General features: G+C 46.5%; 63 protein-coding genes and 4 tRNA genes (1 of these 67 only partly in view). 29 read left to right on the plus strand and 38 right to left on the minus strand.

Going from position 1 to position 55,507, the window contains the following annotated elements; translation table 11 throughout:
• The 3 genes in view from THIAE_RS08395 to THIAE_RS08405 are tightly spaced (at most 52 nt apart) and all read left to right on the plus strand, a layout consistent with a single transcriptional unit that may run on beyond the window.
• On the plus strand, positions 1 to 580 hold the end of the coding sequence (locus tag THIAE_RS08395; protein WP_006460969.1) for a penicillin-binding protein activator. 989 nt of this gene lie to the left of the window's left edge; 580 of the gene's 1,569 nt are visible here — the last part of the coding sequence; its start codon lies off the left edge, out of view; it ends in the stop codon at positions 578 to 580.
• 26 nt (positions 581 to 606) lie between these two features.
• Complete coding sequence (locus tag THIAE_RS08400; RefSeq protein ID WP_006460968.1) at positions 607 to 972, plus strand: YraN family protein; 366 nt, start codon at positions 607 to 609, stop codon at positions 970 to 972.
• Between the two features lie 52 nt (positions 973 to 1,024).
• The gene (locus THIAE_RS08405; RefSeq protein ID WP_006460967.1) at positions 1,025 to 1,495 is read left to right on the plus strand and encodes a Dps family protein; all 471 of its coding nucleotides are present in this window, start codon (positions 1,025 to 1,027) and stop codon (positions 1,493 to 1,495) included.
• Here the strand turns inward: THIAE_RS08405 and THIAE_RS08410 are convergent, their stop codons facing one another.
• Complete coding sequence (locus THIAE_RS08410; RefSeq protein ID WP_006460966.1) at positions 1,496 to 2,209, minus strand: LrgB family protein; 714 nt, start codon at positions 2,207 to 2,209, stop codon at positions 1,496 to 1,498. It lies immediately after the preceding gene.
• A gap of 1 nt (position 2,210) precedes the next feature.
• Positions 2,211 to 2,588 carry a CidA/LrgA family protein gene (locus THIAE_RS08415; RefSeq protein ID WP_041483061.1) on the minus strand — a complete coding sequence of 126 codons (378 nt, stop codon included), beginning with the start codon at positions 2,586 to 2,588 and terminating at the stop codon, positions 2,211 to 2,213.
• A 296-nt stretch (positions 2,589 to 2,884) separates the two neighbouring features.
• Here THIAE_RS08415 and THIAE_RS08420 point away from each other — a divergent pair, with 296 nt between their 5' ends.
• Positions 2,885 to 4,057 carry a cation diffusion facilitator family transporter gene (locus THIAE_RS08420; protein ID WP_006460964.1) on the plus strand — a complete coding sequence of 391 codons (1,173 nt, stop codon included), beginning with the start codon at positions 2,885 to 2,887 and terminating at the stop codon, positions 4,055 to 4,057.
• Positions 4,058 to 4,116: 59 nt separating this feature from the next.
• Here the strand turns inward: THIAE_RS08420 and THIAE_RS08425 are convergent.
• The 5 genes from THIAE_RS08425 to rpsU form a co-directional block, all read right to left on the minus strand.
• Positions 4,117 to 4,193, minus strand: a tRNA-Ile gene (locus tag THIAE_RS08425).
• Between the two features lie 94 nt (positions 4,194 to 4,287).
• Entirely contained in the window at positions 4,288 to 6,075 is a 1,788-nt protein-coding gene (rpoD, locus tag THIAE_RS08430; RefSeq protein WP_006460963.1) for an RNA polymerase sigma factor RpoD, read from the minus strand.
• 166 nt (positions 6,076 to 6,241) lie between these two features.
• Positions 6,242 to 8,089: a DNA primase gene (gene dnaG / locus THIAE_RS08435; RefSeq protein ID WP_006460962.1), complete on the minus strand. Its 1,848-nt coding sequence runs from the start codon at positions 8,087 to 8,089 to the stop codon at positions 6,242 to 6,244.
• 75 nt (positions 8,090 to 8,164) lie between these two features.
• Entirely contained in the window at positions 8,165 to 8,608 is a 444-nt protein-coding gene (locus tag THIAE_RS08440) for a GatB/YqeY domain-containing protein (RefSeq protein ID WP_006460961.1), read from the minus strand.
• 2 nt (positions 8,609 to 8,610) lie between these two features.
• On the minus strand, positions 8,611 to 8,829 hold the full coding sequence (rpsU, locus tag THIAE_RS08445; protein ID WP_006460960.1) for a 30S ribosomal protein S21: 219 nt from the start codon (positions 8,827 to 8,829) through the stop codon (positions 8,611 to 8,613).
• Between the two features lie 178 nt (positions 8,830 to 9,007).
• On the opposite strand from rpsU, the gene tsaD reads away from it, so the two are divergent.
• Positions 9,008 to 10,078: a tRNA (adenosine(37)-N6)-threonylcarbamoyltransferase complex transferase subunit TsaD gene (gene tsaD / locus THIAE_RS08450; protein ID WP_006460959.1), complete on the plus strand. Its 1,071-nt coding sequence runs from the start codon at positions 9,008 to 9,010 to the stop codon at positions 10,076 to 10,078.
• Here tsaD and plsY read toward each other — a convergent pair.
• Positions 10,062 to 10,664 (minus strand): glycerol-3-phosphate 1-O-acyltransferase PlsY, encoded by a 603-nt coding sequence (plsY, locus tag THIAE_RS08455; protein ID WP_006460958.1) that lies wholly within the window; start codon positions 10,662 to 10,664, stop codon positions 10,062 to 10,064. The genes tsaD and plsY overlap by 17 nt on opposite strands.
• 45 nt (positions 10,665 to 10,709) lie before the next feature.
• Here plsY and folB point away from each other — a divergent pair, with 45 nt between their 5' ends.
• The 8 genes from folB to THIAE_RS08495 all read left to right on the plus strand — a co-directional run bounded on the left by folB (position 10,710) and on the right by THIAE_RS08495 (position 18,049).
• Positions 10,710 to 11,105, plus strand: coding sequence for a dihydroneopterin aldolase (folB, locus tag THIAE_RS08460; protein ID WP_239232371.1), 396 nt, complete (start codon positions 10,710 to 10,712; stop codon positions 11,103 to 11,105).
• Positions 11,106 to 11,122: 17 nt separating this feature from the next.
• The gene (locus THIAE_RS08465) at positions 11,123 to 12,298 is read left to right on the plus strand and encodes a class I SAM-dependent methyltransferase (protein WP_006460956.1); all 1,176 of its coding nucleotides are present in this window, start codon (positions 11,123 to 11,125) and stop codon (positions 12,296 to 12,298) included.
• Between the two features lie 54 nt (positions 12,299 to 12,352).
• The gene (locus tag THIAE_RS08470) at positions 12,353 to 13,120 is read left to right on the plus strand and encodes an undecaprenyl-diphosphate phosphatase (RefSeq protein WP_006460955.1); all 768 of its coding nucleotides are present in this window, start codon (positions 12,353 to 12,355) and stop codon (positions 13,118 to 13,120) included.
• Between the two features lie 484 nt (positions 13,121 to 13,604).
• Positions 13,605 to 14,315, plus strand: a complete 711-nt coding sequence (locus THIAE_RS08475) for an outer membrane beta-barrel protein (protein ID WP_006460954.1) — start codon at positions 13,605 to 13,607, stop codon at positions 14,313 to 14,315.
• 124 nt (positions 14,316 to 14,439) lie between these two features.
• A complete protein-coding gene (mgtE, locus tag THIAE_RS08480; RefSeq protein WP_006460953.1) occupies positions 14,440 to 15,798 on the plus strand; it encodes a magnesium transporter in 1,359 nt (452 codons plus the stop codon).
• A 42-nt stretch (positions 15,799 to 15,840) separates the two neighbouring features.
• The gene (locus THIAE_RS08485) at positions 15,841 to 16,080 is read left to right on the plus strand and encodes a hypothetical protein (protein WP_006460952.1); all 240 of its coding nucleotides are present in this window, start codon (positions 15,841 to 15,843) and stop codon (positions 16,078 to 16,080) included.
• Positions 16,081 to 16,187: 107 nt separating this feature from the next.
• The gene (mgtE, locus tag THIAE_RS08490) at positions 16,188 to 17,585 is read left to right on the plus strand and encodes a magnesium transporter (RefSeq protein ID WP_006460951.1); all 1,398 of its coding nucleotides are present in this window, start codon (positions 16,188 to 16,190) and stop codon (positions 17,583 to 17,585) included.
• 149 nt (positions 17,586 to 17,734) lie between these two features.
• Positions 17,735 to 18,049 (plus strand): H-NS histone family protein, encoded by a 315-nt coding sequence (locus THIAE_RS08495; protein ID WP_006460950.1) that lies wholly within the window; start codon positions 17,735 to 17,737, stop codon positions 18,047 to 18,049.
• Positions 18,050 to 18,064: 15 nt separating this feature from the next.
• Here the strand turns inward: THIAE_RS08495 and THIAE_RS08500 are convergent, their stop codons facing one another.
• From THIAE_RS08500 to lgt, 4 genes are read right to left on the minus strand one after another with little or no spacing between them, the layout of a single operon-like run.
• On the minus strand, positions 18,065 to 18,571 hold the full coding sequence (locus tag THIAE_RS08500; RefSeq protein ID WP_006460949.1) for a dihydrofolate reductase: 507 nt from the start codon (positions 18,569 to 18,571) through the stop codon (positions 18,065 to 18,067).
• The gene (locus tag THIAE_RS08505) at positions 18,568 to 19,401 is read right to left on the minus strand and encodes a thymidylate synthase (protein WP_006460948.1); all 834 of its coding nucleotides are present in this window, start codon (positions 19,399 to 19,401) and stop codon (positions 18,568 to 18,570) included. Before THIAE_RS08505 ends, THIAE_RS08500 begins: the two co-directional genes overlap by 4 nt.
• A 37-nt stretch (positions 19,402 to 19,438) precedes the next feature.
• Positions 19,439 to 20,755 (minus strand): RNA-binding domain-containing protein, encoded by a 1,317-nt coding sequence (locus tag THIAE_RS08510; protein WP_006460947.1) that lies wholly within the window; start codon positions 20,753 to 20,755, stop codon positions 19,439 to 19,441.
• Positions 20,752 to 21,549, minus strand: coding sequence for a prolipoprotein diacylglyceryl transferase (gene lgt, locus THIAE_RS08515; RefSeq protein ID WP_006460946.1), 798 nt, complete (start codon positions 21,547 to 21,549; stop codon positions 20,752 to 20,754). The genes THIAE_RS08510 and lgt overlap by 4 nt, the downstream gene beginning before the upstream one ends.
• A gap of 152 nt (positions 21,550 to 21,701) precedes the next feature.
• Here lgt and THIAE_RS08520 point away from each other — a divergent pair, with 152 nt between their 5' ends.
• From THIAE_RS08520 to THIAE_RS08535, 4 genes are read left to right on the plus strand one after another with little or no spacing between them, the layout of a single operon-like run.
• Entirely contained in the window at positions 21,702 to 22,070 is a 369-nt protein-coding gene (locus THIAE_RS08520; RefSeq protein ID WP_006460945.1) for an amphi-Trp domain-containing protein, read from the plus strand.
• Positions 22,067 to 23,680, plus strand: coding sequence for an aminoglycoside phosphotransferase family protein (locus THIAE_RS08525; RefSeq protein ID WP_006460944.1), 1,614 nt, complete (start codon positions 22,067 to 22,069; stop codon positions 23,678 to 23,680). The genes THIAE_RS08520 and THIAE_RS08525 overlap by 4 nt, the downstream gene beginning before the upstream one ends.
• Entirely contained in the window at positions 23,667 to 24,584 is a 918-nt protein-coding gene (locus THIAE_RS08530) for a GAK system ATP-grasp enzyme (RefSeq protein ID WP_006460943.1), read from the plus strand. The genes THIAE_RS08525 and THIAE_RS08530 overlap by 14 nt, the downstream gene beginning before the upstream one ends.
• Before the next feature lie 24 nt (positions 24,585 to 24,608).
• Positions 24,609 to 25,748 carry an HprK-related kinase B gene (locus THIAE_RS08535; protein WP_006460942.1) on the plus strand — a complete coding sequence of 380 codons (1,140 nt, stop codon included), beginning with the start codon at positions 24,609 to 24,611 and terminating at the stop codon, positions 25,746 to 25,748.
• Here THIAE_RS08535 and arsJ read toward each other — a convergent pair whose 3' ends face one another.
• Entirely contained in the window at positions 25,749 to 26,951 is a 1,203-nt protein-coding gene (arsJ, locus tag THIAE_RS08540) for an organoarsenical effux MFS transporter ArsJ (protein WP_006460941.1), read from the minus strand.
• Positions 26,951 to 27,973, minus strand: coding sequence for an ArsJ-associated glyceraldehyde-3-phosphate dehydrogenase (locus THIAE_RS08545; protein ID WP_006460940.1), 1,023 nt, complete (start codon positions 27,971 to 27,973; stop codon positions 26,951 to 26,953). Before THIAE_RS08545 ends, arsJ begins: the two co-directional genes overlap by 1 nt.
• A 167-nt stretch (positions 27,974 to 28,140) precedes the next feature.
• Here THIAE_RS08545 and THIAE_RS08550 point away from each other — a divergent pair, with 167 nt between their 5' ends.
• From THIAE_RS08550 to THIAE_RS08560, 3 genes are read left to right on the plus strand one after another with little or no spacing between them, the layout of a single operon-like run.
• Positions 28,141 to 28,482, plus strand: coding sequence for an ArsR/SmtB family transcription factor (locus THIAE_RS08550; protein ID WP_006460939.1), 342 nt, complete (start codon positions 28,141 to 28,143; stop codon positions 28,480 to 28,482).
• Positions 28,476 to 29,708: a YeeE/YedE thiosulfate transporter family protein gene (locus tag THIAE_RS08555; RefSeq protein WP_006460938.1), complete on the plus strand. Its 1,233-nt coding sequence runs from the start codon at positions 28,476 to 28,478 to the stop codon at positions 29,706 to 29,708. Before THIAE_RS08550 ends, THIAE_RS08555 begins: the two co-directional genes overlap by 7 nt.
• Before the next feature lie 11 nt (positions 29,709 to 29,719).
• A complete protein-coding gene (locus THIAE_RS08560) occupies positions 29,720 to 30,232 on the plus strand; it encodes a DsrE/DsrF/DrsH-like family protein (RefSeq protein ID WP_006460937.1) in 513 nt (170 codons plus the stop codon).
• A gap of 23 nt (positions 30,233 to 30,255) precedes the next feature.
• Here the strand turns inward: THIAE_RS08560 and THIAE_RS08565 are convergent, their stop codons facing one another.
• Positions 30,256 to 31,410, minus strand: a complete 1,155-nt coding sequence (locus THIAE_RS08565; protein WP_006460936.1) for an MBL fold metallo-hydrolase — start codon at positions 31,408 to 31,410, stop codon at positions 30,256 to 30,258.
• 315 nt (positions 31,411 to 31,725) lie between these two features.
• Here THIAE_RS08565 and THIAE_RS08570 point away from each other — a divergent pair.
• A tRNA-Asn gene (locus THIAE_RS08570) sits at positions 31,726 to 31,801 on the plus strand.
• A gap of 80 nt (positions 31,802 to 31,881) precedes the next feature.
• Here THIAE_RS08570 and THIAE_RS08575 read toward each other — a convergent pair.
• From THIAE_RS08575 to nadD, 15 genes are all read right to left on the minus strand, one after another.
• Complete coding sequence (locus tag THIAE_RS08575) at positions 31,882 to 32,694, minus strand: hypothetical protein (protein ID WP_025299389.1); 813 nt, start codon at positions 32,692 to 32,694, stop codon at positions 31,882 to 31,884.
• Positions 32,695 to 32,759: 65 nt separating this feature from the next.
• Complete coding sequence (locus THIAE_RS08580) at positions 32,760 to 33,950, minus strand: AAA family ATPase (RefSeq protein WP_006460934.1); 1,191 nt, start codon at positions 33,948 to 33,950, stop codon at positions 32,760 to 32,762.
• Between the two features lie 255 nt (positions 33,951 to 34,205).
• A complete protein-coding gene (locus tag THIAE_RS08585; RefSeq protein ID WP_006460933.1) occupies positions 34,206 to 34,661 on the minus strand; it encodes a hypothetical protein in 456 nt (151 codons plus the stop codon).
• On the minus strand, positions 34,658 to 35,209 hold the full coding sequence (locus THIAE_RS08590) for a type II toxin-antitoxin system MqsA family antitoxin (RefSeq protein ID WP_006460932.1): 552 nt from the start codon (positions 35,207 to 35,209) through the stop codon (positions 34,658 to 34,660). The genes THIAE_RS08585 and THIAE_RS08590 overlap by 4 nt, the downstream gene beginning before the upstream one ends.
• Before the next feature lie 12 nt (positions 35,210 to 35,221).
• Positions 35,222 to 35,620, minus strand: coding sequence for a hypothetical protein (locus THIAE_RS10830; RefSeq protein ID WP_006460931.1), 399 nt, complete (start codon positions 35,618 to 35,620; stop codon positions 35,222 to 35,224).
• Positions 35,621 to 35,943: 323 nt separating this feature from the next.
• A tRNA-Met gene (locus THIAE_RS08600) sits at positions 35,944 to 36,020 on the minus strand.
• 48 nt (positions 36,021 to 36,068) lie between these two features.
• Positions 36,069 to 37,160: a redox-regulated ATPase YchF gene (gene ychF / locus THIAE_RS08605; RefSeq protein ID WP_006460930.1), complete on the minus strand. Its 1,092-nt coding sequence runs from the start codon at positions 37,158 to 37,160 to the stop codon at positions 36,069 to 36,071.
• Between the two features lie 29 nt (positions 37,161 to 37,189).
• Entirely contained in the window at positions 37,190 to 37,777 is a 588-nt protein-coding gene (gene pth, locus THIAE_RS08610; protein WP_006460929.1) for an aminoacyl-tRNA hydrolase, read from the minus strand.
• Positions 37,778 to 37,823: 46 nt separating this feature from the next.
• Positions 37,824 to 38,405, minus strand: a complete 582-nt coding sequence (locus THIAE_RS08615; RefSeq protein WP_006460928.1) for a 50S ribosomal protein L25/general stress protein Ctc — start codon at positions 38,403 to 38,405, stop codon at positions 37,824 to 37,826.
• 198 nt (positions 38,406 to 38,603) lie between these two features.
• Entirely contained in the window at positions 38,604 to 39,569 is a 966-nt protein-coding gene (locus tag THIAE_RS08620) for a ribose-phosphate pyrophosphokinase (RefSeq protein WP_006460927.1), read from the minus strand.
• A 49-nt stretch (positions 39,570 to 39,618) separates the two neighbouring features.
• Positions 39,619 to 39,693, minus strand: a tRNA-Gln gene (locus THIAE_RS08625).
• A 175-nt stretch (positions 39,694 to 39,868) separates the two neighbouring features.
• Positions 39,869 to 40,132 carry a 30S ribosomal protein S20 gene (gene rpsT / locus THIAE_RS08630; RefSeq protein ID WP_006460926.1) on the minus strand — a complete coding sequence of 88 codons (264 nt, stop codon included), beginning with the start codon at positions 40,130 to 40,132 and terminating at the stop codon, positions 39,869 to 39,871.
• Between the two features lie 163 nt (positions 40,133 to 40,295).
• On the minus strand, positions 40,296 to 40,766 hold the full coding sequence (gene rlmH, locus THIAE_RS08635) for a 23S rRNA (pseudouridine(1915)-N(3))-methyltransferase RlmH (protein WP_006460925.1): 471 nt from the start codon (positions 40,764 to 40,766) through the stop codon (positions 40,296 to 40,298).
• A 3-nt stretch (positions 40,767 to 40,769) separates the two neighbouring features.
• Positions 40,770 to 41,132: a ribosome silencing factor gene (gene rsfS / locus THIAE_RS08640; RefSeq protein WP_006460924.1), complete on the minus strand. Its 363-nt coding sequence runs from the start codon at positions 41,130 to 41,132 to the stop codon at positions 40,770 to 40,772.
• A 2-nt stretch (positions 41,133 to 41,134) separates the two neighbouring features.
• Positions 41,135 to 41,803: a nicotinate-nucleotide adenylyltransferase gene (gene nadD, locus THIAE_RS08645; RefSeq protein WP_006460923.1), complete on the minus strand. Its 669-nt coding sequence runs from the start codon at positions 41,801 to 41,803 to the stop codon at positions 41,135 to 41,137.
• A gap of 22 nt (positions 41,804 to 41,825) precedes the next feature.
• On the opposite strand from nadD, the gene THIAE_RS10650 reads away from it, so the two are divergent.
• Positions 41,826 to 42,317 carry a methylated-DNA--[protein]-cysteine S-methyltransferase gene (locus tag THIAE_RS10650; RefSeq protein ID WP_006460922.1) on the plus strand — a complete coding sequence of 164 codons (492 nt, stop codon included), beginning with the start codon at positions 41,826 to 41,828 and terminating at the stop codon, positions 42,315 to 42,317.
• Complete coding sequence (locus tag THIAE_RS08655) at positions 42,307 to 42,930, plus strand: DNA-J related domain-containing protein (protein ID WP_006460921.1); 624 nt, start codon at positions 42,307 to 42,309, stop codon at positions 42,928 to 42,930. The genes THIAE_RS10650 and THIAE_RS08655 overlap by 11 nt, the downstream gene beginning before the upstream one ends.
• Positions 42,931 to 42,933: 3 nt before the next feature.
• On the opposite strand, the gene THIAE_RS08660 is transcribed toward THIAE_RS08655, so the two are convergent.
• Both THIAE_RS08660 and THIAE_RS08665 read right to left on the minus strand, forming a co-directional pair.
• Positions 42,934 to 44,187, minus strand: a complete 1,254-nt coding sequence (locus THIAE_RS08660; protein ID WP_006460920.1) for a glutamate-5-semialdehyde dehydrogenase — start codon at positions 44,185 to 44,187, stop codon at positions 42,934 to 42,936.
• 120 nt (positions 44,188 to 44,307) lie between these two features.
• Positions 44,308 to 45,885: an ATP-binding protein gene (locus THIAE_RS08665; RefSeq protein ID WP_006460919.1), complete on the minus strand. Its 1,578-nt coding sequence runs from the start codon at positions 45,883 to 45,885 to the stop codon at positions 44,308 to 44,310.
• 381 nt (positions 45,886 to 46,266) lie between these two features.
• Here THIAE_RS08665 and THIAE_RS08670 point away from each other — a divergent pair, with 381 nt between their 5' ends.
• Positions 46,267 to 46,512: a type II toxin-antitoxin system Phd/YefM family antitoxin gene (locus tag THIAE_RS08670; protein WP_006460918.1), complete on the plus strand. Its 246-nt coding sequence runs from the start codon at positions 46,267 to 46,269 to the stop codon at positions 46,510 to 46,512.
• A gap of 33 nt (positions 46,513 to 46,545) precedes the next feature.
• Here THIAE_RS08670 and holA read toward each other — a convergent pair whose 3' ends face one another.
• Genes holA through leuS form a run of 3 tightly spaced genes read right to left on the minus strand, consistent with a single transcriptional unit; the run spans position 46,546 to position 50,581 of the window.
• On the minus strand, positions 46,546 to 47,562 hold the full coding sequence (gene holA / locus THIAE_RS08675; RefSeq protein ID WP_006460917.1) for a DNA polymerase III subunit delta: 1,017 nt from the start codon (positions 47,560 to 47,562) through the stop codon (positions 46,546 to 46,548).
• Complete coding sequence (locus tag THIAE_RS08680) at positions 47,562 to 48,086, minus strand: LPS-assembly lipoprotein LptE (RefSeq protein ID WP_006460916.1); 525 nt, start codon at positions 48,084 to 48,086, stop codon at positions 47,562 to 47,564. The genes holA and THIAE_RS08680 overlap by 1 nt, the downstream gene beginning before the upstream one ends.
• A 2-nt stretch (positions 48,087 to 48,088) precedes the next feature.
• Positions 48,089 to 50,581: a leucine--tRNA ligase gene (gene leuS / locus THIAE_RS08685; RefSeq protein WP_407635185.1), complete on the minus strand. Its 2,493-nt coding sequence runs from the start codon at positions 50,579 to 50,581 to the stop codon at positions 48,089 to 48,091.
• Between the two features lie 75 nt (positions 50,582 to 50,656).
• On the opposite strand from leuS, the gene THIAE_RS08690 reads away from it, so the two are divergent.
• The 4 genes from THIAE_RS08690 (at position 50,657) to THIAE_RS08705 (ending at position 52,349) form a co-directional block, all read left to right on the plus strand.
• Positions 50,657 to 51,037, plus strand: coding sequence for a zinc ribbon-containing protein (locus tag THIAE_RS08690; protein ID WP_006460914.1), 381 nt, complete (start codon positions 50,657 to 50,659; stop codon positions 51,035 to 51,037).
• Between the two features lie 107 nt (positions 51,038 to 51,144).
• Entirely contained in the window at positions 51,145 to 51,651 is a 507-nt protein-coding gene (locus THIAE_RS08695; RefSeq protein ID WP_025299392.1) for a hypothetical protein, read from the plus strand.
• Between the two features lie 99 nt (positions 51,652 to 51,750).
• Complete coding sequence (locus tag THIAE_RS08700; protein ID WP_239232372.1) at positions 51,751 to 52,002, plus strand: hypothetical protein; 252 nt, start codon at positions 51,751 to 51,753, stop codon at positions 52,000 to 52,002.
• Positions 51,999 to 52,349, plus strand: a complete 351-nt coding sequence (locus THIAE_RS08705; protein ID WP_006460911.1) for a type II toxin-antitoxin system PemK/MazF family toxin — start codon at positions 51,999 to 52,001, stop codon at positions 52,347 to 52,349. Before THIAE_RS08700 ends, THIAE_RS08705 begins: the two co-directional genes overlap by 4 nt.
• 64 nt (positions 52,350 to 52,413) lie before the next feature.
• Here the strand turns inward: THIAE_RS08705 and THIAE_RS08710 are convergent, their stop codons facing one another.
• The 3 genes from THIAE_RS08710 to THIAE_RS08720 form a co-directional block, all read right to left on the minus strand.
• A complete protein-coding gene (locus tag THIAE_RS08710; protein WP_006460910.1) occupies positions 52,414 to 52,689 on the minus strand; it encodes a type II toxin-antitoxin system RelE family toxin in 276 nt (91 codons plus the stop codon).
• Positions 52,679 to 52,888 carry a type II toxin-antitoxin system RelB family antitoxin gene (gene relB / locus THIAE_RS08715; RefSeq protein WP_006460909.1) on the minus strand — a complete coding sequence of 70 codons (210 nt, stop codon included), beginning with the start codon at positions 52,886 to 52,888 and terminating at the stop codon, positions 52,679 to 52,681. Before relB ends, THIAE_RS08710 begins: the two co-directional genes overlap by 11 nt.
• A gap of 113 nt (positions 52,889 to 53,001) precedes the next feature.
• Complete coding sequence (locus THIAE_RS08720) at positions 53,002 to 54,990, minus strand: acyltransferase family protein (protein ID WP_006460908.1); 1,989 nt, start codon at positions 54,988 to 54,990, stop codon at positions 53,002 to 53,004.
• A gap of 128 nt (positions 54,991 to 55,118) precedes the next feature.
• Here THIAE_RS08720 and THIAE_RS08725 point away from each other — a divergent pair, with 128 nt between their 5' ends.
• Positions 55,119 to 55,499 (plus strand): transcriptional regulator, encoded by a 381-nt coding sequence (locus tag THIAE_RS08725; protein ID WP_239232373.1) that lies wholly within the window; start codon positions 55,119 to 55,121, stop codon positions 55,497 to 55,499.
• Positions 55,500 to 55,507: the final 8 nt, after the last annotated feature.

A 55,507-nucleotide genomic window follows, 5' to 3' on the forward strand; every position in this document is an offset into this window, starting at 1 on the left:
TCAGAGCCAAGTTCGGGCAAACTTTTTGCAACGTACCCTAGCTAACAACTTAACCTTCTTTCCACGTCACCGTGGTGACCTTGACGCCTTGTTACTCCTAGGTGAACGTGAATACCTTGCCAACATTCAACCTCAATTAGATTTTTTTCAGGTAAATATTCCCGTATATGCCATGGATACCTTAATGCCCACTGAATTCCGTCCTGGCCTCGCTGAACCCGATCTAAAAAATATTCGATTTTTAAGCTACTCCGCGGTCATGTCACCCGAGTTGATCAGCTCACCCCTCGCCGCACTGGGCTGGGATAGTTTTTTAATTACCCAGTACCATCAAGCACTACTAGACGGATTAAGCCTAAATGGAGCAACGGGCCAACTACGCCACCATGAAAAGGGTTTAATAAACCGCCAGCTAGCTCTAGTAAGATTTAATGCCCGTGGCCAACTTATTACAGATGACACCCAACCCAATATTTGGCCTTTTGCCAATTACACTGGACAACCTGCCCCTATGCACCCACGTGAACGAGAGCAACGTCAACGCGAACTACTAGAACTGATTACACAACCTAATTTCTAACACCAGACTGCTCTTTGCCTATTGCTATGACTGACACTCGAACAAAACGCGCGCTGGGTCAACATTACGAAAATCTAGCCGCTGACTTTTTAGTTAAACAGGGCGGCACCCTTATCAAACGCAATGCAACCTATAAGGGTGGCGAACTCGATCTTATTTTTGCCATTGAGGAACACCTCGTTTTTGTTGAGGTTAGGTTTAGAGAGCAGGCTGACCATGGCCACCCCCTTGAAACCATCACACCTACTAAGCAGCAACGACTCCTTAAAGCCGCTCGCGTTTTTTTACAGCACCACCCCCATCTACAAAACCAGCCCATGCGCTTTGACGTCGTGTATTTTTTAGGTAATGAAGAGCCCGGCTGGCTAAAAAATGCTATTGTTGCTTGGTAAGCTTTGCTCTGCTAACCTAAACTTTTAACGACTGAATTCAAAGGAATGGATCATGGAAATCAATATTGGTATTGATGAAACAACGCGTAAAGATATTGCTGCCGGTTTATCTCGCCTGCTTGCCGACTCTTATGTATTGTTCTTAAAGACACACAATTATCACTGGAATGTTACAGGACCTATGTTCAACAGCCTGCACATGATGTTTGAACAACAATATACCGAACTATTTACCGCTGTTGATGAAATTGCTGAACGCATTCGCTCATTGGGCGAATTTGCACCAGGTTCATTTCAACGCTTTAACCAACTTAGTCAAATCCAAGAGGAACAAGACACGCCCGATGCGGATACCATGATTCGCAACCTCATTGCCGGCCAAGAAGCTGTAGTCAAAACCGCTCGAGAAGTCGTTAAAATTGCCGATGCTGCTAATGATGAACCTACGCTTGATCTACTAACACAACGTATGCAAGTACATGAAAAAACGGCCTGGATGCTGCGCAGCTTAATTGCTAAATAACTATAAACTTGCCATCAGCCATGGCAAAATAATGGCCGCAATAAACGCGGATAAAGCCATGGCTAAACCTGAGAATGCCCCCATCTGCACACTAATTTGAAACGACTTCGCTGTGCCTAATCCGTGCGCAGTCACCCCCATCGCAATCCCCGCCACACGATCGTCTTTTAATTTCATCAGTTTAAAAACCCATGGGCCAAGCATGGCGCCTAATACACCGGTAATCACTACAAAAGCGGCAGTAAGCGTTGCAATGCCACCATTTTTTTCAGCAATCCCCATTGCCACTGGTGCTGTAACTGACTTGGGAACTAAAGACAAGAGTGTTTCCATACTTGCTCCTAGCCACTGCGCAATCCAAAACGCACTCAATCCGGCCGCGATTAATCCAATACTGGTTGCAAACAAAATAGGAATCCATAAACTACGTAGCGTTGCCCAATGCTGATAGAGCGGAATAGCGAGGGCGACAGTAGCCGGCCCTAACAAGAAATGAATGAATTGCGCCCCCTCAAAATAATGCTCATAAGACATACCCGACAACCACAACACCGTGATAATCACCAACACACTCATGGCTACCGGATTAAGCATGGGATTATAATGGGCCCGACTATACAGAGAATAGACTGCTTGAAAAACAACCAGCGTGAGCACTAATCCAAACAAGGGGCTAGCTGCTAGATAAACCCAAATATCATCGAACGCATCCATGCTATTTTGCTCCTAGTTTAGCTTTTTGCAAAAGCTTAGCTAAACCCAACATCACCCAAGCGGTGACGACTAGACTGACAAGGGTACTTATTACTAAGGCCACTAGAATCGATAACCATTCTTCGCCGATACGGGTGAGATGCACCATCACCCCCACACCGGCAGGCACAAAAAACAATGACAAATAGCGCAAAAACTGCTGTGCAGGCTCCACTAAATACGGCGACCAGGCCTGGCGAAGCAATAAGGTCATTAACAACAAAAACATGCCAATCACAGGGCCCGGTACAGGCCAACCGAATGCCAATACAATAAGCTCACCAATAAGCTGATAAACCAACAATACGGTTATTAACCCTAAAAAAGAAAATCCCACCATGACCTCGATCGCTACAATGAATTCTGATTAGTGTAGCGAAAAGACTCAAAATTAAGCAAGAGAATATAATAGCAAGCGTTACGAATGCTTAACCGGATTAATTTAAAAATGAGCCATGTCTAAATAAATATTAACGGGTAGATAGCCCGATAGCATTCTTGAATGAACACCCATCCTAAACTTATTGCTACATGCACCTAAATAATAAAAGCTCTCAACAACTACTAATCAGCGCTTAATTCGGATACCATCAATAACCATTCCATGTGATCACTAATTTACTATGAGTCAGTAAAATGAACGCTAAACATCGCGCTAAAGCCGCTAAGCGCATTACCCTCATTGCTGCCGTCATTGATGGCGTTATAGGTTTCGCCAAAATCGTTACCGGAGTTCTAGTAAGCTCTGCGGCCTTAATTGCTGACGGCGTTCACTCCCTCTCCGACTTACTCACCGATGGCTTTGTTTATGTAGCAACACACTACGGCAGTCAACACCCAGACCACGACCATCCTTATGGACACGGTCGTATTGAAACGCTTGCGACCTTATTCTTAGCGAGCATCTTAATTGTGGTTGCAGCCGCTATCGCACTAGCCAGTATTCATCGCCTGGTCAGTGCCACCGAGATCCCACCACCGGGATACTGGGCCATGGCTGTTGCTGCGATTGCGCTCTTCGCCAAGGAATGGCTTTATCACATCACCATGCGTGTTGCCAAACGAATAAACTCTAAACTTCTTGAAGCCAATGCTTGGCACTCTCGTACTGATGTATTTTCAACGGCTATTGTTTTAATTGCTTTGGTAGGGTCACAGTTCGGATACGGTTGGCTGGATACCCTTGCCGCCATTATTGTAGGCATCATGATTGGCAAAATTGGTATCAGCTTATTGTGGGATGCCAGCAAGGAGTTGGTCGATACCGCGCTACCCGAAAAGACACAACAAAAAATGCGCCGTACTGCGGCACACGTACCGGGTGTATTAGGTGTGCATGACCTCAGAACTCGCCAAGCGGCGGGACGAACCATGGTCGATGTACATATTGTCGTATCGCCTCGAATTAGCATTTCCGAAGGCCATGAAATTGGCAATGAAGCCAGTCGACGACTACGTAAACAGTTTCCTGAAATCACCGACCTTACCTTTCATATCGATCCGGAAGATGATGCAGGCTTGGGCGACCCAAGCCTACAACCAGGCCTGCCTCTTCGCCCCGAAATTGAAACGCTGCTAAAGATTCACTGGGAGAATCTTGCCATCAAGCCCTGGATCCTCGACTTCGACATTCATTACCTTTCAGGACAGGTCAACCTGGTTGTGCATGTAAATGAACACGCACCTTTTGATAATAAAACCATCCTAAACTCATTGCAAGACGCTGTTCGATCTATCGAATGGATCGCATCAGTAGAGATACTAAAACGCATTGATATGCCGTTATCTAAGCGTTATCCGGACAATTAACAAGCTGACAGAACTCAATTCTATAGAAGCTTAACATTATGAAATTTAAGGGATTTAAATGGTGGGCCTCCCCGGGCTCGAACCGGGGACCTAACGATTATGAGTCGTGTGCTCTAACCAACTGAGCTAGAGGCCCTAAAAGGATTGGATTGATCGTGCCTTCATTATGCTTGATGCAAAATGAAGGCGTATTATAGCGGCTTTATCTTGAAATACCAATGATCTCGCAATTAATCTAGGAAACTACGCAAGCGCTCGGCACGGCTTGGGTGGCGCAGTTTACGCAGGGCTTTCGCTTCAATTTGACGAATACGTTCACGGGTCACATCAAACTGTTTGCCGACCTCTTCAAGCGTGTGATCGGTATTCATGCCCAAACCAAAACGCATACGCAACACCTTCGCTTCGCGTGGTGTGAGGGTGCTGAGCATCTCACGCACGGTTTCGCTCATGCCTTCCAAATCAGCCGAATCGGACGGTGACAGAATATTGGAGTCTTCAATAAAATCACCCAATGATGAATCTTCGTCATCCCCAATCGGCGTTTCCATCGAAATCGGTTCTTTGGCGATTTTCATCACTTTGCGAATCTTGTCTTCCGGCATTTCCATTTCTTCAGCCAGTTCTTCCGGCGTCGGTTCACGCCCCATTTTTTGCAACAGCTGACGTTGAATACGATTGAGCTTATTGATGGTTTCAATCATGTGCACCGGAATACGGATGGTACGTGCTTGGTCGGCAATCGAACGGGTAATCGCCTGACGAATCCACCAGGTCGCGTAGGTCGAGAACTTATAACCACGACGGTATTCAAACTTATCGACCGCTTTCATTAAGCCGATGTTGCCTTCTTGAATCAGGTCAAGGAACTGCAAGCCACGGTTGGTGTATTTTTTGGCAATCGAGATCACCAAACGCAGGTTGGCCTCGATCATTTCACGTTTGGCAGCACGGGCTTGGCTTTCTGATTTACTCAAGTCTTTATAGACTTTTTTGTAATAGCTGATGGCCATTTTTTCTGACTTCTCAATCAGGGCTAAACGCTTTTGGGCACGCTTCACATCTAGGCGTACCTCGTCTAGCAGGCCTGCTTTATCAGGATACTCAGCAATTAACATATCGATTAACTGTGGATTGGCTTCATTATCGACAAACAACTCTACAAAGCGAGTACGTGGAATCTTCACCTTGCGGACTACCGCATTGACAATGACGCGCTCTTGTTCACGAATGGCCGCAATTTTTCCTTTGATGTCACGTATAACGCCATTAGTGAACAGTGGCACCAATTTCACAGTGCGCAAATGATCTACAACCAGCTGACGTTTTTGTTTAGCTTTAGGATCGCTTGAGCCATGTGTATCTTCCGCTTTAACCGCATCACGATGCAGTTTTTCTAATTCAGCCAAGAAGGCTTCAATCAATGCGGGATCAATCGAGTCATCCTTCGGCTCAGCGTTATTATCAGAATCGGCATTTAAGTCCTCAACCTCAACCTCTTCCAAATCATTAGGATCAATAAACCCTTGAATGACATCCGCTAACTTACCTTCACCATCGTCCATTTTTTGAAAGGCTTTTAGGATTTTTTCAGCGCACATCGGATATTTTGATAACGAATCGAGCATATCACGAATATTCGATTCAATACGCTTGGCAATGTCGATTTCGCCTTTACGCGTTAACAGCTCAACCGAACCCATTTCACGCATATACATACGTACCGGATCGGTAGTGCGACCAAATTCTGAATCCACTTCTGCCAAGGCTAAAATCGCCGCTTCAGCGGCCGCCTCATCAAACGCCCCGCCTTCCTTGGTAATTAATTCATCTTCTTCAGGCGCGGTATCAAACAATGGGATCCCAAAATCACCTAAAATCGTTAAGACTTGACTTAACTGATCCTCTTCAATATCGTCAGGCAACACATCGTTAACATCAGCATAGGTTAGGTATCCTAGATCCTTTGCTCTTTCAATAAGATCAATTAACTGCTGCTTTCTTTCTACTTTTGTCATGTTTGCCTCAAAAATAACGATAAAAGGGGTCTACCATAGTCTGTTGACGCAGCCACGCACGGACGCCTTAAAAAATGGTTCAATATTATAACAAAAACACCTGGCGTTTGCTTAAGCTAGCACCAGAATGTTAAACAATTACACATACTTAACTAACAAGGCTGACTTAATGTCGGCTGTTGTTTTTTCGCTCCGCCAAAAACGCTTGCAAAGCGCTCAATGTTTCACCTTGGTGCACTTGGCTCTTAAGCAAGGCTTTTTCTAACTCGTCAGCCAAACGTATTGCCGTACTTTCAAACATAGCACTCACTTCTTCATCAGAATCAGGTATTGGCTGTGACTGAATATAATCAATCTCTGCGGCATAATGTTGGTTAAAACGCTCAAACGCTGAGTGCTGCTGCTCAAGTGGTAATTGATGACAACGCAGTAAAGCCAATAAAATTTTGGCATCGTGATGCTGACTCATTGCAAGCATAGGCTCTAATAAGGGTGCAAGATCAAACGCCCAACTCGGCTTTATAAGCAAAATTCGCACCAAATATTTGGCTAGTGACATATTCTGCTTCCGAATTGTCCGCGCATTTCTGGCACTATTTACACTGGATCGAGGCTGACCTAAACTGGGCTGGCCTGCTGTGTTATTCGCGCCAACACCTTGACCTGCCTGCCCACCTGCATAACCCGTTCTGACACCAAGCTGCCGCTCCAAACGCCAAGTCGGCAAATTAACCTGTGACGCTAACAACTCTATTAGCAGATATTGGTAAAGACCCGTAGCCCGCAAAATATAAGGCTGAGCTAGGGCAACCAACTGTTGCCGACCTTCAGGGTACGCCGTCGAAACACTGAGCTTATTCAGCAAATGCTGTAACCAAAAATCCGACAAGGGCATAGCTTGATTAACCAACGCACGAAAGCCTTCAGCCCCCAACTTCCGCACCGCCGAATCGGGATCCTCACCCTGATCTAAAAACAAAAACTTGACCGAGCGCTGCCCACCAATAAGGGGCAAGACTAATTCCAACGCCTTCCAAGCAGCATTTAAACCCGCCCGATCGCCATCAAAGCAAAACACCAACTCATCAACTTGACGAAACAACAGTTGGCAATGAGACTCTGTAATAGCAGTGCCAAGGGTTGCTACGGCATTATTAACACCATGCTGTGCCAAAGCCACCACATCCATATAACCCTCAACCACAATCAAATAGTCGGATTGATCACGACTTTGCCGCCACTCATAAAGTCCATATAAGGTATCACTTTTATGGAAGATCGGACTTTCCGGCGAATTCAAATACTTTGGCTGTTCTTCAGCACTCAACACGCGACCGCCAAACGCAATGACCTGGCCCTTACCGTTACGAATTGGAAACATTATTCGGTGGCGAAAACGATCATAGGTTTTGCCCGAATCGTTTACAACCAATAAACCCAACTCAACAAGCTGTGCGGTTAAACGCGCATCAGCCTGCAAGCCCTTTATTAACGCATCCCAGCCTGGCGGGGCAAATCCAATAATAAAACGCTTGGCGACTTCCGGTGTTAAACCACGTTGACGTAAATAGGTTTTTGCTTGCGCGGCATCACTATGATCGCGAAGCTGAGCGCGGTAAAATTTTGCCGCCGCATGGGATACATCATACAAGTCACGCTCACGCTCAATTCGTTGTTGCTGGACTTTCTGCTGCTCCTTGGAGAGCTTTTGACGCGGCACAGTCATACCCACCTGCTGAGCCAACACCTCTACCGCTTCAATAAAACTTAAACCGTCGTGCTCAACCAAAAAAGAAATGGCATCACCATGCGCACCACACCCAAAACAATGGTAATACTGTTTGTTCGGATTAACGGTAAAAGAAGGTGTTTTTTCTTGATGAAAAGGACAGCAGGCTTTGTAGGTTGCACCCGCCTTTTTTAACGGAACCCGTGCATTGATCACATCGACAAGATTAACACGAGCCAGCAGTTGATCAATAAAATCGCGCGGTATTACCCCTTGAATTTGCATTGATCACTCCTTTTGCCCTGATAACGAAAAAACCTGCTGACGCAGGTTTCTTACGATTACAGGCTTTGTAACGATCTATCCAAGCTTTGCTTTAATCTGCTGGCTAACTAGCGCCATATCAGCTCGGCCTTGCATTTGCGGTTTTAATAAAGCCATCACTTTGCCCATATCTTGCATTCCACTTGGGCTAACTTCATTAAATGCCTGGTCGATCATGCTTGCAATGTCAGCCTCACTCAACGGCTGCGGCATGAAATCTTGAATCACCGCCATCTCAGCCGCTTCGTTTTCAGCTAAATCCTCGCGACCCGCTGCTTCAAACTGTGCAATCGATTCTTTTCGTTGCTTAAGCGCTTTGTCTAGGACGGCAAGAATTTGCTCATCATTCAAGGTAGTTTGCTGGTCAACTTCTTGTTGTTTGATGGCGGCAAGCAAGGTTCTGACAACTAACAAACGTGACTTTTCGCCTGCTTTCATGCAGCGCTTCATTTCATCTGTTAGCTTGGCTTTGTAATCCATAATTAAAACGGACGACCATTAAGGCGACGGCGCTCACGCGACAGACGCTTAGCAAGACGCTTGACTGCTGCTGCCTTCATGCGCTTTTTAGCCCAGGTTGGCTTTTCATAGTATTCACGCTTACGTGATTCAGTTAACACACCTGCTTTTTCACAAGCGCGCTTAAAACGACGTAGTGCCACGTCAAAGGGTTCTGTATCTCTAACTTTTACAATTGGCATAAAGCTTCTTCTTTAAATTAAATAGGAAATTCTGGAAACATGACTGAGGTCAGTCAATATTAAAGTGCAAGATTATAATTTTGCCCACGACTATTTGCAAATAAATTTGTTAAAATCTTGCTAAAAATATTCACCCGCGGCATAAACTGCATAAAAGCAAGGGATAAAAGGACCGAGTATGACAAGCTCTTTAACTGTTTTAGGCATTGAAAGCTCTTGCGATGAATCGGCTGTTGCCATTTATGACACATCAGCAGGCCTGCTAGGCCACCATTTATTTAGTCAAATCGAGTTACATCAAGTCTATGGCGGCGTTGTGCCCGAATTAGCTTCCCGTGACCATATTCGGAAAATCATTCCCCTCATTAAACAACTCCTTAATGAAGTAGGCGAACAACAAAACCAAGCTGTCAAAATTGATGCCATCGCTTACACCCAAGGCCCAGGACTCATGGGGGCACTCCTGACAGGCTCGGCGATAGCAAGCAGCCTTGCCTATGCTTGGAAAGTTCCTGCTCTGGGTGTTCACCATATGGAGGGCCACCTATTAGCGCCCATGCTGGAACCAAACCCACCCGCCTTTCCATTTATTGCGCTCCTAATCTCAGGCGGGCACAGTCAAATTATTCGCGTTGACAATATCGGTCAGTACGAATTACTTGGCGATACGCTTGACGATGCCGCCGGCGAAGCCTTCGACAAAACAGCAAAAATGCTGGGTTTGGGCTATCCCGGCGGTCCGATTGTATCGAAATTTGCCCTGAGCGGCGACCCGAACCGTTATCAATTTCCGCGTCCTATGCTCGATCGACCGGGTTTAGATATGAGCTTTAGCGGCTTAAAAACCTTTAGCCTTAACACCTGGCAAAACGCCGTTAAACAAGGGGATGATAATGATCAAACACGCGCCGATATCTGCCGAGCCTTTGAACTGGCTGTTGCCGAAACCCTCACCGTAAAGTGCAAACGCGCCCTTATTGCAACAGGTATGAATCGGTTGGTGGTATCGGGTGGAGTCAGCGCAAATCGTGCTATCCGTGCCAGCCTAACTGAACTCATGGCACAACGCGGTGGCGAAGCTTTTTTTCCCCGACTCGAGTTTTGTACCGACAACGCGGCGATGATTGCGTTTGCCGGTGCCATGCGTTTGCAAGCGGGTCAACAGAACCCATCACTCAATTTTTCAGCCAAAGCGCGCTGGCCGCTTGACCAGCTTGAATCACCTATGCCAACTAGGGCGAACGCTTAAAGGTTTCTTCACCACGAACCAAGCGACCAATATTACTGCGATGACGCCAGAATAATAACAAGGTCATCGCAAGCGTTAGCCAAACCCAGCTTAGCTCACCGGTTAAAAAGTAAAGATAAACCGGAGCAAGCAGGCTGGCAATCAGCGCCGAAAGCGACGAAATCTTCAACCCCTTGGCGATAAATAACCAGGTTGCCGCCACCAGCAGGCCTGCCCAAAAATGCACCGCAAGCATCACCCCAATAAAGGTGGCGACACCCTTGCCACCTTTAAACTGGAAAAACACCGGGTACAAATGCCCCAAAAATGCCGCCACCCCAACCAATATCACCCATAAAGGTTCAAAGCCTAACGCATGGGCTAACAGCACGGGCACCACCCCTTTAAGCATATCACCCGCAAGCGTTATCCCTGCGGCACGCTTACCTTTTTCACCACCAATGCGTAATACATTCGTTGCACCCGGATTGCCCGAGCCCGCTTCTCGTGGATCACCCAACCCCATAATGCGACACACAATAATGGCGCTTGAAACCGAGCCCAATAAATAAGCTGCTACCAATAGCAAGCCAAAAATTACTTCCACAACGCCTCCGATATTCGATAAACTGCGCGCTATTATAGCTTTTTAATGAAAAAATTATTAAACATGAACAGGTCATCACCGCCTTCAGATTTCATCTTCATCGATAACCTTCGCATCAACACCCTAATAGGCATCCATGCTTGGGAACAGGTTCAACCCCAACCTTTGGTGTTCAGCTTAAAGCTCTATTGTGACTTTACGCCGGTTTTTAATTCCGCCCAACTAGAGGATTCGATTGATTATGCAGCCGTCGCCAGCACCATCGAACTGCACTGCCAAGCTAAAGCGCATCGACTGATTGAAACACTAGCGCACGATATTCTTACCCGCCTGCTGAACGACTTTCCGTTAATCCAAGGGATCGAACTTACCCTTGCCAAACCTCATGCAGTGGCCGCCAGCCAACAAGTTGGCTTACAAGTCACCCGTTGGCGTACATAAATTAAATGAAATCAACCATGAATGGACTTCCCACACCCGATAGCGATGCGCTCACTTTAAGCAACGAGTTGACCCAGTATATTCGTCGCCGAATTCAACGACACGGCAATCCATCCTTTGCCAATTTTATGCAGATGGCCCTTTATACGCCATCACTGGGTTACTATGCTAACGGCTTACCCAAAATTGGAGCCGGTGGGGACTTTACCACAGCACCGGAAATAAGTCCGATCTTCTCAAAATGCCTCGCTAACCAGGCCTGGCAAGTGTTAAATCAAATGAACGATGGCCATATTCTGGAGTTTGGTGCGGGACGAGGCACCATGGCTAAAGATATCCTGCTTCATCTAGCCGACCATGCAGACCAGTTTAACCACTACTACATACTAGAAGTCAGTGCCGCACTAAGAGCGCAGCAAACCGAGACACTTAGCAGCCTGCCTGAAAAGCTGCGTAATAAAGTCATTTGGCTTGACCAACTTCCTAAGCAACCCTTTAATGGTGTTATCTTGGCGAATGAGGTACTCGATGCCATGCCTGTTGAACGCATTCGACTTGAACCTGATCAACAACTCCAAGCCTTTGTGAGCTGGGATGATGCGCAACAACACTTTAGCTGGGCCTATCAACCCATCACGGATACCCGACTGCAAAAAATCGCCAATCGTTTACAGCAGGCGATTGGTGAACCACCGATCCGTGGCTATCATGCTGAAATTAATCTTAATATACAGCCTTGGTTAAGAAGTCTTGACGAGCTGCTTAACCAGGGAATGCTATTGTTAATAGATTATGGTTATCCACGCAAAGAGCTTTGGCAGCCCGCTCGCTATATGGGGACGCTTCGTTGTCACTATCAACAACGTGCCCACAACAACCCGTTTTGGCATCCTGGCCTACAAGACATTACGGCGCATGTTGATTTTACGGCAGTGGCGGAAGCCGCTTATGCGGCGCACTTTAAAGTGGCTGGCTACACCACCCAAGCCCACTTTTTAATGGGTACGGGCTTATTAGAGTTTAGCTTGCAGCAAGATCAAGACGTGGTCGTGCAATTGCAACTTTCGCAACAAATAAAACGCCTTACCCTGCCCGATGAAATGGGGGAAAGCTTTAAAGTCATGGCCTTGACGAAACAGTTCGACTCGCCCTTGATTGGTTTTCAACAGCGAGATTTACGCCACCAACTCTAACCAAATGTTATGATTGTGCAGATTTAAACCCACTAATTTAGTAAGACACCTCCTATGGATATATTTCACGCTATTGTTCTCGGTATTATTGAAGGTCTCACCGAGTTTTTACCGATTTCATCGACCGGTCACCTGATTGTCGCCGCCGAACTGATGGGATTGCACCAGGACGACCACAATACGGCGTTTAAAATCATTATCCAACTGGCGGCGATTTTAGCGGTTTTTGCCACCTATGCCGAACGCTTTCACCCCAGCCAATATCAACTGTGGATTAAGGTGTTTATTGCCTTTTTGCCAATCGCCAGCATCGGGTTTTTATTTGCCGACTCGATTGAAGCCCTGTTTAATGTGGCCACGGTGGCCTGGATGTTTATTATCGGCGGGATCATCTTTTTGGTGGTCGAGCATTTTTACAAAGAAAGCCAGCATACCGTGCGCAATCTCGATCAACTGACTTATAAACAAACCCTATGGGTTGGCTTTGCACAAATTTTTGCCCTGATCCCCGGTACCAGTCGTGCCGGCGCGACCATTATTGGTGGCATGCTGACGGGGCTGGACCGCAAAACCTCGGCAGAGTTTTCTTTTTTACTCGCCTTACCGGTATTAACGGCGACCTCCGGTTACTCCCTACTAAAACACTATGATGCCTTTGCCCAAACCAGTTTCACGCCTTTAATAGTTGGGTTCGTAGTTTCTTTTCTAGTCGCCTGGCTATCAATTAAATTGTTCTTAAAATTTTTACAACACTTCACCTTTCGTGCCTTCGGCATCTACCGTATTTTGCTTGGCAGTGCGTTATTGATTTGGTTTGTTTAGCAGGTTATTAGAGCAATAAAATAAATTTATAGACAAACTTGACAAACCAAATTATCCCTTTTATAGTTTGCACAGTTTTTCAATTAACGGAGATCCTTTAGTGGACAGTAGTTCTGGTGACAGTTGTTGCTTACATACTATTTTAAATAAACCCGCTTAGGTCTCGCATTCTGTTAGTTTGCTTGTCTCCCCTGCGGTAACAAGCAAATCAAATCATCGTCTTCCGACAATCATTGTTTTGCTCAAAATTAAAATACAACGCCTTTAAAGGGTATGTGTAGCTTTAGGCTAATTATTTAACCTAAATCTGCCCAACTTTTTGATCTTTTCACACCTATTGTTAAATTACAATTTGGTGCGATGGCGTATGTGCATCCCTTATCCAAGCCTGCTTGATAAAAACAGGTCTGGTCATGCACAACTATGTAAAACACTTAATCGAAAATACACCACTAAAGTCTCCCATAACTAAGGAGACCGTGTTATGAAAACACGTTTCAAGCTAAAAAAACTTACCCTGGCAACGCTGCTTGCTGTTCCAGTCACGGCTTTCGCCGGCTCACCAATGAACGTTGATGATGCTGGCATCCTAGACCACAAATCTTGCCATGTTGAAGCTTGGGTAGATAACTATTCTAAAGCGAATGAAATTTGGGTTGCACCGGCTTGTAACTTAAATGGTCATTGGGAACTAGGCTTTGCGCTGGGACACGCTAACTTTGATGATGCAGACAGCTTTAACCTGTACGGCCTAAATGCCAAAACGATGCTTACCGAACAAGACGGTTGGGCGGTTGCATTGAGCCTGGGCGTGGTCTTGGCCGACAAAATTGAACATGATCAAGCCGTTTATACATTGCTCGCACCGATCAGCTTTAACCTATTGGATGATCAATTAGATTTACACCTAAATCTTGGACTCAGCCGTGATCAAACCCTAAAAAAAGACTTTGCGCTTTGGGGTATCGGTGCGGAATACCATTTCACCGATTCTGTGCGCGGCTATGTTGAAGCTTTTGGCAATACCGAAAGCGGTGACCATGAAACACGCGGTTATCAATTCGGTGCGGCCTTTAATGTCACTGACAAATGGCAACTGGATATCAGCTATGGCGACAGCTTAAAAGACGCTGATAATGAAACCAACTATGTCCGCTTAGGTTTTGTCTATGAAACCGCAAGCTGGCTGAAATAGAGCGAAGGCTTTTTAAACCCTGTAAGGAGAGACCCTTGTCTTACCCCCCTGAAACCAAGCCAAATCACTGAGCATTATTATGTCCAGTGGCTTGGCGATAATAACCAAGATACTGGAGACAATAATGATCCGCGAAGAACTCTTTTATAAAGTGAACGACCTGCTCAAAGCAAATGATGATAAAGGCTTTGCCCGCCTAGTGCGCAATACCCCGAGCGCTGATCTCGCTGAAATGATGGACAATGCGAAAGCCGAGTTTAACCTTGGCTTGTTACGTAAACTCCCCAGCGCACCTCGTGCCGGATTATTTAGTCACTTTTCGGCGAGCCTGCAAGACCTGTTGCTTCACTACATGGAGCTTGAAGAAATAGCAGAACTATTTACGCATATGCCATCTGATGACCGGGTTGATATTTACAACCGGATGCCAGACGGCCGCCGCGTTCAAGTGATGCAAGGCATGGCTAAAAAGGAAAGAGAGGACATTTTAAAAATGGCCTCCTACGCCGAAGGAACAACCGGCTCCATCACCACCAGCGACTATGTTTCAGTCCCTGCTGGTATTAGTGTCCGCGATGCGTTGCAACGCGTTCGTGCCCAAGCACCTAATAAAGAAACTATTTACACTATTTATGTGGTTAACCCCAATCGCCAATTGGAAGGCGCCCTTTCACTGCGTGATCTCATCATGGCAGACGAGAGTGCCGCGATAGAAAATATTATGAAAACAGAGGTCGTCTACGCCAAAGCAGAATGGCCATGCGAACAAACGGCTAATTTAATTAGCCGCTATGACCTACTAGCGATTCCGGTGACCAACGGCGGCAACAAATTAATTGGCATTGTGACCGTGGACGATGCGATGGATGTCAGCGAAGAAGAAGCCACCGAAGACTTCCACAAAGGTGGCGGCACCATGGCGTTAAAAAACATTTCGATGAAAGACGCGACCGTTGGGCTGCTCTATAAAAAGCGCGTATTTTGGCTGGTGCTATTGGTGTTTGGTAACATTTTCTCCGGTGCGGGTATTGCCCACTTTGAAGAAACCATTTTGGCTTATGTGGCATTGGTATTCTTCTTGCCGCTATTGATTGACAGCGGCGGAAATGCCGGCGCCCAGTCTTCAACCTTGATGGTTCGCGCACTAGCAACCGGTGATGTCATACTTAAAGACTGGTTCTCGATGCTGGGCCGTGAGTTTAGTGTTGCACTCCTACTTGGATTATCAATGGGACTCGCGGTAGCCACATTAGGTATTTTCCGTGGTGGTTATGAGATTGCCTTGGTGGTATCCATGTCAATGGTGGCGATTGTTATTGTAGGCAGTGTGATTGGTATGAGTTTGCCGTTTATTTTGTCACGCTTTAAGCTTGATCCGGCGGCGGCCTCAGCACCGTTAATTACTACCATTGCCGATGGTGTGGGCGTCATCATCTTCTTCTCAATCGCAGTGATGATGCTCGATATGCCAACCGATGTTTAATTTATAACCTTAAAACAAATTGACCACCAGGCATGGTGGTCAGTGATTGCGCCAAAAGAACCCCAAAACGAAGCATTTGAGCTTATGGAAATTATTTTGGAAAAAGCCAAGTACCCCTGCCAGAATGTCGAAATTAATGTCTTTGGTGAACATGAAGTCGAAATTGAAGCCAAACTGGTATCTCAGTCGATTGATGGCGATGACTTTGAAAAGGTGGTGGATCGCTTACGTCGCTCACCTTTTGCAACTCAAGTATTCTGGTCTGCCACTACCTCTGAATAATGACCGAAATACTGGTAGATTCTTAAGCTAAGGCAACAAGATTAATTAAGCTGTAACTAATTTTTGTTAAACTAGTCCATAATTTAAAAAAACAAAAAAGTAAGATTATGAGCTATCCATGGGAATATGACCCCTCACATAATGCCAAGGTTTACCACGACCGCCTCGACGAATTAGAGCAACTGCTTAATCAACGTCAATTTGATAAAATCCGCCAACGCATTCAACTGATCGAAGTACAAGACACGGCTGAACTGCTTGAAGGTCTTGCCAAAGCCACGCAGATTCTATTTTTTCGGACTCTGCCGCGTAAAACGGCCGCTGCCGTCTTTGCCTACTTGTCACAGCCTGCTAAAGAAGACCTCATCTCACACCTAAGTGATGAAGACAGTTTGCACCTAGTTAAAAGCCTAGAAGCTGACGACCGCGCGGCTTTTTTAGATGAGCTCCCTGCTGAGATAGTCAAAACCCTAACCCAAAAACTTCCCCACGAGCAATTACGTGAAGTGCAATTATTATTGGGTTACCCAGCAGATAGCGTTGGGCGGGTAATGCGGCCAGATTATGTCGCTATTCATAAAGATTGGACAATTAAATACGCGCTAGATTATTTAAAAAAACTCAATCAAGACACCACAAGACTGAATACTTTATTTGTACTAGATGAAGATAATATCTTATTAGATGCCCTGCATATTCGAAAACTCGCCTTAGCACTTGACCCTAATGCCACTATTGCCGATTTAATGGACCATAAGGTTATTTTTATTGAGGCGACAGAAAATCAAGAAAAAGCTGTTGAGATGATGCAGCATTATGACCTCAACTCCTTACCGGTCGTCGATATTGATGGCGAGTTAGTTGGGATGGTCACGGTCGATGATATCTTAGATATTGCTGAGGCTGAAACCACTAAAGATTTCCATAAAATGGGCTCTGTCGGCGTAATCAACTTTAATATTAGCGAAGCGAGCCCCGTATTGCTCTATCGCAAACGTATTGGCTGGTTATTACTTTTAGTGTTTGTCAATATTTTTGCCGGTTTGGCTATTGCCACCTTTGAAGACACAATTGCTGCCGTCGTGGCGCTAGTATTCTTTTTACCACTCATTATTGGTAGCTCCGGTAACGCTGGCTCACAAGCCTCCACCCTGATGGTACGGTCATTGGCCACAGGGGATGTTGAACTGCGTGACTGGGGGCGGTTAATCTTAAAAGAGGTCAGTGTTGCGGCTGCACTTGGTATCACGATGGGTATTGCTATAGCTTCAATTGGCTATTGGCGTGGTGGCTGGGATTTAGCTGCAGTGGTCGCTATCTCAATGGTCGTAGTGGTAATTGTTGGCAGCTTAATGGGCATGAGTTTGCCATTTTTACTGTCAAAGCTCAAAATTGATCCGGCTACGGCAAGCGCGCCCTTAATTACCTCAATGGCTGATATTGTTGGCATTCTTATTTATTTTAGTATTGCTGTCGCCATTTTACCCACTAGCCCACCTATTTAAACCCAAGACATTTAAATAGATATAAGGACGCAAAATACGCGTCCTTATTAATTTAAGGCACACCCTGTTTGTAAAATGCTTAATACATAGCGTATTATTAATAGTTGTAAGAATAGTCCATTCAGTAACAATTTAAAACAGGATATATTATGAACTTAGATCAAATGAGTGTGGAAGAGTTAATTCGTCTTGAAAAACAAGTACAGAAAATGATTGAACAAAAACAACAGGCAGAAAAAAAGCAGTTAATTGATGAGTTTAAAGCGCGTGCGGCAAGTTTAGGTTTATCAATTGATTTAGTAATTAATGATGAAAAGCCTGCCAAAAAAACGGGCGCTAAAGTCGCACCAAAATATCAACACCCATCAAACCCAAGCCTGACGTGGACCGGACGTGGCCGCACACCAAAATGGGTTGAGGAACAAATCAGCGCAGGTCGCAGCTTAACATCACTTGAAATTTAAACCGCATATTTATATTTATGTGCGTTTGTGATATTCGACAAAATCAAACGCAAAAGGATGGCGCGCATCCGCAGGGTGATGCTGGCGTGACACTTCACGCCAGGCCTGCCGATCAATGACCGGAAAAAACGCATCACCCTCAGGCGCGGCATCCACTTCAGTAATCAATAAACGATCAACCTTATCCAGCCATTGCGCATAAAGTTGTGCACCGCCCATAATCACCACTTCGTCAGCCTCTGCCACCGACTCAATAGCCAGCTCAACAGAATCAAACACCTGAATACCCTCGGCTTGAAAATCAGGATTACGGCTAATCACTAAATTAGGGCGATTAGGTAAAGGGCGCGCACCAATTGATTCAAATGTTTTACGGCCCATAATGACCGGTTTATTTAAGGTTTGCGCTTTAAAATATTTTAAATCGTCCGGCAAATGCCAAGGCATTTGATTGTCTTTGCCTATCATGCGGTTTTTCGCCATCGCAACGATCATCATTAATTTTGGCCGCTTAAAACTCATACCGACACCTGGGCTTTAATATGCGGGTGCGATTGATAATTGACTATTTCAAAGTCGTCAAATTGATAATCAAAAATCGAATCGGGTTTACGCTTAATCACCAGGCCTGGTAAAGGTAAAGGCTCACGCGTTAATTGCAATTTAGCTTGCTCAAGGGTGTTGTTATACAAATGCACATCGCCGCCCGTCCAGATAAATTCGCCCACTTCATAACCGGTTTGCTGTGCAATCATGTGTACCAATAAGGCATAGCTGGCAATATTAAACGGCACCCCCAAAAAGGTGTCGGCACTGCGCTGATAGAGTTGGCAAGATAAACGGCCATTAGCGACATAAAACTGAAAAAAAGCATGGCAGGTCGCCAGCGCCATTTTGCCCTGCTCGACATTGGCTTGCGGGCTGATTGACTCATCCGGCAAATCGGCCGGGTTCCAAGCCGTGACGATCATACGCCGACTGTTCGGATTGGTTTTAAGCGTATCCACCACTTGTTGAATTTGGTTAATCACCTCACCATTAGGGCTTTGCCACGCCACCCATTGCTTGCCATAGAGCGGGCCTAAATCGCCGTTTGGCGTCGCCCACTCGTCCCAAATCCGCACCTGATTGTCTTTTAAATATTGAATATTGGTATCACCGGATAAAAACCATAACAGCTCATGAATAATCGAGCGGATATGCAATTTTTTGGTGGTCACCAACGGAAAACCCTGCTGCAAATCAAAGCGCATTTGATAACCAAACACCGACAGCGTACCCGTACCGGTGCGATCACCCTTCTGCACCCCATGATCGATAATGTGTTGCAATAAATCTAAATATTGTTTCATACGATTTCTGTCCAAACTTTTCTGTTATCAGTTTACTTTATTCTACAATCTTCCAATAGCCACTTTTTGTACTGCCCACACGCTTAAGAGCACCTGATTTTTTAAGCCTTTCGATATGTTCTTTAATGGTAGCATCTGCCTTACCTAATCGTTGCGCCATTTCTTTTCGGGTGATTTTCGGATTGTGTTTGATCAAAACCAGCAACTTTTCTTGGGTGGTTTCTTGGGTGGTTTCTTGGGTGGTTTCTTGGGTGGTTTCTTCCGCTTTAAAAAAGGTAACATTCACCGAATGAAAACTGTATTCGTAACGGGGTTCGGGCAAGCCCATCTTTAAGCATTCTTGCACAATATTGTTGGTGCCTTTGCCCCAGCTTTCAACAAATCCGGCTTTGTAGAACACATTGGCAATCACCGGATTAAACGGTTTCGATGTATGCTCTTGGTTGAACTTTTCGATTGGCACTTCGGGCGAGAGGGTCGCACCGTTACTCATCACAAGCCGCTCGTCGTACACACGAATTTGCAACACGGTTGTATCGCTATAGTCACGATGAATCAGCGCGTTTATTACCGCTTCACGTATGGCTTCATAAGGATATTCCAGCGTTTCGATGCGGTTTAGTCCGTCGTAGCTGATATAACTTTTTAGATATTTGGCACGCAACACATCAATAACTTGTTCAAGCTGTTGAAACAAATTACCTTCAATAATATCACTGGTAATCAATTCGGTTGGACTTAAAAAACGCCCAATCTTGGCGTGTGCTTGAATAAAGTGTTTTTGCGGATTCTTGGCAAACAGTAACACAGCGGCACGCTTGAGTTTGTCGCCTTCGTACAGATTTAAGCGTTCAAGTAGTGTTTTGAGATCACGCTCATTAGCAATGGCAGGTACACGCTTTCGAGCCCAGTTTTTAAATGCTTCGATGGTGTCGAGATTAATGTCATCTAAAGTGAAATTATCGACTGCAACATCATCCCAGGTTTTGCCGTATTTTTTGAGTAGAAAGTTGGTGAGATTGCCGCCATTGAGTTCGAGTGTGTTACTCCCGCTGCGCTGATAAAACTTGCCTGATAAGGAAACCGGGGCGTAAGTGGCAGGTACTTTTATTTCTAAATAATCAAGCTCCTGCTGGCGATGGGCTTTTATGTCAATAATCACGCCTAGACGGTTGTTAATTTTATTGGGCAGGGTTTCAAGCAGTTCGTTTAGGTTATGAATACCAATCACTCGGCCTTGATCGTCCAAGCCAACGTACAACGAACCACCTTGCGTATTAGCAAAGGCACAGATGGTTTTGAGATAATCATCTTGCCAAACCCGTTTAAACTCGGTGGTTTGTGACTCAATCATGGTTGTTTTTCAGCTTTTTTATACGCCCAAACCATTAAGCCGACCCCGATCACTATCATGGGCAGTGACAACAACATACCCATCGTGAGCCAGTCGCCCGCAAGATAACCTATGTGGGCATCCGGCACGCGAAAGAACTCGGCGACGATGCGAAACACACCATAGGCAGCTAAAAACAGACCGGCGACCGACCCGGCCGGACGCGGCTTGGATGAATACCACCACAGCAACACAAACAGCACCAAGCCCTCCAAAAATGCCTGCAACAGCTGGCTTGGATACTTTTGCACCACCTCATTCAACATCGGATCATACACCCACATTCCCAATGGCGAATCGGTGATTTTGCCCCAAAGTTCGCCATTGATATAATTGCCAATCCGCCCCAAACCTAAACCAATGGTGACCAGTGGCGCCACAAAATCGGCCACCGAAAAAATCGACAGGCCTTGTTTACGCGCAAACAACCACATCGCCAGCGTGACACCTAACAGCCCGCCATGAAACGACATGCCGCCTTGCCACACCATCACCAATGACAGCGGATTGGCCACCAGGCCTGCGAAGTCGTAAAACAACGCATACCCTATGCGACCACCCAGCACCACACCCAACGCCGAATAAAACAGCAGGTCGCCGACCTTGTCCTTATCCCAAATCGGCGACGATTTGGCGCGATACACACCCAACAGCCAGGCGGCACCAAACCCCAGCACATACATCAGTCCATACCAGTGAATAGCAATCGGCCCAAGTGCTAAGGCCACAGGATCAATGACAGGATAACTCCACATAGCGGCTCAATCCTTAATGATAAAAAAATATTCCTAGTGTAAACCAATGCGCCACTGGCTACAATTAGATAAAACCATCCGTAATGACTGTATTTAACCCCACTGTCATATTCAGCTTTTAGGATACATCTCAACTGATTAGGTAACCCATCATGAGTAAAGCAACTGACAAAACCATCAAATCCGGCTCAAATGTGTTTGAGCACCAATCACTGCAAAGTTTAGATGCCGTGCTTAATTATCTCGACACCATTCGGGATGGCTTTAAACAAGGCCACCTCAAGCTCAGCCAAGAGGACGATGAAGTCACCTTAACGCCAAAAGGCTTAACCCGGGTCAAAATCAAGGCGAAACAAGCCAAACAGCATCAAGAAATTCGCATTACCCTGGCATGGATTCCAGATGAAACAGCGGGTGAGCATGATCAAGCCGATGCTTTATTATTAAGCAGTAAAGCAGGCAGCAAAACGAAGAAGTCAAAAAAGACCAAGAAAAAACACCTTGACCAGGATGACGCATGAAACCCAATGATGCCACGCCTGATGCACTGATTTTTTTATTATTAGAGCTGCAAAAACAAGTTCAGTGGCTACTGAAAGGCCTACAAAACAATGCGTCAGAAAGCATCACCAAAAGTCAAACACGCATAGCCTATATTAATAACTTTGTTAATCAACTGGGTTCACAGTTAGCTGCATTGCCTAACCCGCTGGCCTGGGCGCAACTAGGTTTTCATGGTCAACAAGCCAGTCAACAACTTACCACCCTCGCCAAACTGGTCGAAAAACAATCTGCAAAGACCGAGTCCGCGAAACTACACAAATCTCTCAGTAAACCTTTAAAACTGGCGGACAATGTGTTGCAGCAATTGATTGAGCAACTCAAGCCTAGCTCGCCACATAGTGTCGAAGGTGTCACTGAAAACACTTTAACGAAAACCCGACTTCAACAACTTGAAATCTTTTCGCTGAAACTGCCCGATAGCCTGAACGACTATAAGCTGACCCTGTGTTTAGCGCAGTTTAGTGCCCAACTTAGCCAACTCACCGAACGCATTAGCCAACTGGCTGAGGGCGTTCACACCCAACCTGAACAATGGCGCGCAGTACAGGCGACACTGGCTCAAAGTGAAGCCGATAATCTCACCCGCGATGCGGGTAGCCTGCAACTTGAAACCCTTGCCCATACTAAATCGGGTTGTGTGATTAGCAAGGTCGCCGCTGAGCATGAACCCCATGCCCCCCTTGGTGTGGTTAAACAAGGGCAGCGTGCCAAAATTAAACAAGAAAAAAGCCAGTTTGCTCGTTGGCAAAATTATGCACCAGACCTGGTACCCGATGTCTATGGCTATCATCGCGAAGGCGAGCAAGCGGCGTTATTTGTTGAATTTTTAGATGGCATTCGCCTCGATCACTGGCTGACTCAGGCCAAACCGAAAGGCTATTTAGCCAGCCTTGCGTTGGTATGCGAACGGCTCGAAGAGGTGTGGCGCAATCAGGCCATCACCCTAGCCAGCAAAGACAACCCGCCCAAACTGTTTATGCAGCAATTACAAGATCGTCTTAATGATGTTTGGCACGTGCACGGCAACTTCAAAAAAGAACTGCATCAACTCGGTTCGCTTAAAGGTGTTAAGCTGCGCCAGTTAATTAAACAAGCGCATAAACTCGAACTGCAACTGCAACCGCCTCAGCATTATTTTTGTCATGGCGACCTGAATCTCGACAATATTTTATTGCGCCCAGACAACCAACAAATTTTTTTAGTTGACCTCCATCGCTCCGGTTACCAAGACTATCTGCAAGATATTGCGGTGCTGATGGTGTCACACTTTCGGTTACAGCTATATGATGCCGAACACCGCCAACTGATTGGTCAAAGCATGACCCAGCTCTATCAGTTTGCTGAAACCTTTGCCGCATCACAACAAGATGCCATGATTCACCCGCGTTTGGCCCTTGGCCTTGCGCGCTCGTTTATTACCTCAACTCGCTTTGTATTAGATGAAACCCATGCTCGCGCCTTGTTTGATCGTGGTCGCTTACTGCTCACTTTACTGCTAGACTACGCCAAAAGCCATGATCCTGCTGACTTTCGGATAGATACGGAGATTTTTTATGGTCCTTACTAAGACCACGCTACACTCGCTCAAAATTGCTGTAATCGGCATTCCTGGCAAATGGTCTAGTGAGCTGCTTGCTGACGCGCTCGCTGCCCGCACCGGCTTTAAACTGGTTATCGACTTGGGTGAAGTCGCGGCCGACTTAGCTAACAGTCGTTTGCTCTATCGTGGGCAGGATTTGGCTGAGCTTGATGGTTTAGTGATTAAAAAAGCCGCCACCCGTTATCATCCAGGCATGATTGACCGTTTAGAAATGCTGCGCATTGCCGAATACCGCGGCGTGAAGGTGTTTTCATCACCGGAAAAAATTATTCGTCTTGTCGATCGTCTAAGCTGTACTGTAGCGCTACGTCAAGCCGGGATTGCTATGCCGCCCACCCTGGCAACCGAAAGTCTGGATGAAGCCCTTGAGGCAGTGCAATATTTTGGTGAAGCGATTATCAAGCCGCTCTTTTCAACTAAAGCCAAGGGGATGATTTGGTTGTCAGCCACAACGCCGTTAAAAAAACTGCGTGATCAACTGACTGAGTTTCAGCAACAACAAGGCTTTTTTTATATTCAACAAAAAATTACCCTGCCCAACCAGGATTTAGGCCTGATGTTTTTAGGCGGGCAGTATCAAGGCACCTATGCACGGGTTAATCAAAAACATAGTTGGACCACTAGCACCAGTGAGGGCGGCAAATATGCCCCGGCCGAGCCTCAGCCAGATACGCTCGCGATGGCTGAACGGGCCCAAGCGGTATTTAACCTTGATTTCACCACGGTAGATATGGCCGAAACAGCCGATGGCCCCATGTGCTTTGAAGTGTCCGCATTTGGTGGCTTTAAAGGGGCATACGATGCACTAGGTATGAATATGGCCGAAAAATATGCCGACTATGCTATTCAACAGATTCAGTCTGCCAAATAATTATTAAATAGAAAAGTACCGCTTATGACTGCAGACCAACCCGCAGACCAGACTTCAGCCACGCAACTTATTCGTCTTACCGGCTGGCAACTGTTGATTCGTGCGCAAGATGCGCGCCTTCGCAAACAACTCGCCGACTACTTTGGCCCACTTATTAGCCATGACCAACAAGCGATTGTTGCGCACCTGCAACAGGATAATGCGCCTTGCTTAACCCTACATCTCAGCGCTTCCGAGCAGTTAACGCAACTCTATGCGCTGCCTTTTCAAGATTGGCAACGCGAGCCAGGTAAACAAGGTCGCAAAGAAGCCGTATATGATTTAAGCCCGAGTGATCGGCTCGTTCACAAGGTTCGCACTGGCTTAATACTCTGGCAACATCCGACCCAGTTGCGTGCGATGGGTGATCTGCTCGCCCACCCCAACCAAGTGATTAATTTTATACTCAGTCAATACTTAAGCTGGCGGCTCAATCAAAGTGCGCCCAATCAATCTGCAAACCAACTCGGCCATTGTGCTGCGCTGCGTTATCGCAATTATGGCATTGCCATCGCTGGATTTTCAGGCGGCGGAAAATCAACACTGATGCTGCATTTATTACGCGAAGGCGATGCCTTTATTAGCAACGACCGGATTGTATTGCAGCGCATGGCTAATCAAGATCAATCAGCTCAGCCCAAACTCATTTGCTATGGCATCCCCAAGCAACCCCGAGTCAATCCGGGCACCTTGCTCAATAATCCGGCATTAAGCGGCATTTTGCCAGACCCTGCGCGCTATAAGGCGTTAAGCGAGCCTGCATTGCGGGCGCTAGAAGAAAAGTACGATGTCATGGTGACTAAACACTTTCCCAACCAACCCTATCAGGCCAGCACACCACTTGATCTGCTGATTATTTTAGATTGGCAGGCAGACGCCACCGACCCGACCCGGTTGGTGCCGCTCAATATCCAAGCCGAACCTAAGTATTTATCGGCTATTATGAAATCGGCCGGCCCGTTTTATCAAAATGCACAAGGTCTTACCCCCACACAACCGCAGCATCCCAATCCATACGATTATTTGCCATTATTGCAAGACTGCACCATGATGCGCTTAACAGGTAAGGTTGATTTTCAAGCGGCCAAAGCCACAATCGATGCCTATATAGCCCAGCATAACTAATCAAGCAGACTGATTAACACCTGGCTTATTCACGTCCATCTTAATCACCACCAGGCCTGCTATTAAGACAAATACGGCTGAAATCGCCAAGCAGGCTTCCATACCGGCTACTTGATAAACATAGCCCGATAACAGGGTGCCGACTAAGCGTCCAGCGGCATTCGCCATATAATAAAAGCCGACATCTTTCGATGTCCCGTCATGACTGGCAATCGACACGATCAGATAGGAATGCACCGCAGAATTTAGTGCAAACAAAACACCAAATATTAACAGCCCCACCACGATGACTGTTTGCGGTGCCCAGTCCAGCAGCAACGCCATCAATAAGGGAACGCCAGCTAAACTAAGCGCTAAAAAACGTGCGGTCCCCGCGCTTGGGTTTTTGCCAGACTTCCACCCGGTTAGTTTCGGCGACAAGGCCTGAACAATACCGTAGCCAATCACCCAGAGCGCCAAATACGCACCCACATAAGTATGATCCCACTCCAATACCGACACCAAAAACACCGGCAAGGCCACCACAAACCAGACATCACGGGCACCAAATAGAAAAAAGCGCGCGCCTGACAGCCAGTTAAGCTGCGGGTTTTTAGAAAACATCTCATTAAACTTAGGTTTATGTTTGGCCTTGCCTAAGCGACCATCCAATAGCAGCATGGACACCAATAAAAATACCGTTAACACCCCAGCCATTATCCACATAGCCGCAGCAAACCCGACCCAAGCTAACAGCAACGCGCCGACAAAAAAACCGACCCCTTTCAAGGCATTTTTTGATCCCGTTAACAAGGTTACCCAACGATAGAGCTGGCCGGATTGATCGGAAGCCAGATTTTTAATGGCACTTTTCGCGCTCATTTTATTTAAATCTTTGGCAATACCCGATAAGGCTTGCGCAACCATTACATAAACCACGCCTAGCCATTCGGCCGGCACGGTCAGCATCAACAAGGCCCCCACCTGCAAGGCCAAGCCAATATTCATCGTCACATTCAACCCCCAGCGTGCGCCTAACCAGCCGCCCACCAGATTAGTGACAATGCCAAAAAATTCATAAAACAAAAATAACAACGCGATTTCAAGCGGACTATAACCCAGTTGCCAAAAATACAGCACCACCAGCATCCGCAACGCGCCATCGGTAATAGTAAAGGCCCAGTAATTACCGGTTACCAGGCCATATTGCTGCAACGGACTCATTAGCAGGCCTGGTTTAGTTTAGCGGACTTAATAGCCAATTCGACCCAACGCGCAACATAACCGACTTCATTGTCGTACCAGGCGAGGACTTTAACCTGCGTGCCATTCACCACGAGTGTTGATAAGCCATCAATCACAGATGAACAACGCTCGCCCTCATAATCCGCCGACACCAATGGCCGATTTTCGAAACCTAAAATACCTTGTAAATAGGTTTGCGCCGCTTGTTCAAACAAACCGTTGACTTCCACTACACTGGTTTCGCGATCCATTTCCATCACCAAATCGGTTAGCGAGGCATTCATAAACGGCACGCGCACCGCCAAGCCGTTCAGCTTGCCATTCAGTGCTGGAAAAATCGTGCCGATCGCGGTTGCCGAACCCGTAGTGGTCGGAATCAATGATTGAAAACTCGCCCGCGCCCGACGTAAATCAGCATGACCGTGATCGACGACTTTCTGGGTATTGGTCAAATTATGCATGGTGGTAATCGTGCCATGCTTAATACCAATTTGTTCATGGAGCACTTTAATCACCGGTGCAATACAGTTGGTGGTACAAGAAGCGCCGGTAATAATTGGGTCTTGCCCTGGCACAAAAATGTCGTCATTAATGCCCATGACGATATTCTTAATGCCCTCTTTCATCGGTGCGGCCACCACCACCTGCGGCACGCCTTGATCAAGATAAGGTTGCAAGGCGGATTGAGTTCTAAATTTACCGGTAGCTTCTAACACCACATCCAAATTCATCTCGCCCCAAGCGGTGTCCTCAATAGCTTTATTCATCGAATAACCTATGCGCTGACCACCCACTTCAATTGCATCACCCGCATCACTGGCCTTAGCTTCATGCCACCAACGCCCATGCGCCGAATCAAAATTCATTAAATGGGCTGAACTTGCCGCATCACAAGCGGTTTCATTAATATGCACCACCTCAACGTCGTTTAGCTCCATCAAGTCTCTTAGCGCCAAACGTCCCATCCGTCCAAATCCGTTGATAGCCACTCGAATTGTCATCTTGTATCCTTTCATGCTTTTTAAGGGTTGATTAGTTGGTCAAGTTAACGGGCTTCGCTATAATTAAAGCTAGTTTAAAACGAGCTTGTTAGCCAGTGCGTTAACCTTAACACATATATGCTTAAGCAGATATTAACCGATTTAGCACCGAGGATGGTTGCATTTTTATGACAAACTTTTGGCACAGTCTCCCGCTAGACCAGCTCGCAGCCCATGGCAAAGTCATCAGTGACCCGGTACGCTTACGACTATTAACCCTGTTAGCCAGTCAGCCGAGCCTATGTGTCTGTGAACTGGTCAGTGCGACCGCCCTCGGACAAAGTCTTATTTCCCGGCATTTGGCCTATTTAAAACGCCATGGCTGGGTCGATGCCCAACGCCAAGGCGCGTGGATGCATTATCAACTCATCACCCCACTGCCCTTACCCATCGAGCCTTGGTTGCAGGCCTGGCAAACTCACCCCGATTTTGTCGCTGATTTTGCCCGTTTGAGCGCGCCGACATGCTAGCTACTCGCCTCACGCACTGGCGTAGCCATTACGGTTTAGCACGTCAAATCATGCTTATCACCAGTGCCGGCCTATTAATAGTCGCGTTAAGCTGGTTAGTCTTGCAAGGGGCGTGGGTATCAGCAGGCCTGCTGCTGGTCGGCATGGGCTTAGGTGCAACACTAAATTATTTTGTGTTTGGCTTTAGTAGCAGCTGGCGCAAATCCATTTTAGAGGGCAACACGCTTGGCGCACGTGCGCAAGTGATTATGCTCGCCGCAGCGCTCATGTTGTTTAGCCCACTGTTGTGGCTAGGGCAGTCTGATGACGGGTCTTTTCAGGGGTTAGTACGCCCAGCTGGTTGGTCGGTGATTCTGGGCGCATTTTTGTTTGGGATTGGGATGCAGTTGGCGAGTAATTGCTCATCAGGAACGCTTAACCGCGCCGGCCAACTGCAAGCGCTGCCAATGGTGTCACTACTGATGATGTTTGTCGGTGGCGTGCTGGCAGCTTATAGCTTTACCTACTGGGATGCCTGGCCAGCGTTGCTGCCCTGGTCTTTTACCCTGGATTGGGGCCTAGCAGGCCTGCTGGTGAGTCTGGGCTTACTGGCGCTAATCTATTGGGCATTAACCCGCTATGAACAACAGCGCACCCAGCAACTTACTCAGTTACTTAGCCTAGAGTCAAAATGGGGCGCGACGCCCTATGCGCCATCATCAAGCAGCGGTTTAGCCCTCAGCCGCGCACACCAGCTGCTGTTAGCAGGCCTGCTACTCGCGCTCCTTAGCACCTTTATTTTATTGTTAGCGGGGCAACCCTGGTCGGTGGCATCGGTGTTTGCTCTCTGGCCGTTTAAACTAGCCGAGTGGATTGAATTACACACCGGCTGGATGCTGTTAGACTGGTCGTTTTGGGATATTGCCGGTCACTATCAAGACCGTGTCGCTCGGCCGCTTTGGTTAGATCATGTCAGCATGACCACTTTAGGGGTTATATTCGGTGCGCTAGCCGTCACCCTTCTACAACCCAAGGCGATCACCCCCTTACCTGACGGCCAGCACGCCATTGGCTATTATGCGCTCGGCGGTTTGTTAATGGGCTTGGGTGCTATGCTATCTTACGGCTGTAATATCGGCGCGCTCTTTAGCGGCATTGCCTCGGGTAGCTTACATGGCTGGCTATGGCTCATCGCCGCCGTTATCGGCAATATGGTGGCGCTAGCTTGGCTTAATCGCTCAAAATAACAGGATAATTTATGGAACAAGCGAATCGACTGACGATTATTCAAACGAAAGGCTCACTGGATTGGGCTTATCCAAGCTTGATTCTTGCCAGTACCGCTCGGACGCTCGACCAAGACGCACATATCTTTTTTAGCTATTATGGCATTCGCTGTTTACTAAAAGACACCCGTAGCTTGCGTGTATCACCCGTTGGCAATCCGGCGATGCCGATTCGCTCACCCATTGGCCCAGCCAGCTTAAAAGCCATAGATTGGCGAGGTTACACCCCTGACCTACTGTGGAGTTTACCGGGGATGACGCGCTTGGCGACCTGGGCTTTCAAACGCCAATTAGCCAGCCACGGCCAACTTCCTTTTGCAGAGATGCGAGAACTGTGCTTAGAACTCGGCGTTAAAATGACCGCCTGCCAAATGAGCATGGAACTATTAGGGTTTAACGCAGCGGATCTGATTGATGGCATTGAATATGCCGGTGCCGCCAGCTATCTCGCCGATTCGGCACGAGACCAAAGTTTATTTATTTAACAAGCGCTATTTCACGGCTAGCGCTATTCATCAGCTAGCAACGGATCACTGACCTGACCAGTGGTTAATTCATCAAACACGCTTAACGCATTGCGTAAAAACAGTTGACTATACATCGGACGATCTCGATAGGCCGGCATCTCAACGTGCCGTGCTAAATCCTGGCGCGCCACACCCTGCTCAATCGCTTGCTTGACCACCTCCTCTAAATCTTTAAAGTAATCATAAGTTTGGCGGGTTAATTCGGTTAAATTGGACGCCCCACCGTGACCAGGAATAACCAAAAGATTGTCTAGATCCGGCGAATGGGTGGTCACATAGTCCACCATGCGTTCAAAAGATTGCAACCATTCACTGTAAGACGAGCCATGTAGCAGGCCTGGTAAACGCTCTACAAACCCTAAATCACCGGTAAACAAGATGTTCTTGCTTGGAATAAACGCACCGGTCATGGTTGGGGTATGCCCACCGCCAAAGTTGACTAAATGTACCTCATCCCCGGTACCTTCATTAATCACCAAGCGATCTTCAAAGCGTGTATAGCGATCAGCGACATTACGCACCGGCTGAATTAATAACGGCCCATACTCACTGACCCGCTGCACGGCACGATCAAAGCCACGAACCTGCCAAAAATCCGCCGCCGCCTGCTCGCTATATAGATTATGCACCCCAACATCCATCCAGTAACTGGCCCCTAAGTTTGCATGAGATTGGTAGTTTTCTATCGCCAACCATTTAATCGGCATCGCAGTATGACGCTGCAATTTTTGATGAAAACTATAAGCAACGGCGGGATTAGAACCGGTGTTATACACAAAAATACCTGACTCAAGCTCGACAGCCGTAATATTGTTATTCAAACCGAAATTTTCCAGCGTGCCCCACATTAACGCACCTTTCACAAAAAACACCCCCGGCGCGACTGCTTCTATCGCCGGAATCGGCAAGACACGACCTATATAACCATGTTGTTGCAACAAGCGTTCATGTTGCGCGGTATAGTTTAAGATCGACTGCGCCAACACCGGATCATTAAGTTGCGCAGCGTACTGCTTAAATGCCCGCGACCACTCATCTTCATAGGCATTATTCGATGCCTGACCATAAGCGAGAGGGGTCGTTAGCAGGCCTGCTGCCAAGGCGAATATAGCTGATGTTTTAGTCAATGAATTCATATCATGAATATCCTCTTCGTTATTATCTAAGTTATTAAACACTATTCGGTCATTATGCACAGGTCCCCTTTGACGTCATCAGCCAAAACTCAAACCTCTTCAATTTGAGCACAAGTTTCTACCAAAATAAACGCCATGGTATTGTCTATGTTATACACCTGTCTTCGATTCATTTAGATAATGTTTAGCAATATACCAGTGACTAAAGCCAATAAATACGGGCATTGCTTGATTAAACTTTTTTTACAAAAACTATTGCAAAGTGATTTTTAGGCTCTATAATACGCCACATCAAACGCAAGTTTGAACGACTATTCCCCAATAGTTCAGTTGGTAGAACACCGGACTGTTAATCCGTATGTCCCTGGTTCGAGTCCAGGTTGGGGAGCCAAACATAGACCCTAAGTAATTGATTTACTTGGGGTTTTTTGTTTATAGGCTGTAGCAATAGCGTAACTAACACCTCAAAACTCAAAGCTGTGGCAACCAATGCTCAGCAAGCCACTCTCGTGTGTAGCTATCAAACGCCCAAAAAGCTTCAATCCAACTGTCCACATCTTGAGCAGCCAATTCATCACACGCGGCTTTACTGCGATAGAAGTTAGAAACCAACTCAGCGCACTTAACCTCAAATGCAGGACGCTGCTGGCTGGCTTGAGCCAGCTCCCCTACCCAATCCATCCAATCACTAGCTGAAACCTGACGTCTAATCTCCGCGCCTATTGGATGGAAAAGATGATCGTAACGCGACAATATCATCACGCTCACCCACACAAACCTAAACGCAACCTGCTCGACTTTAAATTGCCACTGCAATGTAACCGGGCTCAGTGTGTTAGATTTAATCGACGCAAGCTCAGCTATAAAAAAGCGTGAGTTATCAAGGGTGCGCAGAATTTTGGCTTTCCTAAAGTTCGGAAATGCTGCAATCAGCATTGCTTCATCGTGAAATTTATTCAGCAGATCTAACAACACCTGTGGACGCCGTCCTTCTGCCAATATTTGCCTTTTATATTCAATAGCAGGATCAATAATCATATCGAAAGTGAGGTCAGTGCGCACCAACTCAACCCATGCTGAATCAATAATGCTATCCTGGCTTGCCGGCAAAAAAACATCTAGGTCAGAATCTAGCCAATATTGACACTGCGCCACCGAACCGACCACCAAAACCTCAACCAGGTACCGCTGTTCGAACGCAACCAGTTTTTGCAACAAGCCGCAAAGCGATTGCCGTTTAAGTTTTAGCAATTTAACAAGCTTTGAATTATCGAGATCGTTCATTTATCTAGCCAAAAAGTGGACACATGCAGACCTAGCGTTTTACATAGACTTTAAAATTCTAAGTGCTAAAACTCCGGCATAATCCGCTTCATAAATCCATCAAACAATGGCACGGTAAAAGCCGTGTCGCCATGGGATGGACTATAGATCATCCCCTTGAGAATCAGCCTTGCTCGAATGGGTGCCACGGTTGACGCCCCCTTCCCCAGCAGCTCAGAAATATCACCGGAACGATGTGGCCCTTCGCCCAGTTCGGCCATCGCCCGCATATAATGCTTTTCAGCAGGGGTTAATCGATCAAAACGTACCCTAAAAAAGCTGTCATCCAATTCTGATAACGCCACATCCGTTGCATTTAATGCATCCTTTTTTTGGATAGGTGAAGACTCGGCTAAATCCCAAACATGCTTGCCCCACTCCTGAATAAAATAGGGATACCCTTTTGTTTGCGCAATAATTTCGTCAATCGCGTCATCGGTAATTTGGGTTGATTCATGTTCCAGCGGAATTTGGATGGCTTGCTTTGCGGATTCGTTATCCAGTGCATCAATGGATACGAACTCAAACAGGCGTTCGGCATAGGACTTGGCTTTACCCATTTGACCAAGCAACTGAGGCAGACCCGCACCCAGCAAGGTAATCGGCAATTGCTTTTGACTCGCACGGTGTAACGCGGCGATCAGGGCAGATAATTGTTCCTCTGGCACATACTGCAATTCATCAATAACCAACACAATCGGTTTTTTATGATGTTTGGCGGACTCACCAACAGTCACAATCAAGTCGGTAAGGTCGCTTTCAAAGTCGCCACTATCGGCCAAACCTTCTTCAAAATCAAAGTCGATGTTGACTTCAACATCATCAAAGCGCAACTTAGCGGCCTTAATGAAACCGGCCAACGCACTCTTCGCTTGACTAAGAGACGCTACCATCACAGCCTTGGCTTGATTGAGCTTGCTCATCTTAATTAAAGCCGTACGTAATGCCGGACCCAACATCGCCGGCAAAGATCGATATTCTGGCGCTTCAATCACCACAGACAGATAACCCTCTGCTTCAGCTAGATCAGTGAGTTTATGCAGTAATACTGTTTTACCGACTCCACGCAGACCATACAACACCACACTTCGTGCGGCACGACCTGCTGCAATACGGTGCAATGAAATCGTGGCGCGCTCGATAATATCATCACGACCTGCTAACTCCGGTGGCGGTATGCCTGCACCCGGCGCAAAAGGATTGTAACGGGGATTCATAAAACTCACCTTTAACAAAATATTCACTAGTTAACAAATTTTGTTAATTATAGTCAATTTAGGTATAAACTTGAACTGATTATAAATTTTTACTGAAAAAAAAACGCTATAAGATATTGATTTTACGTTACTGCGGGCATAAAAAAGCCCGAATGAGACGGGCTTTTCTTGAAAATGGTAGCTACACCAGAAACAACTAGTAGAAAGTGTTTCCTGATAAGGGAAAGATCCGCAAAGCAAAATACAGAACTTAGACTAGGGCTTTTTTGCTAACTGAATAGTAGGTAGCGCGACTCTTGGTAAGTGCATGCGTGCGGCTTGGTTCATTAAAAGCTCGCGCCAGTATGGCCAAACATGGTAACTAGCATTTTGAAGAGCAAAAGCGTCTATCGATTCTTTTTTAAGCTCCTCGGCCATGAAATATTCAACCACAAACACAGCTTCAATCTGCGCTTTTAGCCCTAGCTCTTCTGAATTGGCAGTTGGATCAACCCAGCGCACGCCTAAATTTATAAAAACACGCATGAACTTTTTAGCATCCAGCTCAACAACATCAACTTTCTCGACAAAGTGCTTTGATGCAATATCGAGTGTTTCTAAATTCGGATAATACTTGGGCTCAAAATCACCATAACAATGCGCAGTCATATCACGCACATAGACATCCGTAATCTGCAACGCATCTTTTGCTTTTTGTAGCGCATCCGTCATGCCACAGACTCCAATCTATGATAACTTGCCGAATCATCTAACTTGAAACTGTGAACCAACTTGATTCCAGAGCCGACCTTATTCATCAAATTGGTTGTTTTATGATAACTATGGTCGCTATCGACGCCATCCAAACCGGCCTGTTCTTTTAACCATACAAACACATCCGGTGCATACCATGCGGCACGCAACAATTTATCCATACCTTCAGACTGCATAACATCGTTATTTTCGTACTTAGAAAATGCCACTGGGCCACCACCAAAAATAAGGGCGGCTTGTTTTTGGTCAATACCCCATGCTTCACGCATGCGACGAATCTCTTCACCAGAAAGTAAGCCATCAACGCGCTTTTTAAAAGCAATCATGACACGCTTATTCATACGCATTTCATTAGCGCCAGCCTGCTCAGTTTCGCAAACATCGCATACACTAAAATAGTTGGCTATTTCGCCAGTTTTTCCGTGATATTCAACTGATACCAATTCACTATGTGCGCTTAAATGCCCTTCACCACAAACCGGGCAAATCGGTAGTTCTTTACTCATTGTATTCTCCTCCTAGGAAGACAAATGACAGGACACGATTAAAATCAAGGCGCCAGTCTTACCTATTGCAAACTTAAAATAATAACTGAGGTCGCCGTCATTCAAACGATAAGCATCACAAGCCGCACAGCTCACGCCTGATTTAAGCCAAGTCCATTCAGAGCCTAAATATCGACCATTCACCACAGCCCTTTCCAAATAAAGCGCTAAGTCATCCGCATCCCAATCCAAGTTTTGTGCGTCAATATTAGCCTTGCGAGTCGCGATCTTTATTGCTTCAGATGACTTCAAAAGCTCAATCACTTCGGCTACTGGGTATAAAGGCCCTTCACTAATCTTACGATTATCGCTAACCAGCTTATCATCGGAAAAGCCATCAGTGAAACGGCTCAGAATTTTAACACTTACCATTATGGTAATCCATATTTAGTTTTCCAATCGCATTTTTTTATTAAATACCCAAAACATCACAAACTTAAGCTATTTTTAACACAAACCAGATTCAATCAAGCAGAAAGCACTTTATCAGAATCATATATGGCAATTTAATATTAAAAACTAAGCATCTAATAGCAACACGCAAGGATCACTCCAAGGAGTAAGTATGGTTGTTTAGCACGCGTTTTGATGGGATGCAAAATATCAGCTGGGACGGCAAAAAACGCTATAAGATATTGATTTTACTTTACTGCGGACATAAAAAAAGCCCGTACGAGACGGGCTTTTCTTGAAAATGGTGGCTACACCGGGATTCGAACCTGGGACCCCATCATTATGAGTGATGTGCTCTAACCAACTGAGCTATGTAGCCAAAAGATGGGCGTATTATAAGGAAGTTTTAGCGTTTGTCAAAACTTTCTTACACATTAAACCTAAAGTGCATCACATCACCGTCTTGCACAATATAGTCCTTGCCTTCTAGACGCAGCTTACCGGCTTCTTTTGCACCTTGTTCGCCGTTATATTTAACATAGTCATCATAGGCGGTGACTTCGGCACGAATAAAGCCTTTTTCGAAGTCGGTATGAATCACACCGGCGGCTTGTGGTGCGGTCGCGCCGACCTTAACCGTCCAGGCACGCACTTCTTTAACACCGGCGGTGAAATAGGTTTGTAGGCCAAGCAAACTATAGCCAGCGCGAATCACACGATTCAAACCGGGTTCATCCAACCCCATACCCTGCAGAAAATCGAGTTTATCCTCGTCATCCAATTCAGCGATCTCAGATTCAATCGCCGCACACACCGGCACCACGGCGGCACCTTGTTCTTGTGCAAAGGCAGTTACCGCATCCAAATATGGGTTGTTTTCAAACCCATCCTCATTAACGTTAGCGATATACATCATTGGCTTAATGGTGAGCAGGTGTAAGTCATACAGCTCCGCCTGCTCATCCTTCGACAAATCAAGATTACGCACCAAAGTACCTTCTGCGATACCCGCCGCGACTTTTTCAAGCGTAGCAAGACGCGCTATCGCTTCTTTGTTACCCGTTTTCGCAACACGCTGCACCTTAAGAATCGCTTTATCAATCGATTCCATATCCGCCAACACCAACTCGGTATTAATAATCTCAATATCAGACAGCGGATCGACCTTACCGGCCACATGCACGATATCGTCGTTTTCAAAACAACGCACCACCTGCGCAATTGCATCGGTTTCGCGGATATTAGCTAAAAACTTATTACCCAACCCTTCACCCTTCGATGCACCCGCCACCAGGCCTGCTATATCAACAAACTCCATGGTCGCGGCCATAACACGCTCAGGCTTGACCATCTCTGCCAATTTGTCTTGACGTGGATCAGGCACTGGTACAATGCCCACATTCGGCTCTATAGTACAGAATGGATAGTTAGCGGCATCAATGCCGGCATTGGTGAGCGCATTAAATAAGGTTGATTTTCCAACATTCGGCAAACCGACAATGCCGCACTTAATTCCCATGGTAAATGTCCTTATAGTCTGAAATGATATTAACTGGCAGCAGGCCTGGTATGGAGCTGATTCATCGCTTTAGCAAAATCACCCTGTACCACATCAGCCATCACCCGCGTGGCATCATAAATCGCATCATCAATCGCTTGACGATCAAGCTTTGAAGGTGCTTTAAGTACATAGTTGACGACTTCTTTTCGATCACCCGGATGATCAATACCCAAACGTAAACGATGAAAATTTGGACCACCCAAGGCTGCAATGGTATCTTTTAAACCATTATGGCCACCATGACCACCACCCGTTTTGAGTTTGGCTATCCCTACCGGCAAGTCAAGTTCATCATGGGCCACTAAGATAGCCTCTACTGGAATCCGATAAAAATTAGCGAGCGCCTGAATGGACTGGCCAGAGCGATTCATAAAAGTCGTGGGCTTTAATAACCACACGGGACGATGATTAACACTAATTTTGGCTACTAAGCCTAAAAATTTGGTTTCTGGACGAAACACCTCACCGGCTTGGCGAGCCATTTCCTCCACAAACCAAAAACCAGCGTTATGTCGGGTCTGTTCATATTGTTCGCCGGGGTTACCCAAGCCGACAATCAGTTGTACAGATGACATAAGCGCTGGTTCCTAGTCAACCTAGCTCTGACGAGCCGAGGTTTAATTAACGTCTAACTTTACCAATACCTACAACAGCTTGGTCATAGTCGGCACTACCGTGTAAGAGTGCAACCACTTCAACGCCTTCTGGCAATTGAAGATCAGATAAACGTAAGCTTTCGCCTGCTTCCATCGTTGAAACATCAATTTCAATTGCAGTAGGTAGGTTTTTAGCTGAACAACGAATTTCAACCGTCTTCTGGAAGAAGGTCATCAAGCCGCCCAATTTAACGCCTGGTGCTTTTGCAGCGCCAGCAAATTTAATCGGTACACGCTTAACAACGCGGCCATTGTCGGTCACACGCTGCAAATCGATGTGCATCACATCAGCACGTGCTGGGTGACGCTGCATATCTTTAATAACCACGTTTTCTTGGCTTGCGCCTTCAACATCAACAGTCAAAATAGTGTTGTAAATGTCGTTATTCATTAATGCTTTTTTTACAAAATTTGCATCCAAGGTAACCGATACGGCGTCTTTATCGCCACCATAAATGATACCTGGGATTTGGCCCGTATGACGAAGGCGGCGGCTCGCACCTTTCCCCTCAGTCGAACGAACTTTAGCTGTCCATAATGCGCTCATAGCGTTACTCCATCAATGAGGTTGCCCTCGTTACAAAAACTTTCACCCGCGACCAGGCAAAAATAAAGGCCGTATTATACTGATTTAATGTTCAATAGCCAATAATTTTCAGACACTTAGCTAAAAATAGCCGGCTAAAAACAACAAACCCCGCTAAATGCGGGGCTTATTATAGACCATAAAGCTCAATCGAATAAATTACATCGCTGGCATCAGCGCGGTAACCGATTCTTCATTATTTACGCGACGAATTGTTTCGCCTAAAATATTAGCGACTGATACCTGACGAATCTTTTCGCATTCCATCGCATCAAGCGTTTGCGGAATAGTGTCCGTCACCACCAGTTCCTTTAACATCGACTTACGAATATTTTCAACCGCCGGCCCAGATAACACCGCGTGGGTCGCATAAGCCGTTACACTCTTCGCACCGTTCTCTATCAAAGCCGCCGCTGCTTTACACAGGGTGCCTGCGGTATCGACCATATCATCAACAATGATACAATCACGGCCTTTAATGTCGCCAATAACATTCATAACCTGCGAAACGTTAGCTTTAGGGCGGCGCTTATCAATAATGGCCAACTCTACATCTAATGCTTTAGCAACAGCACGCGCACGCACCACACCACCAACATCCGGCGAAACTACAGTAATATTAGATACATCTGAACTTGACTGCGCCAACATGTCTTCAACCAACACGGGTGAGGCATAGATATTATCAACGGGAATATCAAAAAAACCTTGAATCTGATCTGAGTGCAAATCAATGGTAATCATGCGATCAGCACCGGCTACTGTAATCATATCTGCGGCTAAACGTGCTGTAATCGGTACACGCGCTGAATGAGGACGACGATCTTGGCGCGCAAAACCATAATAAGGCACTACCGCTGTAATACGTTTAGCCGAAGCACGTTTAAGCGCATCGATCATCACCAACATTTCCATCAAGTTGACAGCAGGCTCAGGCGTACAGGTAGGCTGTAAAACATAAACATCTTTACCACGCACAGATTCGGTTATCTGCACCATGATTTCGCCGTCACTAAAACGACCGACATTTGCTTTACCCAGGGGTTGATCTAAATAGAGGGAAATTCTCTCAGCAAGGGTGACATTTGCATTACCGGCAAATATCATAACGCTTTTGTTAGCCATATAATGGCAGCTCCTGTGGAGGAATAGAATTCTTTATGCGGATGAGAGATGGCTGGGCTGGAAGGATTCGAACCTTCGCATGACGGGATCAAAACCCGCTGCCTTACCGCTTGGCTACAGCCCAATATCTCTGTCCGAAGACAGGTGCGTATTATGCCAAGATCTAAAAAAACTGCAAGCGCATTTTTAAAAAAACTGTAAAAAATTTTGTTTAGACACAGCTTCTGATCACTTGGAAACCTTTAAAACAAAAAAGCCAGCAAAATGCTGGCTTTTTCTAGTAATCACAACAAACGTAATTAAGCTAAGGCTTTAATACGTGCGTTGATACGGCTCTTAGAACGAGCTGCTTTGTTCTTCTCAATGATGCCTTTACGCGCCATTTTGTCTAATTTAGACTGAGCTGCTACAAATAACGCGGTAGCTTGCGCTTTATCGCCACTATTGATTGCTGCTAATACTTTTTTAACGGCAGTACGCATATCAGAACGCTGTGATGCGTTACGTAGACGACGAACTTCGGCTTGCTTAGCGCGTTTTGCTGCTTGTGCTGAATTGGCCACAATAATCTCCAAAAATCGGTAAAAATCTAAAGTAAACCTGGGTTTTTCAAGTTGTCAGATTCACAACTCAGCCAGAAAAAATACCATAGGGTTTGAAAGGATTGCGTGATTATACCTGTCTTATCCACAAGGTCAAGCGCTGCGCAACATTATTCATCAAGATTTATTCGCGATGATAAGGATGGTTTTGCAACACCGACCAAGCTCGATATAACTGCTCGGCTAGCATCACTCTGACCAAAGGGTGTGGCAGGGTTAAGTTAGATAAGCTCCACATCCAACTCGCTTGTGCACGAATCGACTCATCTAATCCATCTGGCCCGCCGACTACCAACGCCACATCCTGGCCACCACCCAGCCAATCGGCCAATTTGTCAGCTAATTTTAACGTGGTAGGTTGTGCGCCCTTTTCATCCAATACAATTAAGCGGGCATTTTTGGGCACGGCAGCCACAATACGCTTGGCTTCTTCTTGCTTATATTGACTGACTGAACCGGTTTTGCCACGCACCGCCATCGGCAGTTCAATTAAATTTAGACTACAGCTTTTAGGCAGGCGTTTAGCATAATCGTGATAGGCATCTTGCACCCATTTGGGCATTTTTTGACCCACACAAATCAGGTGAATAATCATAAACTAGACGTTAGAGGAGTCGACCGTTGCTTTTGGTGCGTCGTCTTTAACCTGCCAAAGTTTTTCTAATGAATAGTAGGCTCGCGCCTGCTCAGTCATCACATGAATTACAATATTGCCGTGATCCACCAACATCCATTCTGGCTGTGGGCCACTTTCTGCACCTAAACAAGGATCATTGGCGTCTTTAAAGGCTTGCTCTACCATGCCGCCCAAGGCTTTAACATGGGTCGTTGAAGTACCGGTTGCCACCACCATACAATCGGTAAAGCTAGCTAAACCCGTCACATCAATTACTTGAATATCACGCGCTTTGCCATCGTCCAATGTTTTCGTTACCAGCTCAATTGCTGCGTTTAATTCCATAGCTATCCTTTTTGATAAAGCCTATTAGTCTCAATAAAATCTTGCACCGCTTTGGGCACAAGCTGGTCAATCGGTTTGTTAAATTGGATTAAATCACGGATTTGCGTTGCGCTCAAATCCAATTGAGTCACCGCCACTTCAATAATCTGTCCGGCCGGTTTCGACAAATGCGTAACGTGATGCTGCGTTAGCAGGCCTGCTAACGCACCCTCTTGTGGCATCAACTCACCTGGACGATGCATCACCGCAATATTGGCTAAGGTTAAGATAGTTTGCCACTGATGCCAGTGCATAAATTTAGCAAACGCATCCATTCCCATAATAAGCACCAGGCCTGCTTGCGGAAAGGCTCGCTTTAGGGTGCGTAACGTATCGACCATATAGGATGGCCCTTGACGATCCAGCTCAGTTGAATCAAACACACATTGCGGATAATCCGCCAAGGCCAATTTAACCATTTGTGCACGCTGAGCCGATGAGGCCTGCGGCGTCCCACGATGCACCGGCTGATAGCAGGGAATAAAATGAATGCGCGTTAGGTTTAACTGCTGCTGTATATCCAAAGCCGGGCGCAAATGCCCATAATGAATGGGGTCAAAGGTGCCGCCCAATACTCCAATCCATTCTATGTCTTGTTTAGCGACTTGCTCACCAGGCCTGGTTATTACCACCCGCATCCCTTAGTATAGTGTGATGAATTCTCGCATTATACCCCATGACTGGCTCGTCAGTCGCGCCGACACACCAATTGGACTCCTCTACCTCGCCACTTGGCAAGGCCGCCTTGTCCGCGCCAGTTTTGCCCCATTCGATGATGCCGCGGATGAGCAGGCACTCACCTCACAGACCGACCATAATCAAACCCACCAGGCCTGGTTAGACGCGATCCATACCGGTGTACTGCCGGGTAGTTTGGCTCCAAAGGGCACTGATTTTCAACTCAGCGTATGGCAGGCCTTGCAACAGATTCCACTCGGCCAAACGCGCAGCTATCAACAGCTTGCTGACCAACTGGGGCGTCCGCAAGCAGTCCGCGCAGTGGCGAATGCAATCGCCGCCAATCCGATTGCCTGGTTTATTCCTTGCCATCGTGTCATTCGCAGCAACGGCGAACTCGGTGGTTATGCCTGGGGTTTAGCCCAAAAACAACAACTGCTGGATTGGGAAGCAACCCATGCAAACTGATCAACTTGACCCTCAGTTACTTAATGATCTGTTGACGCTGCTGCTGCAACACCCTGACGGCATTGCCGAACACCAACTGCTCAAAGCACTCGCTGAGCAGGGTTATCAAGCCTTCCAGCCAAGCCTGGAACCGCTGGCGCTATTTCAGGCACACTTTTTACTGTTTCACCTGCTCTATCGGCAACAGCAGGCCTGGTATCAACAGGGTCACGGTTGGCTTCAGATTGATTGTTTAAAGATTCAATTTCAGCCGCAACGCCCCCATCAGCCCACTCACGACACGCAATCAACCCCTCCGCAACTGGATGACCCGTTGCGGCGTTATTATTTGGATATTGAACAGTATCGGCAAACACAAACGGACGATGTGATTGAACTGCTGGACAGTTTTTGGCGCAGCCTCGCTCGGTCGCCGGACACAACACAGATCCAACAAGCGAAAGGCTTGCTTGAAATTACAGAAGAGACAATAACACTTGAACAGGTCAATCGACACTATCGCCGATTAAGCCAGATTCACCACCCAGACAAGGGCGGTGACAGTGAACGATTTCGACAGATCAGCCAGGCAGCAGAGACTTTACGAAAAAGCTTAGGTTACAAAAAAACCTAAAGCTTATTGGCGGATATGGCCATCACCCAATACGATATATTTCTGCGAGGTCAATCCCTCTAGCCCAACCGGGCCACGCGCATGGAATTTATCAGTACTGATGCCGATTTCCGCGCCTAAGCCATATTCAAAGCCATCGGCAAAACGGGTTGAGGCGTTGACCATCACCGAACTCGAATCGACCTGCGCCATAAACTGACGCGCTTTGGTATAGTTTTCGGTAATAATCGACTCCGTGTGCGCCGAACTGTATTGCGCAATGTGCTCAATCGCCATCTGCATATCCGATACCACGCGAATCGACAACACGGGTGCCAAATATTCGGTCTGCCAATCTTCCTCAGTCGCCCGCTTGGCCTCAATCAGCGCACAGGTTTTTTCACAACCACGCAATTCGACGCCTTTTTCTTGATAGAGTTTGGCTAATTCAGGCAAAACCTCAGCCGCCCGCGATTCAGCAACCAATAGGGTTTCCATCGCATTGCACACGCCATAACGGTGGGTTTTGGCATTCAACGCCACCTTAATCGCCTTATCTTTATCCGCATCATCATCAATATAAACATGACAAATGCCGTCCAAATGTTTAATCACCGGCACACGCGCATGTTCGCTAATTCGCGCAATCAGCCCCTTGCCGCCGCGCGGGATAATGACATCGACATATTTCGGCATCGCAATCAACTCGCCTACCGCTTCACGGTCGGTGGTTTCAACCACTTGCACCGAGGCTTTTGGCAGGCCTGCTTGCTCTAATCCGGCCTGAATACAAGACGCTAAAGCACGATTTGAATAGGCCGCTTCCGACCCACCGCGCAAAATCGCGGCATTGCCGGATTTCAAGCACAGCGCCGCCGCATCAATCGTCACATTCGGGCGCGACTCATAAATAATGCCCACCACCCCTAAAGGCACGCGCATTTTGCCAACCTGAATGCCGGACGGACGATAACGCAAATCGGTAATTTCACCAATCGGATCCACCAGGCCTGCTATTTGACGCAGCCCTTCTGCCATCTGCGCCACACCTTGATCGGTAATCGCCAAACGATCCAACATCGCCGCATCCAAACCATTCGCCTTGCCCGCGTCGAGATCCTTGGCGTTTTCCGTTTTCAAAAATTCCGCATCCGCTTCCAACTGCGCCGCCATCGCCAATAAGGCATTATTTTTTTGTTCGGTGGTCGCTGTCACCAACACGCGAGACGCCGCACGCGCCGCCTGCCCTAAATCCTGCATATACTCTTTAATATTCATCGCCATCTCTTTTATGTTTAATCTGCTTTTTTATCTGCACTTGTTTATCTGACTAAGATACCCATCTCGTCATTTTAGCCTTATTAATAAAGCTTGCCAAACATCAGCCTTCCGAGGGTTTTAAGGGTTAAGACTCAGTTGTTCCCATTCAAACTGGGCGATGTTCTTTTGTTCGGCGTTAAAGTGGATACCGATTAGATAAATGGGTTTTTTCACGGCAAGGTATTTGTCGACATAGCGTTTGTCTTTGATTTGTTGCAACGCGTTGGTGCTGGATTGGCTGCTGGGTTTATCTGGGTGATCGACTTTAAACTCCATGATGTAAATCGCGTGATCCATGATGACGGTGAGATCAATTCGGCCTTGATTAGTGACGTCTTCGCCGATGATGTTGAGGCCTAAACTTTGCAAATAGACATAGATGACGCTGGCGTAAAAGCCTTCATAGTTTTGAATGGCGTTGTGGGTGTAGTTGTTGTAGGGAATGCTGGCGAACATACTGCTAAGCGCTTGTTTGAAACTGTCCATATTATTTTCCAGCAGCGCCATGTGGGTATTGACTTGAATATCCGCTTGGTTGCTTGGGCTGTTGTTGAACAGCTTTAAGATATAGTCCGTGAGTGACGCTTTAACTTCAAGATTGGGCAGTTTAAGGTAATAGTAGGTTTTTACGCCCAGCGTTTGCACTCGATCAATGGTGAGATACCCGCTTTGATACAGAATCACTTCTAAATCCAGGTTGTCGATGTCAAAACTGTTGAGCAGTTTTTCATCGACGCGCAAGTTGGTCAGACTGGGCAGGAAATAATGTTGTTTTTTAATCAGTTCAATTAAAAAGGTCGGTGTGCCGCTTTCAAACCAGTAGTTTCTGAAGGTATGTTCATTGGCGATAAACTTGAGAATATCAAACGGGTTGTACATCTGACTGCCAAGGAAGTTATAGCCGTTGTACCATGCTTTGACCTTTTCTCTATCGACCCCTTTCATATAAGGGGCAAAAGTGGTGTCGACGTCGTGTTGGCTATAACCGCAGATATCGCCGAATTTTCGATTTAGTGAAATATCGGTGATATTGTTTAAGCCACTAAAAATCGAGGTTTTAGTAAACTTGCTGACCCCGGTTAAAAACGCAAAGCGCAAAAACTCGTCACTGCCTTTGATCACGCTGTAGAAGTTGACCAGGCCGTCGCGGATTTCTTTTGCTACGGCCGTGTCCGTGATATTGTCGAGAATCGGTTTGTCGTATTCATCGACCAGCACCACCACTTTTTGGTTGTATTTAGCATGGGCTTTGCGGATGAGTTCGCTGAAGCAACCGGCGACGCTATCCCGCTCTTCACATTCAATGTCGAGGTAGTGCTGGTTTTCTCTAAGTGTACGTAAAATGCTTTCATCCAAATGTGCACGGTTCTCAATCTTGCCTGAAGCAAAACTAATCCGAATCACCGGATAACGAACAGCCCAATCCCATTTATTCTCAATCGCCAGGCCTGCAAAAAAGTGTTTATTGCCTTCAAAAATATTGCGCAGGGTATCGAGAAACAAGGATTTGCCAAAACGACGTGGACGGCTTAAAAACACATACTTGTAGCTTTGCAATAATTCATAAGCCAATGCCGTTTTATCAATGTAAACGTAACCGTCTTCACGAATTTCGCTAAAGGTTTGAATGCCAATGGGGAGTTTTTTCAGTGTCATGTTCGTTCTTAGATTAAAGCTATAGATTCAGTATAGCAAAATCAATACACTTGCTAATTCAAAAAATCGAAGCGATAAGAACATAACCAACTTAACACGCATTTTGGCTGAAGTAAGAGTGAAAGTTAAGGCATACAGTGTCTAGCTTGGCAGACAATGCATAGGTTGAGTTTAAACCTTATTTAAATTCACGAGGTACGCTGGCTAAAATAGAATCGAAAGTGCGCCGCATAACAGATATTGAAGTCGCACTTCTCGCACAAGCATTGAATCGACCTATCGAATGTCTGTTTGATCAGGCCTGCTCAACAACACGGCCATCTTGACAAGTTGTCAACAAAAGTTATGGTAAACCAATATGATTTACTAAGGACAAGAAAAATGCACTCATTACACGTCGCTGAATTTAAAGCTAACTTATCGAGCATTTTGGCTGAAGTTAAAACAAAAGGTGAGGAATACATTGTTGAGTTTGGCCGCAATCATGAAAAAGTAGCGGTGCTGATTCCCTATGAAAAATACCAACAGCAGTTTCAACAAGGCATAAAACTCGGCTTATTTGCAGACACAGCCTCTGTTGAATTTAAACCCGACTTTAAAATGACCGATAAACAAGATCAGCTATAAGCAGGCCTACTGATTAACACCGAAAATTCAAAATTAGCGCGCTATTTTCATCGCTAAATCGGACAGACCCAACCAGGGATCGCCCAGTTGCAGCCCTTTGACTTGGCGATCTATTTGATAGGCATCTAACAACAGTCGATGCCAAACTTTGAGAGGATGCCGCGACAAGGCTTGACGATATTCGGCTTGCTTACTGGCCCAAATCCGCTGTTCTTTCATCGCTAAATGAACATTGCTTGCCTGTGCCAGTTCAATCAGCGTGCGTAACTCTTTAGTAAACAACCACAACACGATAGGCGCTTCCGTGCCCTCTTGTTGCAAACGGTGCAACACATGTAACGCCTGTTTTGCCTCACCCTTTAATAGCAGACTGCTTAAAGCAAATAACTGGTAATGCGCCTGATCAACCACCTGCTCGGCAATATCGGCATCGGTAAGCTGCTTAACACGTCCCTCTCCGGCACTCGCTGGATAACGCAAACTCAACTTAATCAATTCTTGTTCGGCAGCGAGCATGTTGCCTTCTACCCGTTCAGCCAACAAGGCGGCCGCATCGGGAGTTAATTGCAACTGATGAGAAATCGCTTCCTGCTGACACCAACGCACCAATTCCTGCTGCGCCAAGGGCTTGGCTTGCACCACCAGGCCTGCTGATTCAATGGCTTGTGCCCATTTGGCCTTAACTTGACGACTTTCTAAACGCTCACAATAGATGACCAACACGCAATCCTGCGGCGGTTGCTTACACCAGTTCAACACAAACTGGCTGCCTGGCGTGCCCGGATTGCCACTTGGCATGGCTAGCTCTATTAAGCGTTGATCGGCAAATAACGACCCTGTTTGGGTTTCCATCGCCAAGCCTTGCCAATCAAATTGCGCATCGACATCATAACGGTCGCGTTGCAAAAAACCTTGGGCTTTAAAATACTGGCGCAACGCATCGGTGACGCGCCGCACATACAACGGCTCCTCGCCATACACCAGCATAATCGACGGATAGCGCCAATGGCCTTGATGAAGCTGGTTAAGAAAGGCCGGCGCCAATAGCATTAGCGCGCCGGCTCTGCAGGGAGTTGACGGCTGACGCGATCTAAAATGTTACGCGCCAACTCTTGCCACATGGGCTCTTGCAAATCACGCCGTTCACGCTCCGCCGCTAAACTGGCGGCAGGATCCACTTGCACATCGCGCATCACCATCACTTGGGTGTCTAGTAACAATTGTTCATTGGCGACATCATGCAGGCGAATTGCTTGCGTCATGCGGATCAGCTCACCAATCACTTCACCCGCTTGGTTGCGCGCGCTAGTCGTGGTTCGTGTTTCATAACGGCCTAATTCCAAGTGATAAGGGGCTTGCGCCAAACTGCTTACTCGCTCAACCCCAGCGGCATCAAGCTGTTGATTGAGCGCCGCTAACAAACCCGCTGGACTAGCGCCCGTAATATAAATAGCTGACATAGTAAGCTGGCCGCTAAAGCCACCGGTGCCGCGCAATCGAAAACCGCAACCGGACAAGGCTGCAACCGAACCGGTGACCAGGCCTGCTAACAATCCACGGCGCGTAAGTGTCATGGTTAGCCTTTCACCACGAAATTGACCAAACGCCCCGGCACCAAAATTTCTTTCACCAGTTCTTTGCCGTCAATAAACTTGGCGACCGATTCTTCGGCTTTGGCGGCGGCTAAAATCGCGTCTTTTTCGGCATCCTTCGCCACGGCAATTTTGCCGCGCAATTTGCCATTGACCTGCACCATCAGTTCAATTTCATCCTGCACTAAGGCACTGTCGTCCACTTTCGGCCAGCTGACATCCAGCACCAGGCCTGGTTTGCCCAGTTGCTGCCATAATACCTGGGTAATATGCGGCACCATCGGCGAGAGCATCAACACCAATAATTCCAAAGCTTCCTGCATCACAGCTTGGCCTTGCTCCGTGTTGTCTTCAAACTTGGCCAAGGCGTTCAACAGCTCCATACAAGCCGCAATCGCAGTGTTAAACTGCAAACGACGACCAATATCATCCGATACTTTTTGCAAGGTTTCATGCAACTTAAACCGCAAGGCTTTTTGCTCTTTGTTCAGTCCGTCATTCGACTGGCACGCTACCAAGCCTGGTGATTGTTCAACATGTTGATGCACCAAACGCCAAACCCGGTTTAGGAAACGGTGTGCGCCTTCCACGCCCGAATCCGACCATTCCAAACTCTGCTCCGGCGGCGCGGCAAACATAATAAACAAACGCACCGTGTCGGCACCGTATTTTTCAATCAAGCCTTGCGGGTCAACGGTATTGCCTTTTGATTTCGACATCTTGGCACCGTTCATCAATACCATGCCTTGGGTCAGCAGGTTTTTAAACGGTTCATCCGAATTGACTAGCCCGACATCACGCATCAGCTTGTGGAAGAAACGCGCATACAATAAGTGCAAAATCGCGTGTTCAATGCCGCCGATATATTGATCCACCGGCAACCAATAGTTAGCGCGTTCATCCAACATCGCTTGATCATTATCGGCACAGGCATAACGCGCGTAATACCATGACGATTCAAAGAAGGTATCAAAGGTATCGGCTTCGCGTTTGGCCGCCCCACCACATTTCGGACAGGTGCAGTTTTGGAACGCGTCCAATTTAGCCAACGGCGAACCCGCGCCATCCGGCACCACATCTTCCGGCAAGCGCACCGGCAAGTCTTGTTCAGGCACCGGCACCGGGCCGCAATCAGCACAATAAATCATTGGAATCGGGCAACCCCAATAACGCTGGCGCGAAATACCCCAGTCACGCAAACGGAAATTGGTTTGCTTGCGCCCCAAACCTGTTGCGCCCAATAACTCGGCGAGTTTATCCATCGCGCCATTAAAGTCCAAGCCATCCAATGCGCCGGAATTAAACAACACACCGCGTTCGGTATAGGCCTGTTCGGACACATCGACCGAATCGGCATCCTGTGGGCGAATCACCGGCTTAATCGGCAGACGGTATTTTTGCGCAAATTCATAATCGCGCTGATCATGCGCAGGCACCGCCATCACCGCGCCGGTGCCATAGCCCATTAATACAAAGTTCGCCGCCCACACCGGCACGACTTCATGGCTGATCGGATGGAGCACACGCAACCCGGTATCGACGCCTTTTTTCTCCATGGTTTCCATATCGGCTTCGGCGGTCGAGATGTGCGAACATTCTTCGATAAATTGCGCCAAGGGTTCATTCATCACCGAGGCTTGTTTGGCTAACGGATGATCAGCCGCCACCGCCACATAAGACACACCCATCAGGGTATCCGGGCGCGTGGTATAGACTTTTAAGGTTTCATTTTGACCTTCAAGCGGGAACTCGATTTCCATCCCGGTCGATTTGCCGATCCAGTTGCGTTGCATGGTTTTCACCTGCTCCGGCCAACCGTCCAACTGATCCAAGTCTTGCAGCAACTCATCGGCATAATCGGTGATTTTCAAAAACCACTGCGCGATTTCTTTACGCTCAACCGGCGCACCGGAACGCCAACCTTTGCCGTCAATCACCTGCTCATTGGCTAATACTGTTTGATCGACCGGATCCCAATTCACCACCGACAGCTTGCGATATACCAAGCCTTTTTCATATAGTTTAGTAAATAACCATTGCTCCCAACGGTAATAGCCCGGTGAGCAGGTGGCCACTTCGCGTGACCAGTCGTAACCCAAGCCCAACTGCTGCAACTGGTTACGCATGTAATCCATATTGTCATACGTCCAAGCTGCCGGTGCGACCTTGTTTTGCATCGCAGCATTTTCCGCCGGCAAACCAAACGCATCAAAGCCCATCGGCTGCAACACGTTTTTGCCCAACATGCGCTGATAACGCGAGATCACATCGCCAATGGTATAGTTGCGCACATGCCCCATGTGCAAACGCCCGCTCGGATAAGGGAACATCGACAAGCAATAATATTTTTCCTTGCTTGGGTCTTCGGTGACTTCAAACACTTTTTGCGCTTGCCAAATCTGCTGAATGGCGGCTTCTAATGTTTGTGGTTGATAAGTTTGCGCATTATCGCTTGCGGGTGCACTCATGATTCCCATTCCTAAATTCTTTGCGGTATGATAAAAATATTGGCGCCATTATAACAAAACAATCTCAACCCTAAGGAGACAGTGATGTCACTATCAGATAAATTACAAGCGGCCTATAACCGATTAACCGACCAGCTTTTAATCAATATGAAATCGGCAGAAGACACAAGCTTGCATTGGCTAGGCGAACAGCTGGACCATCTGCAGCAAAATGCTAAAGAATTGGGTTCTGAATTAGCGGTGCTCACCGAGCATGAACTGCATGAAGTGCAAGACATCCTGCAACGCGATATCGAACAAGCCGCTGAATATTTGGAAGACAGTGGCCAAGGGCTCGAGGCGTTTGTTGAAAATGATTGGCCATTAATTGAAGGCATCCTGTCGGAAAAAGCGCTGTCACTGGCCGACCCCAGCCAAATTCAACACCTCAAACTACGCTTGCAAGCCGCCATGAATAAAGACTAACGAAGGCTCATTTAAGCAAAATCTGATACCCCGACTGCACCGTAAAATTTTTGCTATGCTTAAGTTAGATTCTGTTACTGGGCTTCCATGACCTAAGGGGTATCAAAATGAATACTTTTTTCAGATCATTTATTTTATGTGTGGTTTTATCACCAGGCCTGGTGATGGCAAATTCTAGCATCACAAAGCCTTCAGATAGCCGCGCCCTTGCCGGGCTTGAACAGGGCAAAATCCTCTGGGATATCACCCTCGCGCAGCCCGATGCCTTGATCGCACGTTTAAATGTGCTGGAAGAAACCTACCATGACATGGTGCGTCAAAACCTCACGCCAAATATGATGTTCACCTTCCGTGGTGGCGCAGTACAGCACCTTGCCCAGGATTTAAGCCAGCGGGATTTAGACCAAGCAGCCGCCAGCCTAGCGGTGCAACAAAAATTATCTGAACTGCTTGCTTTACCCGGCATCCACATGGAAGCCTGTCAAATTGCCACTCGGCGTTTTAATTTAACGCGCCAAGAAGATTTGATGCAGGGTGTTACTTTAGTCGGCAACACCTTTTTGTCGATTATGGGATATGAAAACCAGGGATACACCACCATCCGCATCGACTAACACCAGGCCTGGTGGTGTTTAAATAACTCCATCATAAACATGGATATGACTTATAGGCACATGTATAATTTAAGCTTAATAATTCAAGCATAGAGCTCAATGATGCAAGTAGTTAACTCCTCCGACATCTTACGCAAACCCGCCTTACTCAGCTCGCCCGAGATTCTGTATATCGAAGACGGACGTAAACACGTGTTAAAAAGCGTGTTATTGCCGATTGATTTATACGAAACAGTTCGAGAGCAAATCGAAGCCGAATTGTATTTGCGCGAAAACGCCAAGGCGTTGGGAGCCGACGCTTATGCCGAATTTAAAGAGATTGAGGTGGTGGCAGAGGATTTTGCAAAATGATTCGACGAGGCGAGATTTATTTGGTCAATTTCGGCAAGCAATATAACAGCGAATTTGGCAAAGTTCGACCGGCACTCATCATTCAAAACAATCTAGCCAATCGTGTCTTAGACAAGGTGCATTTTAAGGGTGTCACCGTCATTCCACTGACCACAAACCTCGTCGGAGGTCGATTGCGTGTTCAGATTAAGGCGCGCGATCATCTAAAACAAACTAGCGAAATTTGTATTAATGAACTCTGCACGCTCGACCTTTCGCGTATTCAGCAAGACTTGGTTTTAACTCAGCTCCAACAGGACGAAATCACCGAGGTTGAACAAAAACTGCGGCAGCATTTAGCGCTCTGAACTCAGATAAATAAACCACCAGGCCTGGCGGGGTGCAAATGGGTTTTGGCGGGAATTAGGGTCATTAACTTTTAGAATAAACCGCTTTGCGGTGACGAATTTTGACGACATTAATCACAACACGCTGCTCAATGATTTCATAAATGACGCGATAGTTACCCACACTAAAACGATAATAAGGCGATAAGTCACCGACGAGCTTTTTGCCGATAAAAGGATTCACCACTAACTTGGTTTTAATCGCCTCTAGAATTTTACGCTGCCAGGCCTGGTCAATTTTTTTTAGGTCTTTAATCACCTTGTCATCAAAAACCAATTGATAGCTTTGTTCAGTGCCCAAGCGCTTTTTCCAATTCTTCAATGCTTATCAGGTTGCGATCTTGCGAATTGCTACGAGTCTGTGCCTCCAACCAATCCTGCATATCTTCTTTATAATTTTCTAATGCATTTTTCACAAAAAAACTTTTAGGACGCTGGGTTTGCTCAGCCAAAGTATTAAGAAAGTTTTCCATTTCAGCATCTAATCTGACAGTTAACATAACATGCCTCCTATGCAATACATGTATTACACATAATACACTAAGCCCTACATCTGTCAATCCACCAGGCCTGGTGATGAGCAAATGGGTTTGGGCGGGAATGAGGCCTGGGCTTAATCTTTAGCTAATTGGTCGCGGAACACCTGCTCAAACATCGGCACCAAATATTTATTGCCGTATTCGCTGAGGTGGTCATCGTCATAATACAACGGGCGACCATTGCGTGAGCCGTAACAATATTTGTCATCACACAAATAGGGCAAAGGATCGAGGATTTTGACGCCGCATTGCTCGGCGGCTTGGTCTTGCGCCTCCCATACCAAACCATGTCTTTCAAAATATTCTTCTCTTGTAATTTTCAGATCACTGATTTGGCTATTTCTTTTAAAAATCATTTCCCTACTCATGTAGTTTGGGACATGTTGGTTCATAACGGGTATTGGTCTAACAACGAAAACCTGTCTATCTTTTTGAAGCATACAAGCAGTTTCAGTTATCCCAGTTAAAAGCTGTTGTCTTAAAACCGGGTGACTACGACTGTCGTACTTAATATCAAAAAAATGATTTGGTTTTGTATCCCTTTCAGGATTGAGATTATCTCCGATTAATGCGCCGTCATAACGGTTCACCAGAACAACTGGTATTTTTGAATCTAATTCGTTTACCAAGTTAAAAATATGATTGTTTCTTTCTACACAAACATCATTGTTTACCAACTTAAAACCAATTATCGTTCTACACCCCCCTTTCCCAAATAATAAAACACCACCACTTAATTCTTCAGCAACAGCTCCTAAAGAAGTAAATGTAGCTGAAGCATGGCTGTCTCCAATCATTACAGCAAGAGTTTCGTTATTGCCATAGCTACAAAAGTGAGGCAACTTATCATTACTTGAATAGTCTGATTTGCATAATTTTTCATAAGACATCGTGTTTTGACTTTCTGCGGCCACCGCCTGAATATTTGCAGGCAAACGGTTTTCAAAGGTAAATAGCTGAACACTGACCGCCGCTAAGCCAATCACCAGGCCTGCAAGGGCGATGGCAAAAACCTCTTTACGCAGGCCAGATGCACCAAGATAGGAACGAGTGGGTACTTCGACAAGATGATAAGACAAGTGCGCTAAAATCAAACTTAACGCAATCGCACCGCTGACCCAAAGCCAATCATTTTGCAGTCCGGCAAAATACAGCGCCACCACCAGCGGCCAATGCCATAAATACAATGAATAAGAACGATCACCCAACCATTGCGCAATGGGATTCACCGTCAGTTTGGCTTGGCTTTGATTGGCGAGAATAATCAATACCGTGCCGAGCACCGGCAATAGCGCCCAACCGCTAGGCCAAGCGTAGGAGCTGTCCAATAGCGCAAACGCCAAAACCCATAAAGCAAAGCCACTCCAAAATAACGGCTTGGCAACACGTTGCAACCCGAGCACTTCACGGCCAATTAAAAACGCCAACCCACCGGCGGCGAGCTCCCAACCACGAGTCGGGAGTAAATAAAACGCGGCAGCAGGTTTCCAACTACTCGCGACGATGCTCAACGCCAACGAGGCAATAAACACCAGCCCTAATCCCCAAAATAGGGTTTTAAGTTGTGGTTTGATTTTCCACAGAATGATTAAAAAGATCGGAAACAGCAGATAAAACTGCGCTTCAACCGCTAAAGACCAGGTATGCAATAACCATTTTTCATGCGCGGCGGCATCAAAATAACCGGTTGAACGCCAAAAATGAATGTTTGATAAAAACGACAGTGAATAGGCCGACTGTGACCCCAGGGCTTGATAGTCCGGTGTTGGCAGAAAAAACCAGCCCAGCGCCAAAAGCACCGCAATCACCACCATCAACGCGGGCAAAATGCGCCTTGCGCGCGCCATATAAAACTTCCAAATCGAGAAGTTATCGCGCTCCAAGCCTTTGACAATAATCGCGGTCATTAAAAAACCGGAAATGACAAAGAAAATATCCACGCCAAAAAAGCCGGCACCCAGGCCTGGTAATTGGAAATGGAACAATAACACGGCGATCACCGCCCAAGCGCGTAAGCCATTAATGTCTTCGCGGTAGGCAACGGGGGAAGGTAGGTGCTTCATACTACTTAGGTCTTAGAAATAAAACCCGAAGTTTAACAAAAATTAACTATCTTGTTTAATTAAGTAAACCACTAGTTAATTCACTATGGCGATTTCATTTAACTTTTTGTTACATGAATGAAGCTCAAATGTTTAGTGAACGTCTTAAAGAAGCCATGCTCAATAATGGCTATGAACTCAGACCAATCGTGATTGAACGCGAGTTTAATCAACGTTATTGGGGTAACTCCATTTCCTTTCAAGCAGCTCGCCGCTGGCTTCATGGGGAGGCGGTACCGACACAAGACCGCCTCCAAGTCCTGGCCGAATGGCTGAATGTCGATCCGCATTGGTTGCGGTTTGGTGAAAAGTTGTCCGGCTCGGTGCAACAACAGCGCAAACGCTGGGATGCGAATATGACCCCGCAAGAACGCCAGGTGGTGGAAACCTTTATGAATCTGCCGCCGGAAAAGCGCAAAATCGTTGGCGAAATCGTATTCGCCTTTGCGCATTCGTTCCCTAAAGCTTGAATGTACCA

The sequence above is a fragment of the Thiomicrospira aerophila AL3 genome, assembly GCF_000227665.2.
GTDB classification, from domain to species: domain Bacteria; phylum Pseudomonadota; class Gammaproteobacteria; order Thiomicrospirales; family Thiomicrospiraceae; genus Thiomicrospira; species Thiomicrospira aerophila.

What these genes read in the sequence shown, in the direction of transcription:
- THIAE_RS08505 (WP_006460948.1), bottom strand. Translation starts at nt 19,401, where the DNA reads ATGAAACAATATTTAGATTTATTGCAACACATTATCGATCATGGGGTG.
- mgtE (WP_006460951.1), top strand. Translation starts at nt 16,188, where the DNA reads ATGAGCTATCCATGGGAATATGACCCCTCACATAATGCCAAGGTTTAC.
- THIAE_RS08545 (WP_006460940.1), bottom strand. Translation starts at nt 27,973, where the DNA reads ATGACAATTCGAGTGGCTATCAACGGATTTGGACGGATGGGACGTTTG.
- THIAE_RS08705 (WP_006460911.1), top strand. Translation starts at nt 51,999, where the DNA reads ATGATTCGACGAGGCGAGATTTATTTGGTCAATTTCGGCAAGCAATAT.
- rsfS (WP_006460924.1), bottom strand. Translation starts at nt 41,132, where the DNA reads ATGGAATTAAACGCAGCAATTGAGCTGGTAACGAAAACATTGGACGAT.
- relB (WP_006460909.1), bottom strand. Translation starts at nt 52,888, where the DNA reads ATGTTAACTGTCAGATTAGATGCTGAAATGGAAAACTTTCTTAATACT.
- dnaG (WP_006460962.1), bottom strand. Translation starts at nt 8,089, where the DNA reads ATGCAAATTCAAGGGGTAATACCGCGCGATTTTATTGATCAACTGCTG.
- THIAE_RS08575 (WP_025299389.1), bottom strand. Translation starts at nt 32,694, where the DNA reads ATGAACGATCTCGATAATTCAAAGCTTGTTAAATTGCTAAAACTTAAA.
- THIAE_RS08535 (WP_006460942.1), top strand. Translation starts at nt 24,609, where the DNA reads ATGACTGCAGACCAACCCGCAGACCAGACTTCAGCCACGCAACTTATT.
- THIAE_RS08465 (WP_006460956.1), top strand. Translation starts at nt 11,123, where the DNA reads ATGAATGGACTTCCCACACCCGATAGCGATGCGCTCACTTTAAGCAAC.
- THIAE_RS08620 (WP_006460927.1), bottom strand. Translation starts at nt 39,569, where the DNA reads ATGGCTAACAAAAGCGTTATGATATTTGCCGGTAATGCAAATGTCACC.
- THIAE_RS10830 (WP_006460931.1), bottom strand. Translation starts at nt 35,620, where the DNA reads ATGGTAAGTGTTAAAATTCTGAGCCGTTTCACTGATGGCTTTTCCGAT.
- folB (WP_239232371.1), top strand. Translation starts at nt 10,710, where the DNA reads ATGAAAAAATTATTAAACATGAACAGGTCATCACCGCCTTCAGATTTC.
- THIAE_RS08565 (WP_006460936.1), bottom strand. Translation starts at nt 31,410, where the DNA reads ATGAATTCATTGACTAAAACATCAGCTATATTCGCCTTGGCAGCAGGC.
- THIAE_RS08400 (WP_006460968.1), top strand. Translation starts at nt 607, where the DNA reads ATGACTGACACTCGAACAAAACGCGCGCTGGGTCAACATTACGAAAAT.
- THIAE_RS08530 (WP_006460943.1), top strand. Translation starts at nt 23,667, where the DNA reads ATGGTCCTTACTAAGACCACGCTACACTCGCTCAAAATTGCTGTAATC.
- THIAE_RS08615 (WP_006460928.1), bottom strand. Translation starts at nt 38,405, where the DNA reads ATGAGCGCATTATGGACAGCTAAAGTTCGTTCGACTGAGGGGAAAGGT.
- arsJ (WP_006460941.1), bottom strand. Translation starts at nt 26,951, where the DNA reads ATGAGTCCGTTGCAGCAATATGGCCTGGTAACCGGTAATTACTGGGCC.
- THIAE_RS08510 (WP_006460947.1), bottom strand. Translation starts at nt 20,755, where the DNA reads ATGATTGAGTCACAAACCACCGAGTTTAAACGGGTTTGGCAAGATGAT.
- ychF (WP_006460930.1), bottom strand. Translation starts at nt 37,160, where the DNA reads ATGGGAATTAAGTGCGGCATTGTCGGTTTGCCGAATGTTGGAAAATCA.
- THIAE_RS08475 (WP_006460954.1), top strand. Translation starts at nt 13,605, where the DNA reads ATGAAAACACGTTTCAAGCTAAAAAAACTTACCCTGGCAACGCTGCTT.
- rpoD (WP_006460963.1), bottom strand. Translation starts at nt 6,075, where the DNA reads ATGACAAAAGTAGAAAGAAAGCAGCAGTTAATTGATCTTATTGAAAGA.
- rlmH (WP_006460925.1), bottom strand. Translation starts at nt 40,766, where the DNA reads ATGATTATTCACCTGATTTGTGTGGGTCAAAAAATGCCCAAATGGGTG.
- THIAE_RS08420 (WP_006460964.1), top strand. Translation starts at nt 2,885, where the DNA reads ATGAACGCTAAACATCGCGCTAAAGCCGCTAAGCGCATTACCCTCATT.
- THIAE_RS08670 (WP_006460918.1), top strand. Translation starts at nt 46,267, where the DNA reads ATGCACTCATTACACGTCGCTGAATTTAAAGCTAACTTATCGAGCATT.
- THIAE_RS08665 (WP_006460919.1), bottom strand. Translation starts at nt 45,885, where the DNA reads ATGACACTGAAAAAACTCCCCATTGGCATTCAAACCTTTAGCGAAATT.
- holA (WP_006460917.1), bottom strand. Translation starts at nt 47,562, where the DNA reads ATGCTATTGGCGCCGGCCTTTCTTAACCAGCTTCATCAAGGCCATTGG.
- THIAE_RS08690 (WP_006460914.1), top strand. Translation starts at nt 50,657, where the DNA reads ATGTCACTATCAGATAAATTACAAGCGGCCTATAACCGATTAACCGAC.
- THIAE_RS08580 (WP_006460934.1), bottom strand. Translation starts at nt 33,950, where the DNA reads ATGAATCCCCGTTACAATCCTTTTGCGCCGGGTGCAGGCATACCGCCA.
- THIAE_RS08590 (WP_006460932.1), bottom strand. Translation starts at nt 35,209, where the DNA reads ATGAGTAAAGAACTACCGATTTGCCCGGTTTGTGGTGAAGGGCATTTA.
- THIAE_RS10650 (WP_006460922.1), top strand. Translation starts at nt 41,826, where the DNA reads ATGAATTCTCGCATTATACCCCATGACTGGCTCGTCAGTCGCGCCGAC.
- THIAE_RS08410 (WP_006460966.1), bottom strand. Translation starts at nt 2,209, where the DNA reads ATGGATGCGTTCGATGATATTTGGGTTTATCTAGCAGCTAGCCCCTTG.
- THIAE_RS08520 (WP_006460945.1), top strand. Translation starts at nt 21,702, where the DNA reads ATGAGTAAAGCAACTGACAAAACCATCAAATCCGGCTCAAATGTGTTT.
- THIAE_RS08585 (WP_006460933.1), bottom strand. Translation starts at nt 34,661, where the DNA reads ATGACGGATGCGCTACAAAAAGCAAAAGATGCGTTGCAGATTACGGAT.
- THIAE_RS08525 (WP_006460944.1), top strand. Translation starts at nt 22,067, where the DNA reads ATGAAACCCAATGATGCCACGCCTGATGCACTGATTTTTTTATTATTA.
- THIAE_RS08695 (WP_025299392.1), top strand. Translation starts at nt 51,145, where the DNA reads ATGAATACTTTTTTCAGATCATTTATTTTATGTGTGGTTTTATCACCA.
- THIAE_RS08550 (WP_006460939.1), top strand. Translation starts at nt 28,141, where the DNA reads ATGACAAACTTTTGGCACAGTCTCCCGCTAGACCAGCTCGCAGCCCAT.
- THIAE_RS08655 (WP_006460921.1), top strand. Translation starts at nt 42,307, where the DNA reads ATGCAAACTGATCAACTTGACCCTCAGTTACTTAATGATCTGTTGACG.
- rpsU (WP_006460960.1), bottom strand. Translation starts at nt 8,829, where the DNA reads ATGCCAATTGTAAAAGTTAGAGATACAGAACCCTTTGACGTGGCACTA.
- THIAE_RS08720 (WP_006460908.1), bottom strand. Translation starts at nt 54,990, where the DNA reads ATGAAGCACCTACCTTCCCCCGTTGCCTACCGCGAAGACATTAATGGC.
- lgt (WP_006460946.1), bottom strand. Translation starts at nt 21,549, where the DNA reads ATGTGGAGTTATCCTGTCATTGATCCTGTGGCCTTAGCACTTGGGCCG.
- tsaD (WP_006460959.1), top strand. Translation starts at nt 9,008, where the DNA reads ATGACAAGCTCTTTAACTGTTTTAGGCATTGAAAGCTCTTGCGATGAA.
- pth (WP_006460929.1), bottom strand. Translation starts at nt 37,777, where the DNA reads ATGTCATCTGTACAACTGATTGTCGGCTTGGGTAACCCCGGCGAACAA.
- THIAE_RS08680 (WP_006460916.1), bottom strand. Translation starts at nt 48,086, where the DNA reads ATGACACTTACGCGCCGTGGATTGTTAGCAGGCCTGGTCACCGGTTCG.
- THIAE_RS08500 (WP_006460949.1), bottom strand. Translation starts at nt 18,571, where the DNA reads ATGAGTTTTAAGCGGCCAAAATTAATGATGATCGTTGCGATGGCGAAA.
- THIAE_RS08415 (WP_041483061.1), bottom strand. Translation starts at nt 2,588, where the DNA reads ATGGTGGGATTTTCTTTTTTAGGGTTAATAACCGTATTGTTGGTTTAT.
- THIAE_RS08700 (WP_239232372.1), top strand. Translation starts at nt 51,751, where the DNA reads ATGATGCAAGTAGTTAACTCCTCCGACATCTTACGCAAACCCGCCTTA.
- THIAE_RS08555 (WP_006460938.1), top strand. Translation starts at nt 28,476, where the DNA reads ATGCTAGCTACTCGCCTCACGCACTGGCGTAGCCATTACGGTTTAGCA.
- THIAE_RS08660 (WP_006460920.1), bottom strand. Translation starts at nt 44,187, where the DNA reads ATGAATATTAAAGAGTATATGCAGGATTTAGGGCAGGCGGCGCGTGCG.
- mgtE (WP_006460953.1), top strand. Translation starts at nt 14,440, where the DNA reads ATGATCCGCGAAGAACTCTTTTATAAAGTGAACGACCTGCTCAAAGCA.
- THIAE_RS08405 (WP_006460967.1), top strand. Translation starts at nt 1,025, where the DNA reads ATGGAAATCAATATTGGTATTGATGAAACAACGCGTAAAGATATTGCT.
- THIAE_RS08470 (WP_006460955.1), top strand. Translation starts at nt 12,353, where the DNA reads ATGGATATATTTCACGCTATTGTTCTCGGTATTATTGAAGGTCTCACC.
- leuS (WP_407635185.1), bottom strand. Translation starts at nt 50,581, where the DNA reads ATGGGAATCATGAGTGCACCCGCAAGCGATAATGCGCAAACTTATCAA.
- THIAE_RS08725 (WP_239232373.1), top strand. Translation starts at nt 55,119, where the DNA reads ATGTTTAGTGAACGTCTTAAAGAAGCCATGCTCAATAATGGCTATGAA.
- THIAE_RS08495 (WP_006460950.1), top strand. Translation starts at nt 17,735, where the DNA reads ATGAACTTAGATCAAATGAGTGTGGAAGAGTTAATTCGTCTTGAAAAA.
- THIAE_RS08440 (WP_006460961.1), bottom strand. Translation starts at nt 8,608, where the DNA reads ATGGATTACAAAGCCAAGCTAACAGATGAAATGAAGCGCTGCATGAAA.
- THIAE_RS08560 (WP_006460937.1), top strand. Translation starts at nt 29,720, where the DNA reads ATGGAACAAGCGAATCGACTGACGATTATTCAAACGAAAGGCTCACTG.